The following is a 57546-nucleotide window of genomic DNA, read 5'->3' as shown; positions in this document are numbered from 1 at the left end:
TGCTGGACTCCTTTGGGGCGAATGGACCGGATTTACCTTTGGACGGAGGCAGGCCGCACGGCACCTGTCAGCTTTCATTGTAGGCAGGGGTGGCGCATGCGGCATTGCCCTAAATCAAATCGAACTAGGAATTGACCGCCAGTTGCGGCTTGCCGGCGGCGGATGCCTGTTCCGCGCGGCGCCAGTAGGCCGGGTTCCCATAGGTGTTCTTCAGGTGGTCGATGAACAGCCGTACCCGCAGCGGCAGGTGCTTGCGCTGCGGGAAGACAGCGTGGATGCCGATGGGTGGCGCCTGGAACTCGTCGAGCACCGTGACCAGCCGGCCGCTAGCGATTTCCTGCCCGACTTCCCACCAGGAGCGCCATGCCAGCCCGTGGCCATGCAGGCACCATGCGTGCAGCACCGCGCCATCGGTGCATTCCATGGTGCCGCCCACCTTGACCGTGACCGCGCGGCCTTCCTGCTGGAAGGCCCAGCCGCGCTGCACGTTGGCGCTGGCGCCGAAGGCCAGGCAGTTGTGACGGGTGAGATCCTCGGGCAGGGCGGGCACGCCATGGCGCGCCAGGTAGTCGGGGGACGCCACCACCACGCGCCGGTTCTCCGCCAGGCGGATCGACACCAGGCTGGAGTCGGGCAGGTCGCCCAGGCGGATGGCGCAGTCGAAGCCCTCGTTGACGAGATCCACCACGCGGTCCGACAGGTCCAGCGTGATGGTCACATCCGGGTGCGATTCGATGAACAACGGCACCAGCGGCGCCACGTGCTTGCGTCCGTAGCCCGCCGGCGCGGTCACGCGCAGGTGGCCGCTGGCCTTGACGCCGCCCGCCGAGACGCTGGCCTCGGCGTTGTGCAGGTCGTTGAGGATGCGCTGGCAGTCTTCCAGGAAGGCCGAGCCTTCGAAGGTCAGGCTGATCTTGCGCGTGGTGCGCAGCAGCAGCTTGACGCCCAGGCGCTCTTCCAGCGCATCGATGCGCCGGCCGATGATGGCCGGCGCCACGCCTTCAGCCGCCGCGGCCGCCGAAAGGCTGCCGCGCGCGGCTACCGAGACGAATGTCTCCAATTGTTTGAAATGATCCACGAAGCTCGCCAGTTTTGTGCCTCATGCCGCCCAAAGCAAGGGGTGGGTGAGGCAATGGGGTGGATTTGGTGCCTTATCTTTACACCGTTAGCGAAGATTAGTGGGGTAAAAGTAAAAGATCAAGTGACCCCGACCGACTTTGCCGCACTGCAACGTCTCCCTACAATGCTATGCATTCATTGGTGTACAGGCCCACGCAGCGGCGCTGGCCTGCCGGGTATGCCGGGTTTGTCGGATTTGTCCAAAGGAACCGCTCCAGCTCATGCAAAAGATCCGCGCAGTCGTCTTCGATGCCTATGGCACGCTGTTCGACGTGTATTCCGTCACCGCGCGCGCGGAGCAATTGTTTCCGGGCAAGGGCGAGGCGCTGGCGCTGCTGTGGCGCGAGCGTCAGATCGACTACACCCGCATCCGCTCGATGGCCGCGCCCGACGGCGCCTACTACAAGCCGTTCTGGGCGCTGACGGTGGATGCGCTGCGCTATGCGGCCGAGCGCCTGCAACTGGAGCTGGACCCGGCCCTGGAGGCGCAGCTGCTCAAGGAGTACGCGTGCTTGTCGGCCTTCCCGGAAAACCTCGGCGCGCTCAAGCGCCTGCGGGCAGCCGGGTTGCCGCTGGGCATTCTCTCCAACGGCAATCCGCAGATGCTGGATATCTCGGTCAAGAGCGCAGGCATGCACGGGCTGTTCGACCACGTGCTGTCGGTCGACGCGGTGCGCATGTACAAGACGGCGCCCGAGGCCTACGCGCTGGGCCCCAAGGCGTTTGGCGTGCCGGCAGGGGAGATCCTCTTCGTCTCGTCCAATGGCTGGGACGCTTGCGGCGCCACCTGGTACGGCTACACCACGTTCTGGATCAACCGTGCCGGTCATCCGGCGGAGCGGCTCGATGTGAGCCCTTCCGGCACCGGGCACGACATGAATGACCTGCTCGAATTCGTCCGCACCCAAGGTGCGGCGGTTTGACGGCGGGCACCTTAAATCAACCATCGATCACAGGAGAACACTGATGGCCATCACGCTGCCTGCGGGCATGAAGATTACCGGCGAAATCCTGCCGGCCTACGAAGACATCCTCACGCCGGCGGCCCTGGCCCTGGTGGACAAACTGCACCGCGCCTTCGAGCCGCGCCGCCAGGAACTGCTGGCTGCCCGCGTCGAGCGCACCAAGCGCCTGGACGCCGGCGAGCTGCCCGACTTCCTTGCGCAGACCAAGAGCGTGCGCGAAGGCGACTGGAAGGTCGCGCCGGTGCCGCCGGCACTGCATTGCCGCCGCGTGGAAATCACCGGCCCGGTCGAAGCCAAGATGGTCATCAACGCGTTCAACTCCGGCGCGGACAGCTACATGACCGACTTCGAGGACTCCAACACCCCCAACTGGCACAACCAGTTGCAGGGCCAGGTCAACCTCAAGGCCGCCGTGCGCCGCACCCTCACGCTGGATTCCAACGGCAAGCACTACAAGCTGAACGACAAGATCGCCACGCTGCAAGTGCGCCCGCGCGGCTGGCACCTGGACGAGAAGCACGTCACCATCGACGGCCAGCGTGTTTCCGGCGGCATCTTCGATTTCGCGCTGTTCCTGTTCCATAACGCCAAGGAACAGATCGCTCGCGGCGCCGGCCCCTTCTTCTACCTGCCGAAGATGGAAAGCCACCTCGAAGCGCGTCTGTGGAACGACGTCTTCGTCATGGCCCAGAACGAAATCGGCTTGCCGCAAGGCACCGTCAAGGCAACCGTGCTGATCGAAACGATCCTGGCCGCCTTCGAGATGGAAGAAATCCTGTATGAGCTGCGCGAGCACAGCGCCGGCCTGAACGCTGGCCGCTGGGACTACATCTTCTCGTGCATCAAGAAGTTCAAGGTCGACAAGAACTTCTGCCTGGCCGACCGCGCCAAGGTCACCATGACCGCGCCGTTCATGCGCTCGTACGCACTGCTGCTGCTCAAGACCTGCCACAAGCGCGGCGCGCCCGCCATCGGCGGCATGAGCGCACTGATCCCGATCAAGAACGATCCGGAGAAGAACGCCATCGCCATGCAAGGCATCATCAACGACAAGAAGCGTGACGCCACCGACGGCTACGACGGCGGCTGGGTGGCTCACCCGGGCCTGGTCGAGCCGGCCATGAAGGAATTCGTGGCCGTGCTGGGCGACAAGCCCAACCAGTTCGACAAGCAGCGCGACGACGTCAACGTGGCGGCCAAGGACCTGCTGGACTTCCAGCCGGAAACCCCGATCACCGAAGCCGGCCTGCGCATGAACATCAACGTCGGCATCCACTACCTCGGCTCCTGGCTGGCAGGCAACGGCTGCGTGCCCATTCACAACCTGATGGAAGACGCCGCCACCGCCGAAATCTCGCGCTCGCAGGTGTGGCAGTGGATCCGCTCGCCCAAGGGCAAGCTGGAAGACGGCCGCAAGGTGACCGCCGAGATGGTGCGCGCGCTGATCCCGGAAGAGCTGGCCAAGGTCAAGGCTTTCGTCGGTGGCGACACCACGACGTATGACCGCGCCGGCGAGATCTTCGAGCAGATGTCCACGTCGGAGGACTTTGCCGAGTTCCTGACGCTGCCGCTGTACGAAGAGATCTGATCGGGCGGTAGCATTCGCTTGGCCGGGGCTTTTGCCCCGGTGCAAAAAAAACCGCAGCAAACCGCAGCCTGGTGCTGCGGTTTTTTTTATGGTGCGCCCGGCAGGGCGCACTCACTCGATCTCCTCGTCGGCGGGAAATCGATAGGTAGTGATGGGTGGTCTCCACGCATCCATCACACGCGCCCCGAATGCTTGCCGTCGGCCTGGCCGCAAGCCGTTCGCGCAGCGCCTTTGCACGTCGATCCCGCCTTGGATCGCTGAGATCCAGCCCCTCGAATTCTTTGTCCGCCCGCGCGCCCCGGCTCGTTGTCCATTCGCGCCAAAAAATTCGAGCGTGAAGGCGAGTCCGCGCATGCTCACAGCCCGCTGTGCCCAGATTCCACTAGTGACCGGCCGCATGCTGTCGAGGCGTGGCTTCGACTTTCCTATGACGATAGGGCTTGAAGTATCCAGGTATTGATTTAATTGTTTTTCAGAAAAACAAGAATTGTCTTGGGCTTATTTTATTTCATGAGATCTATGATTTGGTCACCGTCGAGTGGCCTCAGTGCCATTGCGTATCTTTCCGTGACTGCCTCTGGCGTGGAATGCGTCAGGCAGGGTGCGGTTCGATTCGGAAGCCGGTGCATCGGTCCCCTGTGGACCTGCATTTAAACCGGGGTGCATCTAATAGTTTGATGCATTGCCCCATTACCAACGGAAGAAGGAAATCACATGAAGCGTACTATTCTCGGGAAACGTACTGTTCTCGGTTCTCTCGCAGCAGGCTGTGTGGTCATGGCCGCCATGGCTCCCTCGTTGTCGCATGCGTTCGACGGCCATCTGGACTTCACCGGCTCCATCACGGACGTGACCTGCACCATCAACGGCAAGCCGGCCGGGCCCAACAACCGCACCACCGTGGATCTGGGCAGCGTGGACCCGATCATCTTCACCGCCGTTGGCACGAAATCTCCCGCAGTACCGTTCAGCCTGGTGCTGGGCGGCGGCACGGCCTGCAAGGATAAAACGAAGGCCTCTATCTCCTTTGATACGGGCTCCGCCAACATCGATCCCGCCACCGGCAACCTGATCCTGCAGGGCACCGCTGCGGCAAAGGGCGTGCAGATCGAGATCAGCGACAACGGCAACAAGGCCACCGGCAAGATCCCGCTGCACCTGGCTCAGACGAACCCGCAGGTGGCCACGATCGCGGACAACACCGCAACGCTGACCTACAGCGCGGCCTATGTCCAGACCGCTGCCGCCGTCACTGCGGGTGCGGGTAACTCGTTCATCCGCTACACGATGGCCTACTACTAAATCGAGCCAGGTTTCATTGCCAGGAATGCCATGACGTCGGTCGCTCGCATCTCTTCACTTCTTGCCGCCGGTGTCGTGGCGCTCGCCGCCTGCGCCAGCGTGGCGCAGGCTTCCATTGTCATACAGGGTACGCGACTGGTATTCCCGTCCGATGCCCGGGAGGTTACCGTAAGGCTGAACAACATCGGCAGCGAGCCCGTTCTCGTGCAGAACTGGCTGGACGATGGCCAGCCGGACATGCCGCCCGAGAAAGTCCGCGTTCCCTTCATGCTCGCGCCGGCGGTGGGCCGGGTAGAGCCGAGCAAGGGCGCGGTGCTGCGTATCGTCTATACGCAGGAACCACTGCCGGGCGACCGCGAGACGGTGTTCTGGCTCAATGTGCTGGAGGTGCCCTCGAAGAAGGAGGACGCCGAGAATGCGCTTCTGTTCGCCTTCCGCAGCCGTATCAAGGTTTTCTTCCGGCCTGTGCAACTGAAGGACGTCGATGCCGCTCCCGGCAAGCTTGCCTGGAAGCTGGTCACCGTGGATGGCCAGGGGCCGGCCGGAAAGACGGCGAAGCAGCTTGCCGTGGAGGTCAGCAACCCTACGCCCTACTACGTTTCCTTTGGCCGGGTCGACGCCAGGCTGGAGGGCAAGTTTGTCGCCGCGGGTGGTGGCATGGTGGCCCCGCTCGGCAAGGAGACCTTTGTGCTACCCGAAGCAAAGCCCGGAAATCACCCCGGTGCCCTTGTCCGATACGAAGTCATCAACGACTACGGTGGCCGGTACACGGAAGAGAAGGCATTGGCAAATTAGCCGCTAAGCACGCCTGTCCCGATTCCTTTCACTGTGTCCGTAGTACAGCGGCCTCCAGCTTCCGCAGATAGGACAAATTCGTCGGTCTATGCAATCCTCAGTTCGCCTTGTTCAACCCGCTGGCCCGGCTCGCGCCGGCAGCGTGGCTGCGCTGCCGGCCTCCAGGCCGGGGCGCCTTGCGCCTCGCCTGATCGGCGCCGTGGCGGCGATCGCGATGTCGCCTGCCGCCTGGGCGGCGGCGACCGTTGTGGGTGGGCAGGGCGCGGGGACGCGCCAGTCCATGGATCTCGGTGCGCCGATTGGCGAGACCCCGGCGCAGGAACGTAAAGGGGCACAGGATGGTGACCCGGAGCGCGCGCGAAGTGCCGGCAGCGATGGAAACGGGCCCGAGCCGCGGCTGCTGTCCGCCCTGGACGGCAAACGGGTGATATTCGACTCCTACATGCTGGCGCAGGGCACCGAGGGCATCACGATCGATACCAGCCGTTTCGAGCGGCTGGATATTGTCACGCCGGGCAAGTACCGCGTCGAACTGCATGTCAATGGCCAATGGCGCGGCACCGAGGATATCGAGTTCCGGCAGGTTACGGGCCGGGAAAGCGCGCAGGCATGCTACGACCGCGATCTGCTTACCCGCGCAGGTGTCGATCTGAACAAGAGCGCGCGCGGCCAGGATCCCGCGCGGCCGCCCAACCCGATGCCGGAAGGCCCGGTCTGTGCCGACATCGGCAACTATGTTCCCGGCGCCGAACTCAAGTTCGACCAGGCGGAGCAGGCGATCTATCTTTCCGTGCCGCAATACTATCTGCGGCTGACCACATCGAAGAACTATGTCGATCCGCAGCGTTGGGACAGTGGCGTTCCGGCGCTGCTCCTCAACTACAACACCAATGTCTTCACCACGCAGAGCCAGGGACGCAACACCACCCAGGCCTACGCAGGCCTGAACCTGGGGGCAAACCTCGGGCCGCTGCGATTGCGCCACAACGGCTCGGTTACCTGGTCGGCGCCGACTGGCACGCGCTATCAGCGTGGCTATATCTATGGCCAGACCGATCTGCCCGAGCTGCGCTCGCAATTGCTGGTCGGCGAGAGCTCGACCAGCGGCGAGCTGTTCGATTCGGTGTCTTTCCGCGGCGCGCAGATCTTCAGCGACGACCGCATGCTGCCCGAGACGCAGCGCTACTACGCACCTGTGGTGCGCGGTACCGCCGGCTCGAACGCCCGGGTCTCGGTCCACCAGCGCGGCTTCCTGGTCTACGAGACCACCGTGGCACCGGGGCCGTTCGAGATCAATGACCTGCAGGTTGCCAGCTACGGCGGCGACCTGCAGGTGACCGTGACCGAGGCCAACGGGCAGGCGCGTACCTTCCTGGTGCCCTTTGCCACCACCGTGCAGTTGTTGCGGCCCGGTGTCACGCGCTACAGCGTGACCGCGGGCAGGGCTAGCGACCCCGCTCTGCAAGGCAGCGGACAGTACGTCATGCAGGGCACGCTGCAACACGGCATCAACAATATGGTCACCGGCTACGGTGGTGTGGCCTTCGCCAGCAACTATGTGTCCGGGCTGCTGGGCGGGGCGCTCAACACGCGCTTCGGTGGCTTTGGCGCCGACGTCACGTGGGCCAGGGCCGCCGTGCCAAACGGCGATAGCCTGCGTGGCTCCAGCTTCCGTGTTTCGTACAGCAAGAATTTGCCGAACAGCGGTACCAACTTCTCGCTGCTGGCGTACCGCTATTCCACGCGTGGCTATCTTGGCCTGCGCGATGCGCTGATGCTGCACGATGCCGTCGAGCGCGGCGCGGCGGCCGATTCGTTCGCGCGCACGCGCAGCAGAGTGGATGCCAACATCAGCCAGACGCTCGGCGCGAGCGGCGGCAATGTCTACCTCAACGGCTCTTCGCTCCAGTACTGGAACCAGCGTGGCCAGGCGCTCAGTTTCACGCTGGGCTATAGCAACCAGTGGCGCGGCAACACCTATTCCGTGTCCGTGCAGCGCGTGCAGAACGCGGGGGGCGGTGGGGCCTTGTATGGGGGAGCGAGCAGCGGCAGCAGCACGCTGGTCAGCCTCAACCTGTCGATTCCACTGGGAAAGTCCGCCCGCGGCGCTCCCGTCCTGAACGCCTTCGTCACGCACGACGACAGTGCCGGCACGCAGGTGTCTTCCGGCGTTTCGGGGATCATCGACCAGCAGGGCAAGGGCTCGTACTCGCTCTCCGGCACTTATGACGACCGGCGCAATGCCGCCTCGGGCAACGCCAGCATCAACTGGCGCCTGTCTGACGTCACGCTGGGCGCCAGCATTGGCCAGGGTCAAGGCTATCGGCAGGCGTCGGCCAGCGCGCAGGGCGGCCTGGTCGTTCATCCGGGCGGCATATCCATGGCACAGACCCTTGGCGAGACCATCGGCGTGGTCCATGCGGCGGATGCGCAGGGCGCCCGGGTCGGCTACGGCGGCGCCAGCGTGGACCGGCGCGGCTACGCGGTCGTACCCAGCCTGATCCCTTATCAGTTGAACAGCATCGATGTCGATCCCAAGGGCATCCCCGACGACGTCGAATTGAAGGTGACCTCGCGCAGCGTCGCGCCGCGCGCTGGCTCGGTGGTGATGCTCACCTACGAAACCCGCAAGGCGCGCGCCGTGCTCATCAACAGCCGCATGCCCAATGGCGAACTGCTGCCCTTCGCCGCCACCGCCATCGATGCCGAAGGCGGCATGGCGATCGGCGCCGTGGGCCAGGGCAGCCGCCTGGTGGTGCGCGCCGAGAAGGACCGCGGCTCGATCCGCGTCGAATGGGGCAAGAAGCCCGAAGAGCGCTGCGTGATCGACTACACGCTGCCCGCGCGCGTAGAGGGCAAACGCAGCGGCTACGAGATGCTGGACCTGCCATGCCTTCCATTGCCGGCCGGCGGCGTGGGCAGCAAAGAGCTGGCGGCGCGTCCGTGAGGCCGAATCAACCCGGAGCCGGGCAACCGTTGAGCACCAGGACGGCAGCGCAAGGCAATCCGGCCAGCATGCTGAACCAGGGAAGGCCGAGCTGCATGACCCATCCGATCATTGCGGGCGGCAGCGATCGCAGGCCGCGCTGCGAGCGGCCGTGGCGCGGCGCTGGAGCCATGCTGGCCTTGCTGCTTTGCCTGGCGCCGGCCGGGGCGCTGGCGGCGTTGTCGATCATCGGCACCCGCTTCGTCTACCCCGCCGAGCTGTCTGCGCTGAGCGTGAGGCTGCGCAATGCCGGCGACAGCCCGATCCTGGTCCAGGCCTGGCTGGACCAGGGGGAGGTCAATGCCGATCCGGCCACGCTGAGCGTGCCCTTCATCTTGTCGCCGCCCTTGCTCAGGCTGGACCCGGAGCGCAAGACGGTGCTCCGGCTGCGCTACACCGGTGAGCCGCTGCCCGGGGATCGCGAGTCGGTGTTCTGGATCAACTTTCTGGAGGTGCCGCCGCTGGCCGGGGACACCGCCAGTCTGCTGCGCCTGTCTTACCGCACGCGCATGAAGCTGCTGTTCCGGCCGGCGGGATTGCCCGGCACCGCGGACGAGGCCATCGGACAGGTGACATGGGCGTTCGGCAGGGCAGGCAAGGCGGGCGGCGCCGTCCTGGAAGCGACCAACCCCACGCCTTACCACGTGTCGCTGGCGCGGATGGCGGTCGGGCGCGCGGGCGCATCGGTGGAACTGGACGGCCAGACCATCGCGCCGCTTGGCGTCACGCGGTTCACGCTGCCCGGCTTGAAGGGCGCCGCCTCGGACGAGGCGGTGGTGCATTACGAAGCCGTCAGGGACAGCGGCGAACTGATCGTCGGCAATGCAAATGTCAAAAGGTAGTTTCGACGCAGGTTGATGGGTGGCTCGATGAGGAAGTCCAACGCCATCGGGCTGAGAGCGGCGCATGCACATCGATTGGGCCGCTCGTGAAATGAATGGATTGCCATGAGAAGAAATCAAGTGACTGCTGGCCGTGGAACTTTTGTCGATGTCGATGTCGATGTCGATGCCTATGCACAAGCCCGCCGGGCGGTCGGTGACCGGGCCGCGCGCCGCGCCTTCGGGCTGCGTGCCTGCGGTGTCGGCCTGATGTTGCTGCTGCCGGTCGCGGGGCATGCGCAGGTGCCCGGTGCGCCCAATGCGGCGAATGCGGCGAATGTACCCAGCATACCCAGGGCCGGGCAGACCATGCGCGATCTCGAGACCGTGCGTCCGGAACTCCCTGCGCCGTCCAGTCTGGAGCTGGACCTGCCCAAGGCGGACGAGCGCAGCGTGCCCACCGCGTCCGCCGACCCGGGGATACGCCTGAAGGTGCAGGGCTTTCGCATCGACGGGAACAAGGTATTCGACTCGGCGCAACTGCTGCCCTTGCTGAGCGACCTGAACGGCAGCGAGCAGGACCTCGCAGGCCTGCGCGCGGCGGCGGACCGCATCACCGCGTATTACCACGCGCACGGCTACCTGCTGGCGCGCGCCTTCCTGCCGCCGCAGGATATCGAAGATGGCTTGATCCGGCTCGAAGTGATGGAGGGCAGGTACGGGCAGGTCGTGCTGCAGAATAAATCGCGCGCGTTCGACGGCGTGCTGCGCCAGCCGCTGTCGAGGCTCAGGCGCGGCGAGGCGGTGCATAGTGCGGAACTGGAAAGCAGCCTGCTGCTGCTCAACGATATCCCCGGCGCCCAGGCCAAGGGTACCTTGCAGTCCGGCACCGAGCCCGGTACCACCGACCTGCTGGTCGAGGCGGAGCCCGGGCCGCTGGCCGGCGGCAGTCTGGAGGCGGACAACTACGGCGGCTACTACACCGGCGAATACCGCCTGGGCGGCAGCTTCTACCTGAACAACCCGTTGCGGCTGGGGGACCAGTTGAGCCTGCGCGTGCTTGGCAGCGACAAGCGGCAGCGCTACTACCGCGCCGGCTACCAGTTGCCGGCCGGTCCCTGGTCCACACGCGTGGGCGTGTCGTACTCGGATATGGGCTATCACCTCGGCAAGAATTTCGCGGTGCTGGAAGCGCACGGCCGCGCCAGCATCCGCAGCGTCTTCGTCTCGCAGCCGCTGCTGCGCGGCCGCGCCTTCAACCTGGGCGCCCAGCTGCAGTACGACGACAAGCGGCTGCGCGACGAGATGGATCTCTTCGAGAGCAACGTCGGCAAGCGCGTGGGGCTGTGGACCGCTGGCGTGAACGGCAACGGCCAGGACAACGTATTCGGCGGCGGGCAGACCATGTTCTCGGCGAGCTACAGCACGGGACGGCTTCGCATCGACGATCCGTACACCGAGTTCATCGACCAGGTCAGCGCGAGAACCGGCGGCAGCTTCAGCAAGATGAACCTGAGCGCGGCGCGCCTGCAGCGACTGAGCAATCGCTTCCAGCTCTATGCCCAGGCCAATGCGCAATGGGCGTCCGGCAACCTGGACGGCTCGGAGAAGTTCGGCATGGGCGGGCCCTATGGCGTGCGCGCCTACGCGCTCGGCGCCGGCAGCGGCGACCAGGGCTGGCAGGCCAGCCTGGAGCTGCGCTACGCGGTGGCCCCTGGCTGGCAGTTGAGCGCCTTCGTGGACAAGAGCGTGGTGGACACCAACAAGCAGCCCTGGACCAGGGAGCGCAACACGCGCCGGTTGACGGGGGCGGGCATCGGTGGCGCCTGGGCCGGGCAGGGACATCAGATCAGCCTGGCGCTGGCCTGGCCGCTGGGCCAGCGCGACGCAAGCGGGGGGCCGGTGCGCAGCCCCAGGTTTTGGGTTCAGGGCGCGCAGTACTTCTGAGCGCGCCGTGGACCGTGTCGGTGCAGTACCCGTGCTGCCGGGATGGTTGCAGCATTCTCAATAACAAGGAAAGAGGTCAATATGAACAAAAGCTATGCACTGGTCTGGAATCAGGCCCAGGGATGCTGGAACGTCGCCAGCGAAGGGGCTCGCCGCCGCGGCAAGTCTGGCGGTGCCAGGCGCGTGATTGCCGCCGCTGTTGCGCTGTTGGGGCTGGGGGCGCTTGCGCCGGCGCATGCCTTGCCGACCGGCAATGTGATCGTATCGGGCACCGGCAATGTCGCGACCTACAACGATGGCCAGGCCATGTCGATCAACCAGTCGAGCGACAAGCTGATCATCAACTGGAACGGGTTCAGCGTTGGCGCGAAGGAGAGAGTCACCTTCAACCAGCCCGACAGCAACTCGATCGCGCTCAACCGCGTGATCAGTGCGAATGCCAGCAATATCCAGGGCCAGATCGATGCCAATGGCCGCGTTTTCCTGGTCAACCCCAACGGGATGGTGTTTGGGCAGACCGCCCAGGTCAACGTGGGCGGCCTGGTGGCCTCGACGCAGGACATCACCAACGCGGATTTCAACAGCGGGACCTACCGCTTTGCCGGCGGCGCGGGTGCGTCGATCATCAATGCCGGCCGGATTACCGCCGCGCCGGGTGGCAGCGTGGCGCTGCTGGGCACGACGGTGAACAACACTGGCCTTATCCAGGCGCAGATGGGCCGGGTGGCGCTAGGCGCCGGCAATGACTTCACCGTGAGCTTCGACGCCAGCAACCTGCTCAACCTGCAGGTGAATGGCGGCCTGGTAGGCTCGCTGGTGCAAAACGGCGGCCTGCTCAAGGCCGACGGTGGCCAGGTGCTGATGACGGCCCGTGCCGCCGGCAGCTTGCAGCAGGCGGTGGTGAACAATACGGGCATGATCGAGGCCAAGACCTTGCGCGGCAATGCCGGCAAGATCACGCTGGACGGCGGCAGCGCCGGCGTCGTGCGCGTGGCCGGCAACCTGAACGCCAGCGCGATGGCCGGCCCGGGCAACGGCGGCACCATCGAGACCCGCGGCGCCGATGTGCAGGTGCAGTTGGGCACCCAGGTCAACACCCAGGCCAATAACGGGCAGACGGGCACCTGGAAGCTCAGCGGGATGGATGTCAACGTCGGCCAGACCGCCGGCAGTGGCGAAATTACCGCATATAGTGACACGCTCTCGCGCAACCTCGGCACCACCAATATCGAGCTGGCCAGCACCGTTGGCAATCTTTTGGTCAACGCGCCGATCGAGTGGAGCAGCGGCAACAAGCTGACGCTGACCTCGGCTGGCGATGTCAATGTGAACGGAGCGCTGAGCGCCACCGGCGTCAACGCCAGCCTGGCCATGACCGCCGGCGACGCCAAGGATATCAACCTGAACAACAAGGTCACGCTCAGCGGAGCCGGCAACGGCCTGGCGTTGAACTATGGCCGTTCGCTGAACCTGAACAACGGCGCGGTGGTCACCTTGTCCGGGACGGGGGCGTCGTTCAGGTCGAACGGCTTTTCCTATAACGTGATCCAGAACCTCGCGCAGCTGCAGGGCATCAACGACAATCTGGGCGGCTACTACGTGCTGGGCAACAAGATCAGCGGCGGCAGCCTGAAGTCGATCGGCGGCGACTACGGCACGTTCTACGGCACCTTCGACGGCCTGGGCAATACCTTGAGCAATCTCAAGGTGACCAGCACCGGGCCTTTGTCCGGCCTGTTCTCGGCATCGTCCGGCAGCATCAGCAACCTCGGCCTGGCGGCGTTGACGGTCAACGCGACGTCTGGCAATGCCGGCGCCGCTGCGCTGGGCGGGCTGGTGGGGCAGAATTCCGGCACCATCTCCAACGTCAACGCCACTGGCGTATGCCTGTCTAGCAACAGCGGGCGGGCCCATTCAATGGGTGGCCTGGTGGGGAAGAACCTCATCGACGGCTCCATCGACCGCGCTTCGGTGAGCGCCTCCAGTCTGTCTGGCAGCAACCTGACCCAGTCGATCGGTGGCCTGGTCGGCGAAAACGCGGGCAGCGTGACACGCAGCAGGTCGGATGCCAAGATCGGCGGATACATGCAGCGCACGGCCATGGGCGGCGTGGGCGGCCTGGTCGGGCTGAACGCCGGGCCTAACGCCTATATCGCCGATTCGTCCAGCCGGGGCACCGTCGGCACATCCAACGGCGGCCTGAACGTGGGCGGCCTGGTGGGCTACAACAACGGTGGCGTCATCGAGCGCGTCTTCTCCGCCGGCGACACAGGCTCTTCCAGCAACGCCGTGATCGGTGGCCTGGTTGGCCTCAACGACAGCGGCGGCCGGATTGCCGATGCCAGCACCAGTGGCCGCGTAGACGGCAGCGGTGCCGCGGCCATCGGCGGCCTGGTGGGGCAGAACCGGAACGGTAGCCTGATCAATGTCAAGACCAGCGGCCTGGTCAGGGATACTTCGGGCATCGATGTGGGCGGCCTGGCCGGCAGCAACGAGGGCGGCACCATCTTCGGCGCGGAAGCCACCGGCGCCGTGATCGGCGGCGCCAACAACCGCGTGGGCGGCCTGGTCGGCAGCAACTACAGCGGCACCATCCAGAGTTCGGTGGCGCGAGGCAAGACCTCGGGCGGCAGCAACAGCCACACCGGCGGCCTGGTCGGCTACAACGGCGGCAACCTGCTGGCGGTGGAAGCGAGCGGCGAAGTCTATGCCAATACCAACAGCTTTGTCGGCGGCCTGGTCGGCACCAACGTCGCCAGCAATGGCGCCGCGATCGTGTCGGGCGTAGCCAGCGGCAACGTCAAGGGTGAAAGCCGCAGCGTGGTGGGTGGCCTGGTTGGCCAGAACCACGGCGCGGTCAGTGCTTCGTCGGCTTCCGGCACGGTCAGCGGTGGCAACTACGTGACGATGGGCGGCCTGGTTGGCCTGAATCAGGGCGAAGTCAATTACTCGACGGCCAGCGGCAAGATCGACTTCGTGTCGAGCTACGCCCAGAGCTATGGTGGCCTGGTCGGTGTGAACTTCGGTCTCATGCAAGGCAACCGGGTTTCCGGCAATGCTGCCCTGCTGCCGCAGGCCGGCATCAACTACGGCACCATCATTCAGTAAGTTGCTGAAGCAGTCCACTGACCTGCCTGCCTAGCAGGCAGGCCCCTTGCGTGCCGTGTTTCGGCATGGCATGCAAGGGCATTTCAGTACCGCGCCATGGAACACAAGGACGGATATGCGTTGCTGGCGGCGCAGGTGGCGGGTCCTGTCGGCCGCGCGCACCATGGATTTTGACGCCACCTCGAAAGGCTGGCGAGACAGGGGGGGGAGATGGAGAGCTGCATGAATACGAATGTACTGCCTATTGCCGGGCTGTCGGGAATTGCACGGGCGGCGCGCCAACCGGTACGCCTGTTCATTGCCGCGCTAATGCTGATGCTGGGGTTGGTGAGCGGCAGCGCCCAGGCACAATTTGAAAACCGCATGGCCATCAACTGCACGAACCCCAATCCGCAGGAGATCCAGCCGTGGACGGTCACCAATCCCCTGACCAGCAGTACGGCCATCGGCACGATCCTGATGGAGCGGCGGTTCGCGTTGTCGACGTCCTTCACCTTTGGTGCGACGTCGGCAGTGGTCGCTCACGATCTGGTCACGGGCGCCCACTGGGCAATGGGGTTCGGGCCGCCCGTCGGTGCGGATGGCATTGTGCCAACGAATATTGACGGCATCGGCTTCAAGTGGGAAGCACTATCGTCGGACGGTGTCGCCAGAACCCTGCGCAAAGAGGCCGACCCGCTTGCCGTCGAGAAGATCGATGTCTTGTTTCAACCCAATCTGGGGATAAAGACCGGGTCCACCATCGCCAGCTACAAACAGTACCTGGTGCTGACCAAGGACCCGAATGCGCTCCCCCCGGGCGAGATCAAGGTGACCCATGTTGCGGGTGGTCTCCAGGTGAAGATCTATGCGGCGGATTTTCTGAAGTCGGTGGGAGTGAGCCTGGGCAGCACGTTCCAGGTGCCCACCTTGGGCCCGGGATGCCATCAGTCCATTACCTACGACAGCACGGGTATCGTCGGCATCGGTGGCGGCCCGCCGCCCCCGATTCCGAACAAATGCGATGTGGTGGCCAATCAGATCATTCCGGTCGATCTGGGGAGTATCCCCATCGATCGGTTCAAGAAGCTCAACGACACTTCCCCACCGAAGCACTTCGAGATCGCCCTGAGCAATTGCGCGGCCAACGCCAAGCCCAAGATCAGCTTCAGGGACAAGGCGACGCCGCCCAATGCAGACAAGACGGTGTTGCGGCTCAGCGCGCCGGGCGGGCAAAGCCTGGCCCAGGGGTTCGGCATCATCATGACGCGCGAGGATGGCAGCCGGGAGCGCATCGCCTATGGCGATCCGGGCGCTGCCAGGAAGTACGAGATGACGCTCGACAAGCCGGGCAGGACAGCAAAGCTCCCGCTGTCGGCGCAGTACATCCGCACCGGTGGCGACGTCGAGATCAAGGCCGGCTACGCGGGAGGCTCCGCCGAATTCACCTTCACTTTCCCCTGAGGATGGTGTCCAGAACCAGGTTGGCAACGCTGCGCTGACCATATGAGCGCCATCAGATGAAATCGAGGCGCTACCTCACCCGAGTCCACGCATCGTCGCGGTACTGGCCGCGGCCGGCTCAATAACTTCCTGCGCTTTACCGTGGGGCTTGGGTCGGCGTGGTACTCGGATTTAGGAAAATCGAAAAAGATCCTGCTGTGGGAAGTCGCATGACGCGCCTCGCTTGGTGTGTGGCTTTTTTCGCCATGGCGCTGGTAGCGATGAGGCAGTCGGCTCTACTAGCCGCGAAATTGGCAGAGAAATACGCATGGCCGCTCATCGAGCAGTGGCACGGCTGTTGGGACATCAAGCATTGTTCGGTGTCATGGCGGGGCCAAGCCGCGATCGTCCTTTTTTTGGTCGGCCCTGCTGTGGCTTGGGCATCGGCGGGGTGGAAGTACTCGCGTCAGCCGACTGCCGGGAGGTTCGCTTGGACAATGCTCTCGCTGTTGGCAGGCACTGCCCTGTTCTATCTGGGGTACTACGCCTTGATTTGGTGACGTGGATAATTCATGGCCACCAACCATCGGCTGCCGTCCACGTTTGCCCTTGGGGTAGTACGGCTCGACAGCCGCAATCTGGCGCGACCACGGCACCACGCTTTCCATCTCCGTCAGGAAGCGCTGGCGTCGCGTCCCCCGTTTCTTGCCGTGGCTTTCCGCTTCCGTAAAACTGATCTGTCGCTTGGAAAGCGTTGATTCGGTGTTTTCTACCCACCGATGGCGTAGCACTGTGACTTTTTGTAGCGGGCGGTTTGGAGCGTACTTTGTGCCCTTATACTGCGCAGGTCGTTGCAAACACAGCGACCGGGTTTGACAGCCTGCTAAGAACGCGGACATGTGCCTCTATATGGCTTTTGTTCGTCTTGCCTTTGCGCGCCCCTACGGGCGGGCCTGGGCGGGGGAGCTTTCGAGCTCACCGGTTCCTTCTTTCCGGCTGTCAACCCCATTTGACAGCGGGGAGCGGGTTGACATCGCTTAAGTAGGAGGCACACCCATGCCCCAGTCTTCGCTCGCCCATCCCGGGCAAATCGTATCCTCCAAGCCAGCCATCCTCTGCCAGCGCCTGCGCGCCTCCCAACGGAGGGCGCCCGATGCATAGGTATCCGCACTACAACATCACCGCCCAGCGCGCCGGGCGCGACACCTTCCTCACGGCCCACGCGCCTTCCGAAAGCCCGCTAAGCCTTGCCGCGGAAAAAACCGCGCAACTCAACGCGCTGCTGTCGGTGGCGGTCGAGAACGCTGCCGGCGGTTCCTTGTGCAACATCACCGAAGAGGCGCAGAGTCATCTGCTTTCGCTGGCGGCCGTGCTCGCGCATGAACCGCTGGTGTTGAGCGAGTTGGCCGCGCAGGACGATGAGGGGGAGGGTGGCGATGGATAGTGGGTAGACGGCCAAGCGCAGACGTAGATGAAGTCCAAAGCCCGGAGCCGATTGGGTCGCTCAACTCTCGTCGTCTGCCAAGGCCTCGCGTGTATCCATTGCAGCCTTCTTTAGCGGCCTATCTTGGGCGGATTGGATGGCAATCCCTTGCCAACATCATGCCAGGTTAACGCGAGCCACGGGTGCCTGGGCGTGATCAGCGGCTTTGGCCAACATCGTTCTGCGCAAACTGGACTGCAAGGCCGATCGCCCGTAGGCTGTATCCGTTCACCTGCCAGCCACCCCCGGTCCTCTGCGGATGATCGGGGCCAAACGGTATCGCCAGGATCCTGAGTCCCGCCCAGGGGATCTCAATGCGCGCCGATGGCCGCACGTCGATCAATATGTCGTCCCGATGCAAGCCACCCCGCGTTTCGGAGTAAGGCTGTGCGATGGCACCCCAACGGCGTAGCCAGGCACACAGGTGCGTAGCGACCTCCCTCACGTCCGAGCGCACGTACACCACGCCAGGCCGTAGTTGAGGCATCTCGATATCCGGTGCATCGATGGACAACGAGAAGGGCAGCGTAGCCGAGAAGAGGCTTCCGAGCCCAGGCTCGCTTACCACCTGGATAGCGCCGCCCATCAACTGGGCAAGCCGATGGCAGATCGAAAGCCCGAGTCCAGAACTGGCGGCCGGCTGCCGGCTACCGCTTGCCTGATAATACGACTCGAAGATGCGCTCCTGGCTTTGCGCGGCAATGCCGACGCCGGTGTCCGCCACTTGCCACATCAGCTCGACGCCTTCCGGCCGGGTTGCCACCATCCGCGCGCGCAGCACCACCCGGCCCATCTGCGTGAACTTGATGGCGTTGCTCAGCAGGTTGTTCAGGATCTGGCGCACGCGAACCGCGTCGCCCAGTACGCTCCCGGGAATGTCCGCATCGATACAGGCGTAGATGAGCAGGCCCTTGCCTTGCGCGCGCGCAGCGTACGAGCAAAGCACGTCTTCCGTCAGGTCGAGCGGCGAGAAGGCAGCCGGTTCGAGCATCAGGCTCCCGGCTTCGATCCTCGAGATGTCCAGCGCGTTATCCACTACCTGCAATAGTGAAGCCGAGGCCCCTTCGATGGCCTTGATGTACTCCCGCTGCTGCCCTGACGCGCCGCTCAAGGCCAGGAGCTCAAGTGTTCCCAGGATGCCGTAAAGTGGCGTACGAATTTCATGACTCATGGTGGTCAGGAAAACGGTCTTGGCCTCATTGGCGGCTTCCGCCCGTTGAATGGCCAGCTGCGTTGCTGCTTCCATTTCCTTGTGGGCGGTGATGTCGCTGAACGCGCAGATCACCACGTCTTCGCCCTGGTAGCGCGCCGACGCGAAAGATACATAGACGCTGCGGCCGTCATGCAGCACCAGTTCGCGGCCGGTGCCCGGATGGCGGTCATTGGACAGTGCGGCTTCGCGCCACGAGACGTCGGGATCAAACCAGCTTCGCGCCAATCCGTTGGCAAGTGGCACGTTGCCGTCGCGGCGGCGAAGCACACACAATGCCACCGGTGCCGCCTCGATAATGGATCGGCTAAACGCTTCGCTTTCAATCAGGCTGTCAAATTGCCGCTGCGCCGGCCGCACCTGGTGCCGATTGATATACACGATGCCGATGCCCATGCCGATGATCAGCAGAACGAAGCCCCCCAGTGCCAGCCGGATAGCCGGCATGCATGCGTTCAGCAGCGCGCTCGCACGAATGACATACACAACACGCCAGCCGTCGTCGCCTACCGCCTTGCTGAGCGTTAGGTACTTGGGTATTGGGCCCATTCCGTATCGAATAAACGCATCCTCGCGCGTCATTCTCGCCAGATCGCGCCTTAATTCGGCATCTCCCGTGCTTTCGAGAACAACGTTATCCTGACGGTCCAGCAGCATATAGCTTAGGCCAGGCTTGGACAGCAGAAGACCCGGCTCGACATTGTCCAACGCCAATCCAAGCCAGCCGGCTGTTTTCTCGCCAGGATCGACCCGGCCAAACATGTAAAGACGGTGATGCGTGCGATCGCTGGCCCAGATAATCGACCCGGTGTCAGCCGATTGCGCGTGCCGCGCAACCAGCATGTTTGTCACCTCGGGCGAGAGAGCCTCCCGGATTCCACGGCGGTCGCTCTCCAGCCCTACCTGAGTGGACTTGGCAGCGGTCCAGTAGACCAGATGGGCGCCTGAACGCGCGATGGCGTCCCTGTCCCGTTCAGTCACATACAAGGTCCAGCTCTTCCCGGCTTGCCGATCGATGGCGAGCGAAATCCCTTCGATGCGATGGGCCGCGCTTGTCGGCAACTGGACAGGCTCGCCGCTGCCTTCGGATATGGAGTCGATCAAGGATCTCAGCAGCGAGCTACGTCGCCCCAGGAAAATCTGCGCGTTATACGCCGCAGCATTCATCTGGCGCCGATAGGCAGAAATACTTCTCTCGAATTGAGACTCCAGGTACAGCACCGCGGCCATGCCCGCGCACAGCAGCAACGTCGCTGCCAGGAGATATAGCATCACAACGGCTACGCGCGGCGGCGATATCTTGACGCTACGGCGCCCAGCACGAAGTCGGTGGAAATGCATGATTGAATATTGCCGTCGATCGGAATTCTTTCCTATCGGACAATTCTCAATCTTTGATTTCAGCAGTGATTTGCCATAGCCCCCCATCCCCCCCGCAATGCCGCTGGCAAGACCCCGGAGTGTCGTTATCCACGCAGCGACTTGACGGTCTCCACTGCAGCGGTATCCTCGTTGGCAGGGGCAAACCGAAATGCGAACGCGTACTCGTACAGCTCGCGGTCGTTCGCAAGGCCCAGTTTTTTCATGCCCGCAATGCGCTGCGTGCTCACGGTCTTGACGCTGCGCCCCAGCGCCGTGGCGATCTCACCGACGGTCATGCCTCGCGTATAGCGGCGCAGCACTTCGGTCTCCCGTGCCGAAATGCAGTCGTTGGCAAAGACGTCGATCGGCTCCTCCGCCATCCGGGAGTGAGCCATCAACTTGCGCACCGATTGCGCGATGTACATTCGCCCTCGCGCGACGGCCCGGATGGCACCCGCGATCTCCCTGGCCGGGTCGCTCCTCAGCAGCAGACCATGGGCACCCGAGACGATCATGGCTCGCAGGACCAAGGGGCTGGATACCTTCGTGATGATCACAACCTTCAAGCGAGGACAGGTGCCATGCAGAAGATCCAGCAATGCGATATTGTCGTCATGTCGCCGGCCCGGACGATGAAAGGCGCAGAGCAGGACATCGGCCCTGGCTCTGCCCGGCCACTGCATCAGTTCGGCGGAATCCACGGGTTCTCCAACGATCTGGACTTCATCCATCAGCGCTAACACCTGGCGCGTCTTTTTCCGCGACGTGGAATGGTCATCCGCAAGAAGCACTCTGATTGGCACAACTAAGCCCTCCGATCAACGAATCTGTGTAAAACCGATCCGGCGCCCGGCGGACCGTGCCCGGCGCGGCGCGCCCCGCTCCGTAGAGCCGGCCCATCCGGGATGCCGCGACCATCCACTACACGTTGGCCTGCACTCGGATGAACGGCTCCCGGATATTCGGTCTCGGAAATCTCTGGCGTGGCGGCGGCCGCGTAGCCGCCGGCTGGCAGCAGCACACACAGGCTGGCGCGGCCGGCCTGGCGGGCCACTTCGATTATTTCGGGCGATCGGTATGGCAAGGGGTTGTAAATCTCCAGCCGCGTAACAGCGGCACGGCAAATAGCGATGACCGGAATGGCGTAGCAATATCTCGCCCCTGCTTCAAGGCGGCAGGGCCTGACATCAAGCCAATCCTCCTGCGGGTAGCGGCAAGGCGTGACCCAGATCAATCGGGGGCGGGCAAGACCTTCCGATGGCTTGGTTACATGAAAGTGCATATTGGCCGCCAAAGCCCCGGTATGGATCGCATGTGTCAGCAGATATTCGCCAGAATTCCCCGGTAGCGACACAGGACAGTTCTTGTTTTCGGTAAAAATAAATGAATTGAGATTATCGCCACGCTTAACAACGCGTGTGAGATCGGGTGCCCGCCAGTGCAAGTCAGCCTCTCATCAAGGTCAGGTGTGGCCCCATTCGAAAAATCCCTCCCGAGTTGGTCATCTGGTGTGCACAAAGACCTTAACCTCATCTGGAACGCGCGCTGTTCTTTGCGCGCGTCAGATATCGAGATTCTGTCTATCGTGGAATTACAATTCTTTTTCGCTAATAAAATTGTAATAAAGTATACAAAATACTTAAATTATAATGAATTGGGAATTGTGATATTGTCGGCTGGGAAATTAAAGAAAATAGGCTTCTACGGTGCGGATGAAGCCAGGGAAGTTATCCGGCGCGCACCTGCCAAGTGGTGGGGATTCTTGCGTCGTTCTGGTCGATGATGATCAACCATCCCCGCTAGCCAGCCGCCCGGCAGCTGTCAATGTCGAACTGGCTGTGTGCCGGCACGTTGCTGCAGAACCAGATTATTCTGGTAGAAGAGGCGTGATGACTTCAGTATTCTTGAGGTCGTCGGCATCAACATTCCCTGGTGATGCCGACTCCCGATTCCGGCGAGGATTCCCCCCCCTCTGCCCGGACTTCTACCCACCCAAGCGACCCTCGCGGGCAGCTTGGGTTTTTTTTTGTGCGCCCGGCAGGGCGCATCCATAGCGCCCCGCTACTGAAAAAGCTCGGTAGCAATGCAGAAGGTAATGAGCTGCTGGTCGGTTGTGACACCGAGCTTCTGCATTGCTGCCACCTTGTGGCCACTCACGGTCTTGATACTGCGGTTGAACTGCCTGGCGATGTCCTGAACCGATTCCCCGCCAACGAAATGGCGAAGCACTTCATATTCCCGCGGCGACAGCGTCTTGATTCGCTCGCCAATGGAATCCGACCCCGAGTTCTCGCGAAGAGACCCCTGGAGGGATGCTGGAATGTATCTGCGGCCACTCCGGATCGCGAACAGGGCGGCGAGGATGTCGTTGAGAGAGTCGCCCTTGAACACCACGCCGTGCACGCCGGTATCGTAAAGGGCCGATACGATGATCGGGTTGGTGAGCATTGTCAGCACCAGCAGCTTGACGCCGGGGAACGTCCTGGCCAGGTATGCGATGAGCTTCAGTCCATCCCCGAAGACCGGATCACCGGGCATGGCAAAGTCGGTGACAATAATATCCGGACGGGCAAGGGGAATCTTGGCGATCAGGTCCGAGGGGCCCGAGGCGGAATCCACCACCACGAAACGCAGGTCCCGTTCGATGACTTCGCGTATTCCCATGAGTACCAGGGGATGATCGTCCGCTAAGATGATTTTGGTCTTTTTCATGGAGTTCAAAAAATCGGATAAAGGGAAGCCGCCGCCTGGTCGATTGTCAAAACTCAGCGAGAATGGCCTCGATCTGCGAGGCAACCAGCGTTATGCCTGCCTTCTGCTTTTGCTGAAGGCCTTCGCTGCGAATGTCTTCCTCCAGGGCTTCACAGTATTTCACGAGTCTGAACAATTTTACGGTAGCAAGTGCTCCGCGGATACGATGCAACGTATCCAGGGCAGTGTCGGTGGACGAATTCACGCTTGCTCGATTGAGCGCCGTGATATCGCCACGCATGGTCTCGGAGAATACGTCGCGGAACCTGAGCGGCACGATCCCGATTTCATCATGGCTGGCCGGGGACTCCGGGACTGCCTCCGGCGCGTGCCGTATGACCGCAGGCGAGCGCAGATGAGACCGTAGCGCCCCCAGGTCAAATGGCTTGACCAGCCAGGACGTCATGCCTGCGTCCATGCAGCGTTGCTCCTCTTCGCGCATCGCATTGGCGGTGATCCCGATAATAGGGCCCTCGTAGCCTTGTTGTCTCAACGCTTCGGCCAACTCGTAGCCATTTGCCCTCGGCATGTTGATGTCCGTGATCACGACATCGAACAGATCGGGGTGCCATCGGGCCAGCGCATCCACCCCATCGCAGACCAGGACAACCAGGCAGCCGATTTGTTCAAGTTGCTCCTTCAGGATCATGCCGTTGATAGCGTTATCCTCGGCCACGAGGACCCGAAGCTGTGCGCAGGCAGCGAGCGGCTCCGCCTGCCTGTCAACTGGCTCGGATATACCCGGCACCGCGAGGGCGATGGCGCTGCCGATCGCTTGAATGCTGTGCGCACTCAGGTAGCCACGTCCCGCCGACAACGCCGCGTCCGCCGCGGCAGGCTCGCTGCCGGCAAACAGATAATTCCCGGTCCAGCCCTCGGGCACCGGGTAGGCGACGAGAAGGTCCAGCACACGCACGTGCCGCGCAGCATCGACAGGAACATCGTCTGCCGTGTGCGTGGTGGCCCCCCAGCGCTTCAGCCATGCGCACACATTGTCGGTCAACTCCTTGCTCGGGGATCGCACGTAGACGGCTTCCCCCGTCAGCACGGGCGCTTGCGACGGTACCTGCACCGCAGCGTGCGACAAGGGGAGCATCAGCGAAACGCTGCTTCCCAGGCCAGGATCGCTGAACACCCGGATGTCCCCATGCATCAGCCTTGCCAGGCGCATGCAGATGGACAAGCCCAATCCGGCGCCGCTTACCGTATGCATATTGCTGTCGATCCGGTAGAACGGGGTGAAGAGTTCCGCTTGACGTTCCCGCGCGATCCCGACCCCCGTGTCCACCACCTGGAACACGAGCGTCACGCCATCGCGCTCTGCTGAATCTTGCCGGACGCGGAGAATCACGTGACCGGTTTCGGTAAATTTGATGGCGTTGCTCAGGAGATGGTTCAGTATTTGCTGAATCCGCATGGTGTCGCCACGCAGGTGCTCAGGCAGATCGGGCGCAACGCAGGCGTACAGGAGCAGGCCCTTTTGCCGGGCGCTGGCGGCAAAGCGGCTGACGCTAGCCTCCACCAGCGATAGCAGGCAGAAGTCGTCCGCCTCGACTGACAGCTGCCGCGCTTCGATCTTGGCGATATCCAGGACGTCGCTGATGATTTGCATCAGTATTTCCGACGAGTTACGGATCGTCTGGACATACTGCCTCTGCGCGTTGCCGAGGCCGGTGAGATCCAGGAGTTCCAACGCGCCCATTACGCCATACAGCGGCGTCCGGATTTCGTGGCTCATCGAGGCCAGGAAGGTGGTCTTGGCCTCGCTCGCGTTGTCGGCGTCCTGCTTTCCCTTGGCCAGGGCGCGTTCGATTTCCTTGCGTGCGCTGATATCGGCAAACGCGCACAGCAGCACGGCTTGACCACGGTAGCGGGTCGGCGCGAAAGCCAGGGAGAGCGGCCTGCTGCCGTCGCCCCGGATTTCCTCGATCGCGCCGGGCAGGGTAGCAGCAAGCACTTGCGTGGCCTGGGAGGCATTGTCGAGAACGCACTGCAGGTCCTGGTGCGTATCCAGGTCCGGATCCAGGTCCGGATCCAGGCCCGGGTCCAGGTTCAGCCATTGCTTTGCCAGATGGTTGCCGCACAGCGCCGTACCGTCCGCCCGGTTGTAAATGCACAGCGCCACAGGCGCGGTCTCGATGAGCGCGTGGATGAATGAGTCGGTTTCCGCCAGCCGCTCGTGCGCCCGGCGCGCCGGCACTACCACGCGCCGGTTGTGCCAGCGGACGAAGGACAAACCGCCGCCCAGCCCGAATAGCACCAGCATTGCGAGGATGACTGGCAGGCCCTTGTTATGGCGGAAGAAGGTCGGATAGCTGATGCGATATAGCGCGTGCCACGAGCCGCTCGGGTCCTTTAGCCGGAAGTACAGTCCATCGGCGGCAAAGCTAACGCCATCCGCCTTCGATGCGGGCATCGGCGCCTTGCCTGCAAAGGCGGTGCGGGCCTTGTCTTCCAGCCAGAAATCGTCGTAGCCGGGTGTTTCCAGAGAACCCCGAACACTGCCAATGCTATCCAGGTTCAACAGCGCGGCAGCGTAGAGCGTATCGTTCCCGGATTGCGTCTCTCGCGGTATGGCCGCCGCGGCATCAAGAGGCAGGACGGCGAGCATCTTGCCTGCCCCCCCGGCCGCCGGATCTGCGCGGAGCCAGCTGACAGCCTCCGATGCAACGTCGCGCCCGCCTGCGTGCGTGCCGGCATGCTGCGAGCCCATCGAGAACACCACGCCGTACTCCTCGGACCTGTTGTCCGAATTGGAGCGGAACGCCTGCATGCCGACACTGGCATCGGCGTGCGTCGCGATCAGGAAGACATCTGCCGGAGGATGTTGGGATGCTGCCCAGTACGCGCTGTAGTAATCGAAAAAAAATGTGCCAAACCGGAGCACGGATCTGTCTTGCGGAGGACAGTCCGCCGTGCCCCTGCAGGCAATGCTGAACATGACCGACGTGCGCGGAACCCGCGCCTCGAACAGCATCACGCCGCCATGGACGCTCGAATCGATGCGCCGCAGCTTGACATCGCCCGTGTAATCATCGGGATGCAAGCTCTGGACTCGCGTGCGCAGGCGTATCAGGAAGGCCTCCTGCTCCCGGATATAGCCAGTGAGTCTGGAAAAATGGATGGCGATCCGTTCTTCCTGATCTTCCACAACGCGGAACACGCCCCAGCCAAGCGTGCCGGCCAACATCAGCGCCAACGGAATGACGACGAACAGGACGAGACTCAGTTGCCTCTGCATGCGGGCAAGGTGGCGGATCGGACTGCTTTCCATTAGCGCGGCAGGTGGTGAAAGGCATCGTGTCTGCGATGGATACCCGGGGAAATTGGAAACCTCTACGGCAGCACCACGCTGCAGCCCGGTGTGGCCGGCATCGCGCACACGCCAAAGGACGGAGAATGGCCTGCTCTGCCCCGAGCAATACATAAGCGTCACTGGACGTGTCACTGAAAGTGGGGCAACTCGATGTGTACACCAGATCCGACGATTGCTCAATAGCCCCGGATCATATCCCGGCATGCAGGAAGGGCCCGGACGATGCCAGTTGACGGTAGATCGTGATGGCGGCAGCGGGGCTCCGGCTGACTTGCGTGGCGGATCGGCAAGGTGACTGTGGTGACTGCTGCGCTGGCGAGGACCTGTGCTGAGCTTGCAGCCTTCTTTCTCTGCTGATCTTGGAGCCTATCCACGGGACTCCCTGCAGAATTTACGCCAAGTCCTTGGCGTGCTAGATTGGCGCCTCGATGTCTTGCCATCACGGAGCCGACCCATGCGAACGCCAACAAGGCAGCAAGCCTATGACGAGGCGAAGCGATTTATCGAGACCATCGGCCTGCGAGATGCGCAGGCGCTACGGCACAAGTTTGGCATTTCCAGCGCAGTGGCCGAAGAGATTTTCGAGTGCATCGATGAATACTTCGATGAGGGGGTGATCCTATCCATTGCGCCACTGGAGGTGGCCTTTGATTCGCGTACGCAGAAAAGGCCATGCATTGATGTCTATGAAACCAATGAAAAGGCATTAGGAATGGAGTGTGTACTCTTTGAAAATGGCAGGCCCGGTGAGGCTATTCTCCATATTGAAGTTTCAGAAGACAACGAAAAACTGGATCTGTACTACAAGTACATTGGATCTTGATGGGATTTCTGGCTTGATCTCTTCAAGTTCTCGACGCTTCGGGCAAGCCGCTATCCAAGCAGTGGCGCATCGACCTCTACCTGCCGTTCGAAAGCTACAACCCGCCATATGGGCGCACGCGGCATCCGCTTGACGCGGCACGCACCCCAGGCGGGTCGTCCGGTGGCGCTGACAGCCGCCTCAAGCCGCAGCGAGCGCTGCGCCCGCGGGCTTCCAGACCGCGCCAGCATAAAACTCCGCGCCAAAATCCGCCGGCACGTCTCCACGAATCCGCTGCTCGTGCAGCGTCAGGTCGGCCAGCAGCAGATCCCGGCTGATGCGGGCGACCGAGGCCGGAATATCGCGCCGCATGCTGGGCACATCGCCCAGCGGCACGCCGACGCTGGCAAAGCCTGCTGGGTTATGCACGTGGAGATTGCGTAGCCACGGCGCGGCACCCGGTGTTTTCTCAAGGTACTCAAGGCCGCTGCCCAGATAAGGCGACGCGGCGAGTTCGTCGTCGCGCGCATCGGCCGGAGGCTGGTAGCGGTCGCGCCAGCGCAGGATATGCGGCGCAATGTCGGCCAGTTCCGCCCGCGCCGACGGATCCACCAGGTAGCCCGTGCCGGCAATCGCAAAGTCGAAGCGAAGGGGCTGCCCTTGCACCTCGGTGACGATGCGGCCGGACTCCACTTCGGCGGCGCACAGCGAGGTGCTCAGGTGCAAATGGAACTGCGGGAATTTGAGCACCCGCTTCACCGAGTCGGCCGGTGGCGTGGATCCGGCGCGCCGATAGCGGATGGCTTGCTCCCAGCGTGTGGCATCGGGCAGGGCGTGGTAATTGTCGTAAAGGCCGGGGTAGGCGCGCACGCGCGATACCGGCGTGGCGGCGATATGGTCGCGGCGCGCGAACAGGTGCACGGCGGCCGCGCCGGATTCCAGCGCCACGGCGGCGGCGTCGAAGGCGGAGGCCGCCGCGCCCAGCACGGCTACCGTCTTGCCACGCAGCGCGCCGAAGTCGATGGCATCGGCCGTATGCGCGGCCAGCCCGGCGGCCACGGCCTGCGACAACACAGCGGGCACGAACGGCGCGCCATTGCCGGCCACGCCATTGGCCAGGATGACCTTGCGCGCGGTCTCGATGCGCGGCTGCCCATTCACGTCAAGATGCAGCCGGAAGTGCTGCAGCGCGGCGCCGGTTACGGGCTCGATGCGTACCACACGCGTGGCGTAGCGCACCGGCACGCCGAGGAAGTCGCGGTACCAGTCCAGGTAATCGGCCCAGTCCAGGCGCGCAATGCGGTCGATGGCGGCATAGGCCTCGGCGCCGTGCCGCGCTTCATACCAGGCCTGGAAGCCCAGCGTCGGCAGGCCGAGCTCCGGCCCGACCAGGTTCTTGGGCGTGCGCAGCTTCTGCATGCGGGCGCGCGTGCGCCAGACGCCGGCCAGCGCACCGTCTGGCGCGGCGTCGAGCACCGTCACGCGGCCGATGCCCGCGCGGCGCAGCGCGAAGGCATAGGCGCTGCCGCTCTGGCCGCCACCAACGATGGCCACGTTGTGGTCGATGCCGACATGGTCCGGCACCCAGTTGTCGGGCGCGGGGCCGAGCAGGCGCAGCGTTTCGCGCGCGAGGAAATCGGGATCGGAGCCGGGGAAGGAAGAAGTTGTCGTCATGCTGCAGCGGCAAGGGTTGAGGCGGCGGGCCTGGAGGAAGCGGCTGGATGCGCGGGGCGCTTGAGCCCAAGGTGCTCGCGCAGCGTGCGGCCGTCGTACTCCGCGCGGAACAGGCCGCGGCGGCGCAGCTCAGGCAGCACCAGCGCGATGAAATCGGTGAGTCCGCCCGGCAGCACCGGCGACATGATGTTGTAGCCGTCGGCGCCGTATTTGCGGAAGCGCTCCTCGAGCTGGTCGACGATCTGCCCGGGCGTGCCGATCACTTGCCAGTGGCCGCGCGCACCCGCAACGCGCTGGTAAAGCTGGCGGATGGTCAGGTTCTCGCGCCGCGCAAGGTCGATCACCAGGCGCTGGCGGCTCTTGCTGGCATTGGTCTCGGGCAACTCGGGAATCGGGCCGTCGAGCGGATAGCCTGACAGGTCGAAGCCGCCCGTCAGGCCAGACACCAGTGCCAGGCCGACCACCGGGTCGATCAGCGCTTGCAGTTGCTCGAATTTCTCTTTGGCTTCGCTTTCACTCTGGCCCACCACCGGGAATACGCCGGGCAGGATCTTCAGGTCATCCGGCTCGCGCCCGTAGCGGGCGAGCCGGCCTTTGACGTCAGCGTAGAACGCCACGGCATCCTCCACCGTCTGCTGCGCCGTGAACACGGCTTCGCCCGTGCGTGCGGCCAGTTCCTTGCCGGCTTCGGAGGAGCCGGCCTGCACCACGACCGGATGGCCCTGCGGCGTGCGCGATACGTTGAGCGGCCCCTGCACCGAGAAATGCTTCCCCTTATGGCCCAGCACATGGCGCCTGGCGGGCTCGTAGTAGCGGCCGCTGGCCTTGTCGCGCAGGAAGGCATCGTCCTCCCAGCTGTTCCACAGCCCGGTGACCACATCGGCGAACTCCGCCGCGCGCTCGTAGCGCTCGGCGTGGGCGAAATGGTGGTCGCGGTTGAAGTTGCGCGCTTCGTGCTCGTTGGATGAGGTGACCAGGTTCCAGCCGGCGCGCCCACCCGAGATATGGTCCAGCGAGGCGAACTTGCGCGCCACGTGATACGGCTCGTTGAAGCTCGTCGAGGCGGTGCCGACCAGGCCGATGCGCTGCGTCACCGCAGCCAGCGCGGACAGCAGCGTAATAGGCTCGAACTGCGCCTGGTAGCTGTGCGCGGTACGGCTGAGGAACTCGACATCGTCGCCGCGCGTGCCTACGCCGTCGGCCAGGAAGACCAGATCGAACTTCGCCGCCTCGGCGGCCTGGGCGAGCGCGATGTGGTGTTTGAAGTCGATGCCCGCGTCGGCCTTGGCATCGGGATGGCGCCAGGCGGCGATATGGTGGCCGCTGGGGTAAAGGAAGGCGCCCAGGCTGAGGAAACCGCTACGTTGAGCCATGATTGCTTATCGATTGCTTATCGGTTGTTGAGGGATATCAGGCGGCTATGCGTGTGCCTTGCCGGCCCTGCGGCCGTGCCAGCCCCAGGTGCTCGCGCAGCGTGCTGCCTTCGTACTGCGTGCGAAAAATGCCGCGCCGCTGCAGGATCGGCACCACGCCGTCGACAAAGTCCTGCAGCCCGTCGGGCAGCGCATCGGGCATCAGGTTGAAGCCATCGGCCGCGCCGTGGCGGAACCAGTGCTCGATGTCGTCGGCAATCTGCTCGGGCGTGCCCACGATCACGCGGTGGCCGCCGCCGCCCGCCAGCTCGCGGATCAGTTCGCGCACGGTGTAGCCATGGCGCCGCGCCAGCGCGAGCGTGGCGTTGAAGAAGGTGTGGTTGCCATTGCCGTTGGCGGGCAGGGCGAGGTTGTCCGGCAGCCGCTCGTCCAGCTTCAGGCGGTCCGGCGTGATGCCGAGCGTGCCGGCCAGCCGCGCCAGGCTGTAGTCCCAGGGGATCAGGTCGATCAGCTCGTCGCGCCGCCGGCGGGCCTGGGCTTCGGTGGCGCCGATGATGGTGGTCAGGCCGGCCAGCACCTGCACGGCATCGGGCCCGCGCCCAAGCGCTTGTGCGCGCGCCTTGAGCTCGCGCCCGTAGGCCAGCGATTCCTCGAACGATTGGGATGCCGAGAACACAGCCTCGGCATGGCGTGCGGCCAGCTCGCGCCCGTCGGCGGAGCCGCCGGCCTGCACCACCACCGGATGGCCTTGCGGCGAGCGCGGCAGGTTGAGTGGCCCCTGCACGCTGAAATGCTCGCCCTGGTGCGCAATCGGCTGCACCTTGGCGGTGTCGACGAAGCGGCCCGATGCCTTGTCGCCGAGAAAGGCGTCGTCCTCCCAGCTGTCCCACAGGGCCTTGACCACGGACGTGAATTCGGCCGCCCGCGCATAGCGCTGCGCGTGGTCCGGCGCCGCATCGCGCCCGAAATTGCGCGCCGACGGCACATCGGCCGTGGTGACCACGTTCCAGCCGGCGCGCCCCGCGCTCACATGGTCTAGCGTGGCGAAGCGCCGCGCGATGTTGTAGGGCTCGTTGTAGCTGGTGGACGCCGTGCCGATCAGGCCGATATGCGTGGTCGCCGCCGCGATGCTGGCCAGCAGCACCGTGGGTTCCAGCGCCGGGATCGGGCGGAAATGAATCTGGTCGACGATAGCGGCGTTGTCCGCCAGGAACACCGCGTCGAGCCTGCCGGCTTCGGCGATCTGCGCCACGCGGATGTAGTGCCGCACGTCGGTAAAGGCGGCGGGATCGCTGTCGGGCAGCCGCCACGCCGAGGGCACGAAGCCCGAGTGCAGGATGTTGATGTTGAGGTGGAGCTGGCGCTGGCGCGCCCCGTTCGATGCACTCATTGGTAGGTCCCCGGTTCCGGATGGCCTTCGCCCAGCACCCAGCGGCCGACATTGCGGGTCTTGTACTCGGACGGGTTGTGCAGGGTATGGATGCGCACGTTGCGCCAGAAGCGGTCCAGGCCGGTCTTGCGCACCGCCGAGCGCGCGCCCGTGACCTCGAAGATCTCGCTGGAGACCTGCAGCGCGACCTCGCCGGCCAGCACGTTGGCCGCCGCAATGGCCACGGCTGCTTCGCCGCGCTCCTCGGCGCTGAGCGCTTCGCCGCGTGCGATCACGGCGTCGAGCGCGAGCAGCGCGCGGTCGGCCAGCGCGGTGGCGGCCTGGGTCTTGACCCAGAGCTCGCCGTATTGCCGGCGCACCCACGGGTCGTCCACATGGCGCTCCACGCCAGAGTGAATCCATGGGCGCGACTGATGCACCGTGTATTCACGCCCGGCGCGCAGCGCGCCTTGCGCCGTGCCGATGAACACATTGAGCAGCACGCTTTGCTGCTGCAGCGGCGTGACCGTGCGGTAGGGCTCGGCCGGCGCGCCGGTGGGGTTCAAGGGCACCGGCTGCCCGAGCACTTCGCTCTCGTGCACGCGCACACCCTGGTAGGTGACGCGGCCACTGCCGGTCTGGCGCTGGCCGATGCCGTCCCAGTCGTCCTCGATCACGATGCCTGCGCGGTCCGCGGGAATCGCGGCAAAGCGGCGTTCGCCGCTGTCGGCGTCTTCCCAGGCAATCGCCAGGAAGTCGGCCACGTGCGAGCCGGAGGTGAAGGGGCGATAGCCGTCCAGCACGAACCACTCGCCATCGCGCCGTCCAAACAGGCTCCTGGAAAAGCTGTTCGCCGTGTTGCCCCAGAACCAGTTGCCTTCGGCCGAGCGGCGCCACAGGCTGGCGGCCTTCTCCGGTGCGTTGCGCAAGCGCGGGCTCAGCAGGCTGCTGTAGTGATAGCCGAACAGATGGCCGAGCGAGCCGTCCACCTGCGCGAACAGGCGCGTGATGCGCAGCACGGTCGACCAGGTTTCGCCCTGGCCGCCGACTTCGCGCGGCAGCAGCAGCGTAAGCAGGCCGTGTTCCTTGAGCAAGCGGATCTGCTCGGCGGGTTTCCCGCCGGCCTGGTCGCGGGCGATGGCGTCGTCGGCGAAGCGCTCGCGCAGCGAGACCGCGCGGGCGATGAAGGGGTTGCCGGTGTCCGGCTCGAACAGCGCGGGCGCTGGTTCGCCCGGCGTGTGAAGAAAGGCGACGTTGGCGGTCATGTTGGGTCTCGGTCGGTAGCCGTCATCGAAGGCTCAATGCACCTTGGCAAAGCCATGGCGCTCCGCCAGCAAGGCAAGGATGCGGCGGGTATCGGTGACGAAGCGCAGTCCGCCATGCCGCTGGGCGTCGGCAGGTGCCGGCGCGGCGTCGCCCAGGATCAGCACCGGCAGGCCCTGGTGCGCCTCGCCCAGCAGGGCGGCCACCGCCTCGCGCGGTCGCGCAAACGGCTCGCGTGAAATGTCCAGGCGCGCTGCCAGTGCGGGCGCGCTGGCCAGCAGGCCTTCGATCGGCAGGCAGTCCGGGCAGACGAAGTGTTCGCCGGGATGCTTGGGGTCGGTAAATCCGGGTTGCAGCAGGAACAGTCGGTCGCGGCTCATGATGTTTGGTGGGGTCGGCAGGTTCGGCGGGGTCAGCGATAGATGGCAGGCGAGGGGAACTCGCCCGTGAGCAACCACGTGCCCACCGTGCGCTTCTTGTACTCGGCCGGGTTGTGCAGCGTGTGGGTGCGCACGTTGCGCCAGAAACGGTCGAAGCCGTTGGCGTTGGTGGCCGAACGCGCGCCCATCACCTCGAAGATCTCGTTCGATACGGCCAGGCCGGTTTCCCCTGCGTACAGGTTCGCGGTAGCCAGCGCGATGGCTACCGGCCCGCGCTGCTCCAGCGTCAGCGCCTGTCCGTAGCCGTAAATGGCATCCAGGCTGCGCGCCGCCTGGTCGGCCAGCTCGGTTGCCGCTAAGGTGCGGATGGCAAGCTCGCCGTATTTGCGCTGGACCCACGGATCATCGACATGGCGCTCCACGCCCGAGTGGATCCATGGGCGCGACTGCGTGGCGGTATAGGCGCGGCCTTCGTCGAGCGCGCCCTGTGCCGTGCCGACAAACACGTTGAGCAGCACGCTTTGCTGCAGCAGCGTGGTCAGCGATGCGAAAGGGGTGAGCGGATCGTCGGGTTTGCCGAGCAGTTCATCGTCGCGTACCAGCACGCTGTTGAACGTCACGGTGCCGCTGCCGGTCTGGCGCTGGCCGATGCCATCCCAGTCATCCTCGATCACGATGCCCGCGCGATCGGCGGGCACCACGCCCATCAGGCGTTGGCCCAGCGCGTTCTCCCATGCCAGCTGGATCACGTCCGCCACATGGCTGCCGCTGGAGAAGGGCCGGAAACCGGTGACCACCCAGCCCTCGTTGCCGGGGGCGCGCTGCGCACTGGACGTCTTCGACAGCGCATTGCCCGAGTTGCTCCACAGCCATTGCGCCTTGGCGGCGGCGCGCAGCCAGCGCTCCTGCTGCGCCGGCGTGCCGCGCGCCTGCACGGCGTGCACGGGCAGATGGTGGTAGCCGAAGAGGTGGGCCAGCGAGCCATCGGTACGTGCGAATTCGCGCACCACGCGCAGCAGTGAAAGCCACGAAGCACCGCCCCCGCCGTAGGCCGTGGGAATGCCCGCTGAAAGCAGGCCGCTTTCCTTGAGCAAGCGGATTTGCTCGGTAGGCCGGCCGCCAGCCTTGTCGCGGGCGACGGCATCGGTATGGAAGGTCTCGCGCAGCACCACCGCGCGGGCGACGAAGGGATCGTTCAGATCCGGGTCGAAGTTGGACATGCCGCGTTGTCTTCTCGAAGTTGCACCCGAGAGACGATAGAGCAAGGTTTGCGCGCCACCAACGAAGCAAACCGCGCTTGCATATCCACTTTTGTGGATGGCCTTGCGCCGCGAGCCGGCGTACTTCCTTTGGCCCGGCCGCGCGGGCATGGCCGGGCTATGGCGCTATTGATCCTGCAACGCCGGCACCCTGGCTTCCTTTCCCGTTTCGGCGACGCTATAACCGTCACCCTTCCACTCGATAAGGCAGAGCCCGTGGCCAAAAGGGTCGGACAGCATCGCCTGCCGCCCCCAGGCGAAATCCTGCGGCCAGTCCTCCAGCTCGGCGCCGGCTTCCAGCGCACGCTCCACCGCGCTTTCCAGGTCCGCCACCACGAAATCGAGATGCGCCGGCGTCCAGTGCCGGCGATCGTCGCGCCGGCCGTCGGCGCGCGTGCTGGGCCTGGTGCCCGGTGCCTTGGCCAGCAGGTAGATCGGCGCGCCGCCGCCCAGCATTTCCGCCACGGAGCCGTCGAACAGCTTGCGCGCCAGGCGCAGGCCAAGGCCGTGCTGGTAGAAGCGGATGCCGTGCGTGAGGTCGTCGACGTCGATATTGATCAGCAATTGCATCGCGGTCTCCTGCTTGGAATGGGGGGCGCGGCCCGCAAGGAAGCACTTCGCCCGAAGATCAGGATTGTGCGCCGGCACTCCTGACACGTACTGTCAGGAGTGTTCTACTCGGCGCCTGTGACGCGCAAGGCTGAGAGCGGCCCCGGGAGGGCCCCCGGAGGGCCTCAGGCGCGCATTGGCGCCAGCAGGGCATTGACCACGGGTGCCAGCGCATCGCCCAGTGCGATGTGGTCGGCGGCGTCCAGGTGCACGCCGTCGACTTCGCTGCTATGGATGACCGTGCCGGTGTCGAACCAGTCGCAGCCGCGCGCGCGGCAGACTTCCTGGAAGGCTTGCGCTAGCCCCGCGCATTTGTGCTCGCCGCCGGCAAACTTCGGCGCCAGCGGCCCGCGCGGCGTGGTGATGGGCGGGGGCACCAGCACCAGCACCGGTGGCACGGGCATGCCCGGCTCGATGGGTGCGCCGCGGATGGTGTCGAGCAGGGCGCCGATGCCTTGCGCGGCGTGCCAGGCGTTATGCGGGTGCATGGACTGGAAATCGTTGCTGCCGAGCATCAGGATCACCAGCGCCAGTGGCGCGTGCATCTCCATGCGCTGCGCCAGGCCCTGGATGCCGTTGCGGCCCGGCTTGAAGGGATCGTCCCAGACCGTGCGGCGGCCGTTGAGGCAGTCTTCCAGTATCCGCACGGGGCGCTGCCCGCCGGCCTTGGCACCGTTCAGTGCAAGCTCCAGCCGGCCGGGCCAGCGCACCGGCCAGGGCAGGCGCTGCCGCGTGCCCGGCACGATGCCCCACGATAGCGAGTCGGCGTAGACCAGTACCTGCAGCGGATCGATGGCGCTAAGGACATCGGTTCGTGTGTCGGGAGACGGCAGGGCGCTCATGGGTGGGCTCCGGGAAGTTTTGCTGCGGACCTTGGCACAGACCTTCATAATATCGGCTAACTATAGATCGGGAGAGTTAAGTTGCGTTTCGAGCACCTGGTGGAGATCAACGATCCACAAAATATCCAGTTGGACACGCTCACGCCGGAGCAGCTCTGGCAAGGGCTGGTGCTGCGCAGTGCCGAGCCCGAGCTGTTTGTCATGGGGCTGGACCGCGCGGAGATCGTGGAGCGCGGCGACGACTGGGTCGAGCGCAAGCTGCATTTCGGCAAGGCCACGATTCGCGACCGCGTCGTCTTCGAGCCGCGCCGCGTCGTGCGCTATGAAACCGCCCCTACCGACGAGCACGCCGGCGGCACCCTGACCATGGCGATCGAGACGCCGGGCCCTGGCGCCTTGCTGCTGCGCTTTGTCTACGAGACCACCATGCCCGCGGTGGACGACAGCGGCGACGATCGTTTCGCCGAAATCGTCAAGTCGGCTTATCACGAGGCCGACCTCGACACCGTGCGCAAAATCCGCGAACTGGCCGCCCTCGGACGGCTGGGGTGAGCGAGCAGCCCTCGTCGCCCACCTCCCGCGGGCAGCCGGGCGGCCCGACCCGGGAATCACTGCGGGCACGCTATGGCAGCCAGCTGCGCTGGCTGGTGCTGCTGACGCTGATGCTGGGCACGGTCTCCTCGATCGTGTCGTCGACCATCGTCAACGTAGCCATTCCCGACCTGAGCCGGCATTTCGTGCTGGGGCAGGACAGCGCGCAATGGGTGGCGGCCAGCTTCATGATTGCCATGACGCTGTCGATGCTGCTCACACCCTGGCTGCTTAACCGCTACGGCTTGCGCCGCACGTTCATTGGCAGCTTGCTGCTGCTGGGCATGGGCGGGCTGGTCGGCGGATTCTCGCCCACCTATGGCGTGATGATCGCCATGCGGGTGGCCGAGGGCATTGCGGCGGGGATCCTGCAGCCGTTGCCCAATATCCTGATCCTGCGGGTGTTCGAGGAGCGCGAGCAGGGCAAGGCGATCAGCATGTTTGGCTTTGGGGTGGTGCTGGCGCCGGCGCTCGGCCCCAGCGTGGGCGGCTTCCTGGTGGAGGCCTTCGGCTGGCGCTCGATCTTCTTCGTGGTAGTGCCGCTGACGCTGATCGGGCTGTGGATGGCGCGCCGCTTCATGGCGGTGGACTCGGCCATGATGGGCGAGCGCAAGCCGCTCGACTGGCAGGGCCTGGGCCTGGCCGGCATTGCCACCGTGAGCCTGCTCAACGGGCTGGTGCAGATGCGCGAGAGCGTGCCTGCCGGCATGGCGCTGGCAGGCTTTGGCGTGCTGATGCTGGTGGTGTTCGTGCTGTGGCAGTTGCGCGCGGAGAACCCGCTGATGAACATGCGCCTGTACAGCTACCGGCAGTTTTCGGCCGGGGCGGTGGTGGCGTTCATCTATGGCGCGGGGCTGTTCGGATCGACCTACCTGCTGCCCGTCTACATGCAGATGGCGCTGGCCTATACGCCGTCGCGCGCCGGGCTGGTGCTGCTGCCGGCCGGCATCGCGCTGGCCCTGACCATTGCCGCGGCGGGGCGGCTGACTCATCGCATCCCGCCACACCTGCAGGTGTCGTTCGGGCTCGCGCTGCTGTCGGCTTCGTTCCTGCTGATGGCGATGGGGTCCCAGGCCACGCCTTACTTGCTGCTGGTGGGGTTTGCGGTGCTGGGGCGGATCGGGCTTGGCTGCATCCTGCCGTCGCTGACGCTGGGCTCGATGCGGGGCGTGGATTATTCGCTGATTGCACAGGGTTCCAGTTGCATCAACTTCATCCGGCAACTGGGCGGTGCGATCGGGGTAAGCCTGGCCGGCGTCGGCCTGCAATGGCGGCTGGCCGCGCAGGGTGCGGTGCTCGGTACCGACGGCGACCCGGCCGCGCGCATTCGCGCCTTCGACGAAACCTTCCTGGCGGTTGGCCTTGTCATTGCCACCGCCATCCTGGCAGCCTGGCGGATACGGCCTAGGCCGCTGGCCGAGGCCTGAAGGGTTAGCCGGCCGAGCGCCGGCTAACCCATATGGCATATGGCTTCAGGCGGTGGCGCCGCTGCGCAGTTCTTCCACCAGCGCGATGTATTTTTCCTGCGCGTCTTCCTGGGCGGTGCCCTTGAGCGTTTCCCAGGCTTCGAACTTGTAGCGGCCGACGAAATCGGTCATGCCCGGCTTGTCGCCATGGGCGTCACCCTCGCTGCCTTGCTTGAACAGCGCGTAGAGGCGCAGCAGGGTCATGTTGCTGGGGCGCTCGGTCAATTGCTTGACGTCGATCTGGGCTTGGGCAAAGCGTGCCTGCAGGTCGCTCATGGGGTTCTCCTGGCTGGATGGGGGGATGCGTCTTGGGTTCGGTGTTCGGGAAAAACCCGGTAGCCGCGATGATAGCGCCCGCCACCGCGCGTTTGAGCCGAAAGAAACCGAAGAACGCTTCAGTCCGGCGCACCCCGGGCGAGGCGTGCGCACCGCGCGCTAGTTCAGCTTTTGGGGCCGCTCCGGATACAATCTCGCCATGTCCTGGATTCTTGCAGTTGAAACCTCCACCGAGTGGTGTTCCGTCGCGCTCGGGCGCATTGCCGATGGCGGCGCCCTGGAGTGCCTGGTTCGTCATGAACACACCGGCCCGCGCTCGTCTTCGCGCGTGCTGCCGGCCGCCGGCGAGTTGCTGGCCGAAGCCGGCATTGCCCTGTCGGACTGTGCCGCCATCGCCTTTGGCGCCGGGCCGGGCTCCTTCACGGGCCTGCGCACCGCCTGCGGCGTGGCCCAGGGCCTGGCCTTTGGCGCCGATCTGCCTGTGATTCCCGTCAATTCGCTGATGGCTTGCGCCGAACGCGTGCGCCTGGGCGGGGAAGGGATGCCGGCGCTGCCGCTCGACGTATCCGTGCTGGTGGCGCTGGACGCCCGCATGGACGAAGCCTACGCAGGCGCGTTTCGCTGGGATGGCGCCGCGCAGGCGTGGCAGGCGGCGACCGACATGCAGGTGTGCCCGCCGGAGGCCGTCAGCCTGCCCACCGGGCCGTTCTGGCTCGCGGGCAGTGCCGCTGCCGTGTTTGGCGAGCGCCTCAAGGCCACGGCGCTGGCGCTGCACAGCGTGCCCGAGGCCTTGCCCGCCGCGCCGGCCCTGGTATCGATTGCCTTGCGCGCGCTGGCCCGCAACGAAACCGTTGCGCCGTCCGATGCCATGCCGATCTATCTGCGCGACAAGGTCGCCCAGACCATCGCCGAGCGCCAGGCCGTGGCGGCGCAGCGCGCTGCGCTGGCGGCGGGAGACCAGCCGTGAGCGTGGAGCGCAACCCGCCACCGGACGCCGGCTCGGCCAATCCCGGCCAGGGCGCGCATGCAGCGTGCGGCAGCGGGTACGCATGGCCCGAGGTGCCGGTGATGCCAAGCGTGCCGGCGGGCTGGAGCATTGGCCGCATGACGGCGCTGGATGTGGAAGCCGTGGCGCAGATCGAAGCCCGGGCCTACACCCACCCATGGACCCGTGCCAATTTCGAGAATTCCGTCAAGGCCGGTCACATCGGCCTGACCTTGCGGGATAACGGGGGCGTGCTGGTCGCCTACACGGTGCTGATGCCGGTTGTCGACGAGATGCACCTGCTCAATATCACCGTGGACCCGGCGCGCCAGCGCGGCGGCCTTGGCCGGCTGCTGCTGGCCGCTGCCATGGCTACCTCGCACGCGCATCATCTGCACACCATGCTGCTCGAAGTGCGTCCCTCCAATGTGGGTGCCATCGAGCTGTACCGTCAGGCAGGCTTTGCCGAGATCGGCCGGCGCAAGGGCTATTACCCCGCAGCCGGCCAGACGCGCGAGGATGCGCTTGTGCTGCGCCGCGCGTGGGCGCCCACGGAGGCCGTGCCATGAGCCGCCGCGCCAGGTTCCTCGAAGTGCTCGGCATTGCCGATGAATGGGTGCTGCGCCGCGCGCCAGCCCTGCCGGAGGCGGTCGAGCCATCCGCCATGGCGGGGCTCGCCGACCCGAGCGCCGAAGATCCCGTCGTCAATGACGACACGGCCTCGCGCGAAGCGGCCCAGGCCGCCGTGACGCTCGCCGCTGTGGCCGACGCTGGCGTGGACGAAGCCCAGCCCGAAGCGCAGGACGAAGGGGATGCCAAAGCGCAGGCCGAAGCAGCGCTTTGCGCATGGTCGGCACAAGCCGATATGGACGCGGGAGTGTCGGCCACGGCCGAAGCCGCCGTCGCGCGCATGCCGCCAGAGCCTGCGGCGGCGGTGGCAGATACCGGCACGCGCGAAGCCGTGATTGCGCGCCTGGACTGGGCCGCGCTTGCGCAGCGGGTCTCCGGCTGCACCGATTGCCAGTTGTGCGATGGCCGCACCCAGACCGTGTTCGGCGTGGGCGACCGCCAGGCCGAATGGATGCTGGTCGGCGAAGCCCCCGGCGAAAACGAGGACCTGCAAGGCGAGCCCTTCGTGGGCCAGGCCGGCAAGCTGCTCGACAATATGCTGGCGGCGGTCGGCCTGGCGCGCGGGCGCAACGTGTTTATCGCCAACGTGCTGAAGTGCCGCCCGCCCGGCAACCGCAATCCCGAGCCGGAGGAGGTCGCCCAGTGCGAGCCTTACCTGCGCCGGCAGATCGCGCTGATCCAGCCCAAGCTGATCGTGGTGCTGGGGCGCTTTGCCGCCCAGTCCCTGCTGCGCACCACCACGCCGATCGGCAAGCTGCGTGGCACCGTCCATAGCTACGAAGGCATTCCGGTGGTGGTGACCTACCACCCGGCCTACCTGTTGCGCACCTTGTCCGACAAGGCGCGTGCCTGGGAAGACCTGTGCCTGGCCCGCGAGGTACATGCCCGTGCGGGAGCCAAGGCCTGAGTTCTCGCTGAGCCCCGGCGGCGCCATCGAGATGGCGCCGCTCTGGCGCCATGCCGTCTCGCAGCGCCTGCGCGAGCTCGCCTGGTGCTCGCTGTCGCCTCCGCTGCTGGCATTCCTGCCGACGGACGACGCAGGCAACGCCATCATCAATGGCAACGCCCCCGGGCATTCGCCAGCGGCGCTCGCGCGCTGGCCGGAAGGCGCGCTGGCCGCCTGGCAGCGTTGGCTGCCCGCCGCCGACCCCGCCGCGCTGCCTCCCACCATTGCCGAACTTGCTGCGGGCCTGGAGCAGCAACGCGTGCGCGGCCCGTCGCCCGCGCCCAGCCTGCGGCTGGGCCGGCATGCCGAGCGCCTGCTGCAATTCACACTGGAACACGCCGAGGGGCTGGAGCTGCTTGCGGCGAACCTGCCGGTGCGCCGTGCCGGCGCGCATGGCGTGCAGACGCTGGGCGAGCTCGATTTTGTCTGGCGCGACGTGGCCAGCGGCGCCACCGTGCACTGGGAGATGGCGGCCAAGTTCTACTTGCTGGTCGAGCCTGCGGCGCACGGCGCGCCGCGCGGCGGCGGGCCCGGCGCTGCCGTGCTGGACCGCCATTGCTTCGTCGGCCCCAACCTGGTGGACCGCCTGGGTGACAAGCTCGAACATATTGTGCGCAGGCAACTGCCGCTGTCACGCACCCCCGAGGCCCTGGCACTGCTGGGCCGCCCTGTCGACCGCAGCGAGGTCTACCTGCTCGGCTGGCTCTTCTACCGGGACGGCGTGGTGCCGCTATCCATCGACAGCCTGGGCATAGCGCCGGATCACCTGCACGGATGGTGGTCCACCTTGCCGGACTGGCTGGCCTGGGCTGGCCAGCGCGAAGGCTCGCGCTGGTACCGGCTGCCGCGCTCGGCGTGGATGGCGCCGGCCAGGGTGGCGCAAGCGCACACGGAAACCGCCGAGGCGATTCATGAGGCACTGGCACTGCGTTTTGCGGAGACGCATCACGAGAAGAACTGGCGCCGGGAAGCGCCGGTGATGCTGTGCGAGGTAGAGCCGGCGGGGCAGCCCGGGGTGTGGCGCGAGCGTACCCGTGGGTTTGTGGTGCCGCCGGGCTGGGAGGAGCGGGCGCGCGAGCGCATCGCCAGGCCGGTGGGCTGAACCGGCCCGCGGCGCAAGCGACGCTTAGAGGCCGTTTCAAAAAGATGCTGGCGTCGTTGCGCGGCCTTGGCCGATCCACTTGTACTGTCTGCGGCCGCGCGCCTAGCCAGAACCGCTTCGCTTCATTTTGAAACAGCCTCTTAGTGGTGCTTGTCCTCGCCGATCATGGCGAGTGAATTGAAGTTGCGCACGTTGTAGCGGTGCTGGCGCATCACCAGCAGCATGGTGGCGCATACGAAGATGCCGAAGGCCACGATGACAATGCCGATCGGCACATTGAGCTTGATCAGCAGCGCGTACAGGCACAGCATCAGCAGCACCGAGACGTTCTCGTTGAAGTTCTGCACGGCGATCGAATGGCCGGCCGACAGCAGGACGTGCCCGCGGTGTTGCAGCAGCGCGTTCATCGGCACCACGAAGTAGCCGGACATGCCTCCCACCAGCATCAGGAAGACGTAGGCGATCGCCATGTACAGCGGCATGTGCATGCCAAGCACATCCAGCGAAATTTCGGGCAGGCTGTTCTTGGTGTAGAAGGCCATCAGCATCACCACCACGCCCATCGCCACGCCAAACGGCAGCACCGACAGCGACTTGCGCAAGGGGATGCGCATGGCCGCCATGATCGCGCCTACCGCCACGCCCACCGCCACCACCGCTTGCAGCAGGGCGCCTTGCGACAGGTTCAGGCCGAGCGATTTTTCCGCCCATTTCAGCACGATGAATTGCAGGGTGGCGCCGGCACCCCAGAACAGCGTGGTCACGGCCAGCGAGATCTGGCCGAGCTTGTCGCGCCACAGGGCGGTAAAGCAATCAGCGAACTCGGCGATCAGCTTGATCGGGTTCTTTTCCTGCTGCGGGTAGCGGGCGCCCGTCTCGGGGATGAACAGGTTGAACACGGCTGCGATCACGTAGAACAGCATGATCACCACCATGGCTGCCTCGGCCGGGGTGTTGATGCCCGTGTTGACGTAGGGAACGTCGATGCCGAGCAGAAGATGCGAGATGTGCACCGAGATCAGTGCCCCGCCCACCACCGTGCCCAGGATGATCGAGCACACCGTCAGGCCTTCAATCCAGCCGTTGGCGGCGACCAGTTTCTCGGGCGGCAGCAACTCGGTGAGGATGCCGTACTTGGCGGGCGAGTATGCCGCTGCGCCGAACCCGACGATGCCGTAGGCCAGCAGCGGGTGCAACCCGAACATCATGATGGCGCACCCCGCTATCTTGATGGTGTTGGTGATGAACATCACCTTGCCCTTGGGCATCGAGTCGGCGAAGGCGCCCACGAAGGCGGCCAGCACGACGTAGGACAGCACGAAGAACAATTTGAGCAGCGGCGTCATCCACTGTGGGGAGTGCAGCTCGGTCAGAAGGGCGATAGCGGCGATGAGGAGCGCATTGTCGGCCAGCGAGGAGAAGAACTGCGCGGCCATGATGGTATAAAAACCCTTCTTCATACTTTGGACTCTATCTCCATCGCTATCACCGTACATGTCAGGCAGCAGCGCGCCGCTGGGTGCTGTTGTTGCCTGTAGGGAACCTGGGCCCGCGTCGTTGTCAAAGTGATGCCCGGGCCAGCCGTGGGATCGCTGCGCAGTTTGCCTGACCGTGTTCGACATATTGCATCACTTTTAAAACATGGCCGGAACGTCCGGCTTTATAACACGAAAATAAGGCGATTCCGAGCTTCCACGGGCCGCCGGTTGGACAGCGCAAGCGCGCGGCGATTCCCTAAATGTTTGCCCTAATGTGTTCAAATAACGTCTGTGCGACGCGCTGCGCGTACCGGGTCTTCCCGGATATGGTGCATCCACCCGGCGGAAGTGATCCGGCCAGACAGCCAGGATCCCCGCCGATCCGCCGCGCCGCAAGCCACTAGAAGCAGTAGAAAGCACTAGAAAGCACTAGAAGCGATCCCATGCCAAGACCCATTCACGCCGTCATTCATCAACCGGCCCTGGCCAACAACCTGGACGTAGTGCGCCGTTGCGCACCCCAGTCGCGCGTCTGGGCTGTGATCAAGGCCAACGCCTATGGCCACGGCATCCGCCGGGCATTCGCCGGCCTGCGCGCTGCCGACGGCTTCGGCCTGCTTGACCTGAACGAAGCCGTGCTGCTGCGCGAGCTGGGCTGGCAAGGCCCGATCCTGCTGCTAGAGGGTTTCTTCCAGCCGCAGGACGTGCCCTTGCTGGAGCAGTACCGTCTCACCACCGCGGTGCATTGCGAGGAACAACTGCGCATGCTGGAAGTGGCGCGTCCCAAGGGGCCGCTGGGCATCCAGCTCAAGCTCAACACCGGCATGAACCGGCTGGGCTTCCGCCCGGAGCAGTACCGCACAGCCTGGGAGCGTGCGCGAACCCTGCCATGCGTAGGCAGCATTGTGCACATGACCCATTTCTCGGACGCCGACAGCGCGCGCGGCGTCGCGCACCAGTTGGAAGTCTTCGACGCCACCACCGCCAACCTGCCGGGCGAGGCCAGCTTGTCCAACTCGGCCGCCACGCTGTGGCATCCCCAGGCCCATCGCGCATGGGTCCGTCCCGGGGTGGTGCTGTACGGTGCCTCGCCCTCGGGCGTCGCGGCCGATGTGGCCAGCTTTGGGCTGCAGCCGGCCATGTCGCTGCACAGCGAGCTGATTTCGGTGCAGGACCTGCAGCCGGGCGATACCGTAGGCTATGGCTCGCTGTTCACGGCCGAGCGGCCGATGCGCATCGGCGTGGTGGCCTGCGGCTATGCCGACGGCTATCCGCGCCACGCCGCAGGCTGGGGCGACAAGCCGGCGCCGGTGCTGGTCGACGGCGTGCGCACCCATCTGGTGGGCCGGGTCTCCATGGACATGATCTGCGTCGACCTGACGCCTTGTCCGAAAGCCAAGGTGGGCAGCGCCGTGACCCTGTGGGGCCAGGGCTTGCCGATCGACGACGTCGCCGTGGCCAGCGGCACCGTGGGCTACGAACTGATGTGCGCGCTGGCGCCCCGGGTGCCCGTCACCGTGGCGACCCTGACCGCGCCGGAGCAGCCTGCGCTGACCTGAGCGGCCCATGCAGGGCAGGGGCCGGGGCTTTCGTCCCGGCCCAGGCGACCGATCCCGAGCCCCCGCCATTTCCTTGCGCATCCTTTTCAGCATCCCCTTCAGCATCCCCTAGGACCTCAGTTGGCCAAGCCCAAGAACGTCTATACCTGCACCGAGTGCGGCGGCACCTCGCCGCGCTGGCAAGGCCAGTGCCCGCAGTGCCAGCAATGGAACACGCTGGTGGAGAGCGTGGCGGAAACCCCTTCGACCAAGCGCTTCCAGCCGCTGGCGGCCTCGGCCATGGTGCAGCGCCTGTCGGAGATCGACGCCGCCGACGTGCCGCGCTTTTCCAGCGGCATCGAGGAGTTCGACCGCGTGCTCGGCGGTGGTCTGGTGTCGGGTGGGGTGGTGTTGATCGGCGGCGATCCCGGCATCGGCAAGTCCACCTTGCTGCTGCAAGCCCTGGCCAACCTGTCCGCGCAGCGCCGCGTGCTGTACGTCAGCGGCGAGGAGTCCGGCGCGCAGATCGCACTGCGGGCGCAGCGCCTGGGCGTGGACAGCCCGCACCTGGCGCTGCTGGCCGAGATCCAGCTCGAGAAGATCCAGGCCACGCTGGAGGTGGAAAAGCCCGAGGTCGCGGTGATCGATTCGATCCAGACCTTGTTCTCGGATGCGCTGACCTCGGCCCCAGGCTCGGTCGCCCAGGTGCGCGAGTGCGCGGCCCAGCTGACCCGGATTGCCAAGAGCACCGGCACCACCATCATCCTGGTCGGCCACGTGACCAAGGACGGCAGCCTGGCCGGCCCGCGCGTGCTGGAGCACATCGTCGATACCGTGCTGTATTTCGAGGGCGACACGCATTCCTCGCACCGCCTGATCCGTGCCTTCAAGAACCGTTTTGGCGCGGTCAACGAGCTGGGCGTGTTCGCCATGACCGAGCGCGGCCTGCGCGGGGTCAGCAACCCGTCAGCACTGTTCCTGTCGCAGCATGAGCAGGTGGTGCCCGGCTCCTGCGTGCTGGTGACGCAGGAGGGCACGCGCCCGCTGCTGGTGGAGGTGCAGGCGCTGGTCGATACGGCTAACGTGCCGAACCCGCGGCGCCTGGCGGTGGGTCTGGAGCAGAACCGGCTGGCCATGCTGCTGGCGGTGCTGCACCGCCATGCCGGCATTGCCTGCTTTGACCAGGACGTCTTCCTCAACGCCGTGGGCGGGGTCAAGATCACCGAGCCGGCGGCCGACCTGGCGGTGCTGCTGGCCATTCACTCCTCCATGCGCAACAAGCCGCTGCCACGCGGCCTGGTGGTGTTTGGCGAAATCGGCCTGGCCGGTGAGATCCGGCCCAGCCCGCGCGGGCAGGACCGCTTGCGCGAGGCGGCCAAGCTGGGCTTCTCGATCGCGGTGATCCCCAAGGCCAACGCGCCCAAGCAGAAGATCGAGGGCCTGGAAGTGATCGCGGTGGAGCGGCTGGAGCAGGCGATCGACCGGGTTCGGCATATGGAGTGAGGCTTTCGGCCCATTCCTGCCCTTTTTCCAGCAACTTTGGGTATATTCCGAAGCACTTTTTAATCGGAGTTCATCCATGCTCACTTTCAACGTCCGACGCCACGCCGGCCTGCTAGCCGCGATCGGCTGCGGCGCCACGCTGCTCTCGGTGTCCGGCGCCGCCGCCGCGGCCGATGCCAGCAAGGCGTTCTTTGACGCAGCGCTGTGCAAGCCGCCCTACACGACGAAATCCGCCACCGCGCTTTATGAGGCCGCCGAGAAGCTCGCCAAGCCGGATCTGTCCAGGCTGGGCGCGGCCATCTACAAGCTGCCGCAGCCCATCGGGCAGGACGGTTTCCAAAGTGATGAAGTGGTATTCGCCGGTACGTCGGCGGGTGTGCTGGTGCAAGGCCTGCAGGCTGAGGCGCTGGCCGCGCGCTACAAGCTCAAGCAGGAGCCTTCGACGTTGCTCGGCACCGCCACCAAGGGCTTTGCCCGCGCTCTGCCGGCCGCTCAGCAGCCCCTGCCCGATCTCGGCACCGTTTCCATCGTGGCGCGCGAAAGCGCCGCGCTGCCTGGCAAGACGTTGCTGCTCTGCGAGCTTGTCAGCCACGCGGATGCGCGGGCGCTCAAAGCCTACGAGCGCAGCCGGGCGGAGCAGGGCGCCGCTGCGCGCTGACACTGGCCCAGGAGAAGTTGCCACCATGCCCGATCAATGCCCTTCGGCGCCAGGCACGGCTGGCCATGAGCCGGTCGTGCTGGAAACCGCGCGGCTGCGCCTGCGCCAGTGGCGTGAGGCGGATTTCGCACCCTTTGCCGCGCTCAATGCCGATCCTGTGGTGATGGCGTGTTTCCCCGCGCCGCTAGACCGCGCGGCCAGCGACGCGATGGCGCTGCGCTGCCAGGCGCTGATCGCGCAGCGGGGCTGGGGCTTTTGGGCGGTTGAGCGCAAGGCCGATGGCGCATTCATCGGCTTTGTCGGCCTGCACGAGCCTGCCGCTGCGTTGCCGTTTTCGCCCTGTGTGGAAATCGGCTGGCGCCTGGCGCAGGCGTACTGGGGGCAGGGCTATGCCTCTGAGGCGGCGCAGGCCGCGCTGCGCTTGGGCTTCGAGCAACTGGCGCTGGCGGAAATCGTCTCGTTCACCGCGCTGCCCAACGTCCGTTCGCGGGCCGTGATGGAGCGCCTGGGCATGGTGGCGGACGGCACCTTCGAGCACCCGGCGGTCGCGCCGGACAGCCCGTTGCGCAAGCATTGGCTCTACCGCTTGCCGTTGGCGCGCTGGCATGCGTCAATCCGCCGCAAGCAGCGCCTTGCCCATCGCAACGGATTGGGCGGGCGCGGTCCGCAAAATCGGTAATAATGTGCCTCGTATTGCGCGCCGGCGCATGTCGCCCGGCCCTTTTCTGCTAGTGAGCCATGCAAGCCAATTCCCGTAGTTTCTTTTTGCTGATCGCCGCGATTTCGTTCGGCCTGGTCGGCTATGCCCTCTACCTGCAGCATGTGGAGGGCTACCAGCCTTGCCCGCTTTGCGTGATGCAGCGTTTTGCCTTCGTCGGCATCGGCCTGTTCTCGCTGCTGGCCGCCATTGCGCAGAACACGCGCAGCCTGTGGCAGGGCCTGGGCATGTTGTCCGGCGTGGCCGGCATCGCGGTGGCGGGCTATCACGTGTCGCTGCTGCTCAACCCCAAGGCCAGCTGCGGCATCGATCCGCTGGAGAACTGGGTCAACCAGTTGCCCACGGCCAAGATCTTGCCGCAGGTGTTCTACTCGGATGGCATGTGCACCACGCCGCTGCCCCCGATCTTCGGCCTGTCGATCCCGGCATGGTCGCTGATCTGGCTGTTCATCCTGTCCGCCACGCTGGCGGTCGGCATGATCCGGCGCGAGAAGAACTACCGCTGATCTGCCTGGCGCGCACCGGCGGCTGCCGGCGCGCGCATCCCGGGGGCTGCCGCCCCCGGCACCCCTCGCACGATCCAACGATCAAACGATCAGCTCGATCTGCTCCTGCAGCTCCAGCCAGCGCTCTTCCAGCGTGTCCAGCTCGCCGCCGACCTCGCCCTGGCGCTTGAGCATTTCCAGCAGCTTTGCCTTGTTGGCCTCCGCGTAGCTGGCTTCGTCGGCCATGAAGGTGTCGATCTCGCTCTTGGCCTGCTGCAGCACGGCCATGCGCTTTTCCACCTTTTCCAGCTCCTTGGCCAGCGGCTTGCGCAATTGCGTCAGGCGCTGGCGCTCGTCGGCCTCGGCGCGGCGCTGGTCGCGGCGGTTGGCGGTGGAGGCCGCTGGTGCTTCGCCGTCTTCCTGTGCGTGCGCGGCGGTGGCCGCGTTGCGCTTGGCCGCGGCTTGCTTGAGCAGCCAGTCGCGGTAATCGTCCAGGTCACCATCGAAGGGCTGGATGGTGCCGTCGGCCACCAGCAGAAACTGGTCGGTGGTGGCGCGCAGCAGGTGTCGGTCGTGGGAGACCACGATCAGCGTGCCTTCGAACTGCGCCAGCGCCATGGTGAGGGCCTCGCGGGTGTCGAGGTCCAGGTGGTTGGTTGGCTCATCCAGCAGCAACAGGTTGGGCTTTTGCCAGACGATCAGCGATAGCGCCAGGCGCGCCTTCTCGCCGCCGGAGAACGGCTCGATCGACGCGGTGGCCATTTCGCCGCGGAAATTGAAGCTGCCGAGGAAGTCGCGCAGTTCCTGCTCGCGGGTGTCCGGCGCGAGCCGGGCCAAGTGCTGCAGCGGCGACTCGTGATCGCGCAGCGTTTCCAGCTGGTGCTGGGCAAAGTAGCCGATCTGCAGGCCCTTGCCCTGGCGCAGCGTGCCGGCCAGCGCTTCCTGCGAGGCGGCCAGCGTCTTGACAAGGGTTGATTTGCCCTGGCCGTTGGCGCCCAGCAGGCCGATGCGCTGGCCGGTCTGGATCGACAGCGTGAGGTTGTGCAGGATGGTCACGGGCGGCGCGTCCGGCGCGGGAGCGGGATAGCCGCAGTCCACGCCTTCGAGCACCATCATCGGGTTGGGCGCCGAATCCGGCTCGCGGAACTCGAACGCAAAGCCCGCAGCGATATGCACCGGCGCCAGCCGTTCCATCTTCTCCAGTGCCTTGACCCGGCTCTGCGCCTGGCGTGCCTTGCTGGCCTTGGCCTTGAAGCGGGTGATGAAGGATTCGAGGTGGGCGATTTCCTTTTGCTGGCGCGAGTAGGCGGATTGCTGCAAGGCCATCTGCTGCAGGCGCAGCGTCTCGAACTGGCTGTAGTTGCCGCCATAGCGGCGCAATTGCTGGTTCTCGATGTGCACGGTGACATTGCAGATCGCATCGAGGAATTCGCGATCGTGGGAAATCATCACCAGCGTGCCCGGATAGCGCGCCAGCCAGTCTTCCAGCCAGACGATGGCGTCCAGGTCCAGGTGGTTGGTGGGCTCATCGAGCAGCAGCAGGTCGGACGGGCACATCAGCGCCTGCGCCAGGTTCAGCCGCATGCGCCAGCCGCCGGAGAACGAGGCCACCGGTTGCGACACCTGCGCCAGCGTAAAGCCCAGCCCCAGCAGCAGGGCCTCCGCACGTGCCGGCGCGGTGTAGCCGTCGGCATCGGCAAAGGCGGCGTGGGCTTCGCCCTCTGCGCTGCCATCGCCGCTGGCCTGGGCCGCGGCGATGCGCGCTTCGATGTCGCGCAGCCGGGTATCGCCGTCGATCGTGTAATCCACTGCACTGCGCATGACCGCGGGGGTTTCCTGCGCAACGTGGGCAGTACGCCACTGCGGCGGGATGGCCACGTCGCCGCCGTCCGCCTGCAATTCGCCGCGCAGCATGGCGAACAGGGTCGACTTGCCGCTGCCGTTGGCACCGACAAGGCCGACGCGCTCGCCGGGGTTCAGCGTCACGCTGGTGTGGTCGAACAGCACCTTGGTGCCGCGCTGGAGGACTAGCTGGTCGATTCGGATCACGGGAGGGGAAAGGCTGAAGAAGGCTGCGGGTCTGGGGCGGTTGCCCTTGTAGCTCGAAATCTAACCTGCCCCGGCATGGCACGGGGCAACCCGGCATTGTAGCCGCTTCGTATGGCGGCGCCCCCGCAACGCTCGGCGCATGGCGTATGGCCGTCTTCGTTTTCGATGTTCCTAGGTGAAAACCCTTGGGCTGGTAAAACTCTATTTTCATGGCATGGGGTTTGCGTGTAAATTTATTTACATAGATCCGCGCTGGATGAAAACGCTGTTTCCCGCCGCGCGCATCTCCGACCAACCCAATGCACGCGCCATGACCAACGGTAACGGTACCCACGGCTCTGCCGGAAAAAACGGCAGTAACGGCAGTAACGGCAGCGCTTCGATCGCGGAGCGCATCGCCCGCGCCTTGCCCACGCTCACGCCAGCGCACCAGCGCATGGCGGAGTACGTGCTGGGCAACCCGTTCCGCGCCGCCACCATGCGCATCGACGAATTTGCCGATGCCGTGGCGGTGTCGGTGGCCACCGCGAACCGCTTCGCGCATGCGCTGGGCTTCGAAGGCTTCCCGCAGTTCCGCGCCGAACTGGTGCGCGGTTTCGAGGCAACGCTTGCACCAGTTGAGAAATTGCGCACCGAACTGGCGCGTCCCGCCACGGTGGCCGAAGTGTTTGCCGCGTCGCTGGAGGAGGATGTGCGCAACCTCGAAGCCTCGCGGCGCGCGCTCGATGCCGAGACCTGCGAGCGCGCGGTGGCGGCCATCCTGGCGGCGGAGCGCATCTTCGTGGTGGGCTTCGGCGCCAGCGGCTTCCTGGCAGGGCTGTTGCAGCATGGGCTGGATATGTCCTGCCGCACCGTGATCTCGGTCTCGGGCGCGGGCGGCGCGTCCACCGCGGCGCGCCAGTTGTTCAAGTTGCAGCCGCGCGACCTGCTGATCGTGATCGGCTTCCCGCGCTATGTGTATGACACCGTGGCCATCGCCAAGCGTGCACGCTCGCATGGCGCCCATATCCTGGCGCTGACCGACGGGCCCACTTCGCCGCTGGCGCCGCTGGCCGACATCGCGCTGTACGCCCAGACCGGGCGCCAGCTTTCCGCCAATTCGGATGCGGCTGTGCTGGCCTTTATCGAGGCGCTGTGCGGCGCGGTGGCGTATCGCGCCGCGCATGCCGTCAAGGCCGCCGCCGAGATGACCGACTTCCTGCTGCCGTGGCTGCACGGCGCGCCCCCCGGACAAGGGCGGGATGGGCGCGAGCCGCGTGACCAACGCGAACAACGCCACGACGAAGCGGCCGAAGGCCGCGCCAAGGCGGCCACGGCACGCCGCAAAAAGACTTCCCCGAACGCATCGTGAACCTCATGAACACCCCAGTCATTGCTATCCACGGCGGCGCCGGCACCATCACCCGTGCCGCCATGAGCCCCGCCAAGGAAGCCGAATACACCGCCGCGCTGAGCGCTGTGCTTGAGGCCGGCCAGCGCGTGCTGGCCGATGGCGGTAGCGCGCTCGACGCTGTCACCGAGGCCGTGCGCCTGCTGGAAGATTGCCCGTTGTTCAATGCCGGGCGCGGCTCGGTGCTGACCCACGCCGGCACCTATGAGCTGGACGCCGCGATCATGGACGGCGCCACGCTGGGCGCCGGCGCGGTGGCCTGCGTCAAGCACCTGCGCAACCCGGTGCTGGCCGCGCGCGCTGTGATGGAGAAGAGCCAGCACGTGCTGTTCGCCGGCGAGGGCGCCGAGGCCTTCGCGCAAGCGCAGGGCCTGGAACTGGTGACACCGGACTATTACTTCACGCAGGCGCGCACCGATCAGTGGGCGCGCGCCCGCGCCGCCAGTGGCACGACCCTGCTGGACCACGACGCCGCCACGCTGGCTGCGGAACCCATTGACCCGGACACCAAGTTCGGCACGGTCGGCGCGGTGGCGTTCGATGCGCAGGGGCGCCTGGCCGCAGCGACTTCCACCGGCGGCGTGACCAACAAGCAGGTAGGCCGGGTGGGCGATACGCCCATCGTCGGCGCCGGCTGCTTTGCCGACGATGTGGCGGCGGTGTCCGCCACCGGCACCGGTGAAATGTTCATCCGCACCGTGGCCGCGTACGACGTGGCGGCGCAGATGCGCTACGCGGGCGTGCCGCTGGAAGAAGCCGCACGCCGCGTGGTGATGGAAAAGCTGCCTGCCATCGAAGGGCGCGGCGGCCTCATCGCCGTGGACCGTGACGGCAACGTCACGCTGCCGTTCAATACCGAAGGCATGTACCGCGGCTTCGCCCGGGTTGGCGAGCCGGTCAATGTGTGGATCTACGGCTGAGCGTGCGCGAGTACGGCAGCGGCACCCGCATGGCAAGCAACGCACCAAGCAAAGCACCAAGCAAAGCACCAAGCAAAGCACCAAGCAAAGCACCAAGCAAAGCACCAACAAAGCATCAACCTAGACACTAAAGGGGGCCCAGTGGCTGCATCCTCTTCCCAGTCGACCATCGTCCTGCCAGCGCAACGCGTGGTAGCCGTCAACGATCTCACCGTGCGTTTCTCCACCTCGGAGCGCACGGTGCAAGCCGTGCGCAACCTGTCTTTCCACGTCGATCGTGGCGAGACGCTGGCCGTGGTGGGCGAGTCGGGCTCGGGCAAGTCGGTGACCTCGCTCGCGCTGATGCGCCTGGTGGAACACGGCGGCGGCAAGATCGCCACCGGCAGCATGGCGCTGCGACGGCGCAATGGCCAGGTGCTCGATCTCGCCACCGCCGATGGCGCTGCCATGCGCCGCGTGCGTGGCAGCGACGTGGCGATGATTTTCCAGGAGCCGATGACCTCGCTCAACCCGGTATTTCCGGTGGGCGAGCAGATTGCCGAATCGATCCGCCTGCACCAGGGCAAGAGCCGCGCCGAGGCGCGCGCCGAAGCCCTGCGCATGCTGGAGATCGTGCGCATTCCCGAGGCGCGCCGCGTGCTGGACCGCTTCCCGCACCAGCTCTCCGGCGGCATGCGCCAGCGCGTGATGATCGCCATGGCGCTGTCGTGCAAGCCGGCGCTGCTGATCGCCGACGAGCCCACCACGGCGCTCGACGTCACCATCCAGGCCGAGATCCTGCAACTGATCCGCAACCTGCAGTCCGAGATGGACATGGCCGTGGTCTTCATCACCCACGACATGGGCGTGGTGGCCGAGGTGGCCGACCGCGTGCTGGTGATGTACCGCGGCGAGAAGGTGGAGGAGGGCACCTCCGAGCAAGTCTTCGGCAAGCCCGCGCATCCCTACACCCGTGCGCTGCTGTCCGCGGTGCCCAAGCTGGGCGCCATGCGCGGCACCGACTGGCCGGCCAAGTTCCCGCTGGTGCAGCTGGACCAGGGCGAGCCGGTGGCGCCGGTGCCGCAGGATACGGTGGCGGTGGACGCCTCGCCGATCCTGCGCGTGCGCGACCTGGTGACCCGCTTCGACGTGCCGGGTGGCCTGCTGGGCCGCGTGGCGCGCCGCGTGCACGCGGTGGAGCGCGTGAGCTTTGACCTCTACCCCGGCGAGACCCTGGCGCTGGTGGGCGAGTCCGGCTGTGGCAAGTCCACCACCGGCCGCTCGCTGCTGCGCCTGGTCGACAGCCAGAGTGGCACCATCGAGTTCAACGGGCAGGACATCAGCCAGATGCGCGGCGGCGCCCTGCAGACCCTGCGCCGCAATATCCAGTTCATCTTCCAGGACCCGTTCGCCTCGCTCGACCCGCGCGTGCCGGTGGGCTACTCCATCATGGAGCCGCTGCTGGTGCACAAGGTGGCCAGCGGCAAGGAGGCCGAGCAGCGCGTGGCCTGGCTGCTGGAAAAGGTGGGCCTGTCGGCCGCGCACGCCTCGCGCTACCCGCACGAGTTCTCGGGCGGCCAGCGCCAGCGCATCTGCATTGCGCGCGCGCTCGCCTTGAACCCGAAGGTGGTGGTCGCCGACGAATCGGTCTCCGCGCTCGACGTTTCCATCCAGGCGCAGATCGTCAACCTGATGCTGGACCTGCAGCGCGAGATGGGCATTGCGTTCCTCTTCATTTCGCATGACATGGCCGTGGTGGAGCGCGTGAGCCACCGCGTGGCGGTGATGTACCTGGGCCAGATCGTCGAGATCGGCCCGCGCCGCGCCATTTTTGAAAACCCGCAGCACCCGTACACCAAGAAGCTGATGTCGGCGGTGCCGATCGCCGATCCGGCGCGCCGCCACCTCAAGCGCGAGCCGCTCTCGGACGAAATGCCCAGCCCGATCCGCGCGCTTGGCGACGAGCCGGTGGTGCAACCGCTCGTAGCAGTTGGCGGCAACGCCGCATCCCATCATTTTGTAGCCCGGCACGCCATCGGCGGCGCCTACTGAACTGACGAAACCAAGGAGAATCGATGATGACCCGTTTGGCCCCTTCCAAGTTGATCGCCGGTGGCCTGGCCCTGGCCGCGTTCGGCGCAGGTCCCGCCTTTGCCGCCAAGGATGCCGTGATGGCGGTGTACTCCACCTTCACCACGCTCGATCCGTACGACGCCAACGACACGCTGTCGCAAGCCGCCGCCAAGTCCTTCTACCAAGGCCTGTTCGGCTTTGACAAGGACATGAAGCTGATCAACGTGCTGGCCGAGAGCTATGAAGCCAGCAAGGACGGCCTGACGTACACCATCAAGCTGAAGAAGAACGTGAAGTTCCACGACGGCACAGCCTTCGATGCCGCCGCCGTCAAGGCCAACTTCGACCGTGTCACCAACCCGGCCAACAAGCTCAAGCGCTACACGCTGTTCAACCGCGTGGCCAAGACGGAAGTGGTCGACGCCAACACCGTCAAGGTCACGCTGAAGGAGCCGTTCTCGCCGTTCATCAATGTGCTGGCCCACCCGTCCGCCGTGATGATCTCGCCCGCAGCGCTGCAGAAGTACGGCAAGGACATCGCCTTCCATCCGGTCGGCACCGGCCCGTTCGAGTTCGTCGAGTGGAAGCAGCCCGATCACCTGAAGGGCAAGAAATTCGCCGGTTTCTGGAAGACCGGCTATCCCAAGATCGATTCCATCACCTGGAAGCCGGTGGTGGACAACAACACGCGTGCCGCCATCATGCAGACCGGCGAAGCGGACTTTGCCTTCAGCATTCCGTTCGAACAGGCGGCCGTGCTCAAGGGCAGTGCCAAGGTGGACCTGATCGCCTCGTCCTCGATCATCCAGCGCTACCTGAGCATGAACACCATGGTCAAGCCGTTCAACGACCCCAAGGTGCGCCAGGCCATCAACTACGCCATCAACAAGGACGCGCTGGCCAAGGTAGCCTTCGCCGGTTACGCCACGCCGATGGACGGCGTGGTGCCCGCGGGCGTGGACTACGCCGAGAAGCTGGGCCCGTGGCCGTATGACCCGGCCAAGGCACGCGCGCTGCTCAAGGAAGCCGGCTACCCGAACGGCTTCGAGACCACGCTGTGGTCCGCGTACAACCACACCACCGCGCAGAAGGTGATCCAGTTCGTGCAGCAGCAACTGCAGCAAGTCGGCATCAAGGCGACCGTGCAAGCGCTTGAGGCCGGCCAGCGCGTCGAGAAGGTGGAGAGCGTGCAGAAGCCGGAAGATGCCGGCGTGCGCATGTACTACGTAGGCTGGTCGTCATCGACCGGCGAGTCCGACTGGGCGCTGCGTCCGCTGCTGGCCTCGGAATCGATGCCGCCCAAGCTGCTGAACACCGCGTACTACAAGAACGACCAGGTCGACGCCGACATCGCCGGCGCCCTGCGTACCACCGACCGTGGCGAGAAGGCCCGTCTGTACAAGGATGCGCAGGAACACATCTGGAAGGATGCGCCCTGGGCGTTCCTGGTGACTGAAAAGGTGCTGTATGCGCGCAGCAAGCGCCTGACGGGCGCCTACGTGACGCCGGACGGCTCGTTCAGCTTCGACGAGATCGACATCAAGCAGTAAGCGCATTGGCTTGACGCGTGGCGCGTCCCATCAGCGCGGTGCCACGTGCTCAGTCATCGCTTAGCGGTACAGCGCAGTAAGCCGTGCACGGCCGCCTGCCCACAGTCGCGGGGGCAGGGCGGGCGGCCCGCGGTCTTTAATCATCCGGTGCATCATGCTGAATTACTTTCTCAAACGATTCCTGGGCGTGATCCCCACATTGCTGATCGTGGCAGTGCTGGTGTTCCTGTTCGTCCACCTGTTGCCCGGCGATCCCGCCCGGCTCGCGGCCGGCCCCGAGGCCGACCAGGCCACGGTGGAACTGGTGCGCCGCGATCTCGGCCTGGACAAGCCGCTGCCCGAGCAGTTCGTGCAATTCTTCTCGAACGCCGTGCGCTGGGAGTTTGGCAATTCGCTGCGCACCAAGCGGCCGGTCAGCGAGGAAATCGGCGACCGCTTCATGCCGACCCTGTACCTGACGCTGGCCTCGATGGTTTGGGCGGTGATCTTCGGCATGGTGATCGGGATCAGCTCGGCCGTCTGGCGCAACCGCTGGCCCGACCGCTTCGGCATGACGCTCGCCGTGTCCGGCATTTCGTTTCCCGCTTTCGCGCTGGGCATGCTGCTGATGGAGGTGTTCTCGGTGCAGCTGGGCTGGCTACCGTCGATCGGCGCCGATACCTGGAAGCACTACATCCTGCCGTCGATCACGCTGGGCGCCGCGGTGGCCGCCGTGATGGCACGTTTTACCCGCGCCTCCTTTGTCGAGGTGCTGAATGAAGATTTCGTGCGGACCGCGCGCGCCAAGGGCGTGGGCGAGTTCCTGGTGGTGGCCAAGCACTGCCTGCGCAACGCCATGATTCCCGTGGTGACCATGATGGGCCTGCAGTTCGGCTTCCTGCTGGGCGGCTCGATCGTGGTGGAAAAGGTGTTCAACTGGCCTGGCCTCGGACGCCTGCTGGTGGACGCGGTCGAGATGCGCGACTACCCGGTCATCCAGGCCGAGGTGCTGCTGTTCTCGCTCGAGTTCATCCTGATCAACCTGGTGGTCGACGTGCTGTACACCGTCATCAACCCCGCCATTCGTTACAAGTAAGTGAGGCCGGCATGACCCAGCTATCCACGCCCGCCAACGGCGAGCCCGCCGTTCCGGCCGCAGCCGCCACGCAAGAAGCCGTGCGCACGCCCTGGACCGAGTTCTGGCGCAAATTCCGCAAGCAGCACCTGGCGCTCGGCGCCGGCGTGTTCGTGCTGCTGCTGGTGGCGGTGGCGGTCCTCGCCCCGCACCTGGTGCCTTACGATCCGGAGAATTTCTTCGACTACGACGCGCTCAATGCCGGCCCCTCCGCCGCGCACTGGTTTGGCGTCGATTCGCTCGGGCGTGACATCTTCAGCCGCATCCTGGCCGGTGCCCGCATCTCGCTGGCGGCGGGCTTCTTCTCGGTGATCATTGGCGCCATCGTGGGCACCGTGCTCGGCCTGCT

At 65.4% G+C, this 57546-nt stretch carries 47 protein-coding genes and 2 pseudogenes (2 of these 49 only partly in view); 30 read left to right on the top strand and 19 right to left on the bottom strand.

Annotated features, from left to right (window positions below):
* A protein-coding gene (locus AC1RQK_RS09315) for a universal stress protein (protein WP_006161942.1) crosses the window boundary here: on the bottom strand, position 1 shows a 1-nt sliver of it. Its footprint begins 434 nt before the window's first position; a 1-nt sliver of its 435-nt coding sequence is all that appears in the window; its start codon straddles the left edge of the window (only 1 of its three bases is visible, at position 1); the stop codon falls past the left edge of the window.
* Between the two features lie 123 nt (positions 2 to 124).
* Complete coding sequence (locus AC1RQK_RS09310) at positions 125 to 1078, bottom strand: LysR family transcriptional regulator (RefSeq protein ID WP_150983570.1); 954 nt, start codon at positions 1076 to 1078, stop codon at positions 125 to 127.
* 262 nt (positions 1079 to 1340) lie between these two features.
* Here AC1RQK_RS09310 and AC1RQK_RS09305 point away from each other — a divergent pair, with 262 nt between their 5' ends.
* Both AC1RQK_RS09305 and aceB read left to right on the top strand, forming a co-directional pair.
* Complete coding sequence (locus tag AC1RQK_RS09305; RefSeq protein ID WP_492808647.1) at positions 1341 to 2042, top strand: haloacid dehalogenase type II; 702 nt, start codon at positions 1341 to 1343, stop codon at positions 2040 to 2042.
* Positions 2043 to 2085: 43 nt separating this feature from the next.
* Positions 2086 to 3672 (top strand): malate synthase A, encoded by a 1587-nt coding sequence (gene aceB / locus AC1RQK_RS09300; RefSeq protein ID WP_174427333.1) that lies wholly within the window; start codon positions 2086 to 2088, stop codon positions 3670 to 3672.
* Positions 3673 to 3841: 169 nt separating this feature from the next.
* On the opposite strand, the pseudogene AC1RQK_RS09295 reads toward aceB, so the two are convergent.
* Positions 3842 to 4000: pseudogene (locus tag AC1RQK_RS09295) on the bottom strand (IS4/Tn5 family transposase DNA-binding protein); the annotation flags it as partial.
* Between the two features lie 386 nt (positions 4001 to 4386).
* Here AC1RQK_RS09295 and AC1RQK_RS09290 point away from each other — a divergent pair.
* The 8 genes from AC1RQK_RS09290 to AC1RQK_RS09255 all read left to right on the top strand — a co-directional run bounded on the left by AC1RQK_RS09290 (position 4387) and on the right by AC1RQK_RS09255 (position 16613).
* Complete coding sequence (locus AC1RQK_RS09290) at positions 4387 to 4974, top strand: fimbrial protein (RefSeq protein ID WP_492371650.1); 588 nt, start codon at positions 4387 to 4389, stop codon at positions 4972 to 4974.
* A 30-nt stretch (positions 4975 to 5004) separates the two neighbouring features.
* A complete protein-coding gene (locus AC1RQK_RS09285; protein WP_492808646.1) occupies positions 5005 to 5769 on the top strand; it encodes a fimbria/pilus periplasmic chaperone in 765 nt (254 codons plus the stop codon).
* 88 nt (positions 5770 to 5857) lie between these two features.
* Entirely contained in the window at positions 5858 to 8716 is a 2859-nt protein-coding gene (locus AC1RQK_RS09280) for a fimbria/pilus outer membrane usher protein (protein WP_492808644.1), read from the top strand.
* A gap of 95 nt (positions 8717 to 8811) precedes the next feature.
* Positions 8812 to 9597, top strand: a complete 786-nt coding sequence (locus AC1RQK_RS09275) for a fimbria/pilus periplasmic chaperone (protein ID WP_492808642.1) — start codon at positions 8812 to 8814, stop codon at positions 9595 to 9597.
* A 105-nt stretch (positions 9598 to 9702) separates the two neighbouring features.
* Positions 9703 to 11523, top strand: coding sequence for a ShlB/FhaC/HecB family hemolysin secretion/activation protein (locus AC1RQK_RS09270; protein WP_492371654.1), 1821 nt, complete (start codon positions 9703 to 9705; stop codon positions 11521 to 11523).
* 81 nt (positions 11524 to 11604) lie between these two features.
* Positions 11605 to 14631, top strand: coding sequence for a two-partner secretion domain-containing protein (locus tag AC1RQK_RS09265; protein ID WP_492371655.1), 3027 nt, complete (start codon positions 11605 to 11607; stop codon positions 14629 to 14631).
* A gap of 222 nt (positions 14632 to 14853) precedes the next feature.
* Positions 14854 to 16074 carry a fimbrial protein gene (locus tag AC1RQK_RS09260; RefSeq protein WP_492808639.1) on the top strand — a complete coding sequence of 407 codons (1221 nt, stop codon included), beginning with the start codon at positions 14854 to 14856 and terminating at the stop codon, positions 16072 to 16074.
* Positions 16075 to 16283: 209 nt separating this feature from the next.
* On the top strand, positions 16284 to 16613 hold the full coding sequence (locus tag AC1RQK_RS09255) for a hypothetical protein (RefSeq protein WP_492371724.1): 330 nt from the start codon (positions 16284 to 16286) through the stop codon (positions 16611 to 16613).
* A 24-nt stretch (positions 16614 to 16637) separates the two neighbouring features.
* Here AC1RQK_RS09255 and AC1RQK_RS09250 read toward each other — a convergent pair.
* A pseudogene (locus AC1RQK_RS09250) lies at positions 16638 to 16844 on the bottom strand (hypothetical protein); the annotation flags it as partial.
* A 362-nt stretch (positions 16845 to 17206) separates the two neighbouring features.
* Between AC1RQK_RS09250 and AC1RQK_RS09245 the strand changes: the two are divergent.
* A complete protein-coding gene (locus tag AC1RQK_RS09245; protein ID WP_492371657.1) occupies positions 17207 to 17497 on the top strand; it encodes a hypothetical protein in 291 nt (96 codons plus the stop codon).
* 196 nt (positions 17498 to 17693) lie between these two features.
* On the opposite strand, the gene AC1RQK_RS09240 is transcribed toward AC1RQK_RS09245, so the two are convergent.
* The gene (locus tag AC1RQK_RS09240; protein ID WP_492371658.1) at positions 17694 to 20018 is read right to left on the bottom strand and encodes an ATP-binding protein; all 2325 of its coding nucleotides are present in this window, start codon (positions 20016 to 20018) and stop codon (positions 17694 to 17696) included.
* Between the two features lie 194 nt (positions 20019 to 20212).
* Positions 20213 to 20839, bottom strand: a complete 627-nt coding sequence (locus tag AC1RQK_RS09235; RefSeq protein ID WP_492371659.1) for a LuxR C-terminal-related transcriptional regulator — start codon at positions 20837 to 20839, stop codon at positions 20213 to 20215.
* An 854-nt stretch (positions 20840 to 21693) separates the two neighbouring features.
* Between AC1RQK_RS09235 and AC1RQK_RS09230 the strand changes: the two genes are divergently transcribed.
* Positions 21694 to 21891 (top strand): hypothetical protein, encoded by a 198-nt coding sequence (locus tag AC1RQK_RS09230; RefSeq protein WP_492371660.1) that lies wholly within the window; start codon positions 21694 to 21696, stop codon positions 21889 to 21891.
* Between the two features lie 278 nt (positions 21892 to 22169).
* Here AC1RQK_RS09230 and AC1RQK_RS09225 read toward each other — a convergent pair whose 3' ends face one another.
* The gene (locus AC1RQK_RS09225) at positions 22170 to 22820 is read right to left on the bottom strand and encodes a response regulator (RefSeq protein WP_492371661.1); all 651 of its coding nucleotides are present in this window, start codon (positions 22818 to 22820) and stop codon (positions 22170 to 22172) included.
* A 46-nt stretch (positions 22821 to 22866) separates the two neighbouring features.
* Positions 22867 to 26133 (bottom strand): hybrid sensor histidine kinase/response regulator, encoded by a 3267-nt coding sequence (locus AC1RQK_RS09220; protein ID WP_492808637.1) that lies wholly within the window; start codon positions 26131 to 26133, stop codon positions 22867 to 22869.
* Positions 26134 to 26629: 496 nt separating this feature from the next.
* On the opposite strand from AC1RQK_RS09220, the gene AC1RQK_RS09215 reads away from it, so the two are divergent.
* Positions 26630 to 26998 carry a hypothetical protein gene (locus AC1RQK_RS09215; protein ID WP_492371663.1) on the top strand — a complete coding sequence of 123 codons (369 nt, stop codon included), beginning with the start codon at positions 26630 to 26632 and terminating at the stop codon, positions 26996 to 26998.
* 180 nt (positions 26999 to 27178) lie between these two features.
* Here AC1RQK_RS09215 and AC1RQK_RS09210 read toward each other — a convergent pair whose 3' ends face one another.
* The 8 genes from AC1RQK_RS09210 to AC1RQK_RS09175 all read right to left on the bottom strand — a co-directional run bounded on the left by AC1RQK_RS09210 (position 27179) and on the right by AC1RQK_RS09175 (position 35746).
* Positions 27179 to 28651 (bottom strand): SidA/IucD/PvdA family monooxygenase, encoded by a 1473-nt coding sequence (locus AC1RQK_RS09210; protein ID WP_492808635.1) that lies wholly within the window; start codon positions 28649 to 28651, stop codon positions 27179 to 27181.
* The gene (locus tag AC1RQK_RS09205; protein WP_492808634.1) at positions 28648 to 30024 is read right to left on the bottom strand and encodes an LLM class flavin-dependent oxidoreductase; all 1377 of its coding nucleotides are present in this window, start codon (positions 30022 to 30024) and stop codon (positions 28648 to 28650) included. Before AC1RQK_RS09205 ends, AC1RQK_RS09210 begins: the two co-directional genes overlap by 4 nt.
* Before the next feature lie 37 nt (positions 30025 to 30061).
* Entirely contained in the window at positions 30062 to 31414 is a 1353-nt protein-coding gene (locus AC1RQK_RS09200; RefSeq protein WP_492808632.1) for an LLM class flavin-dependent oxidoreductase, read from the bottom strand.
* Positions 31411 to 32658 carry an acyl-CoA dehydrogenase family protein gene (locus AC1RQK_RS09195; protein WP_492808630.1) on the bottom strand — a complete coding sequence of 416 codons (1248 nt, stop codon included), beginning with the start codon at positions 32656 to 32658 and terminating at the stop codon, positions 31411 to 31413. The genes AC1RQK_RS09200 and AC1RQK_RS09195 overlap by 4 nt, the downstream gene beginning before the upstream one ends.
* Positions 32659 to 32691: 33 nt before the next feature.
* Positions 32692 to 33036 carry a DUF3088 domain-containing protein gene (locus AC1RQK_RS09190; protein WP_492371668.1) on the bottom strand — a complete coding sequence of 115 codons (345 nt, stop codon included), beginning with the start codon at positions 33034 to 33036 and terminating at the stop codon, positions 32692 to 32694.
* A gap of 32 nt (positions 33037 to 33068) precedes the next feature.
* Positions 33069 to 34256, bottom strand: a complete 1188-nt coding sequence (locus AC1RQK_RS09185; protein ID WP_492371669.1) for an acyl-CoA dehydrogenase family protein — start codon at positions 34254 to 34256, stop codon at positions 33069 to 33071.
* Between the two features lie 165 nt (positions 34257 to 34421).
* On the bottom strand, positions 34422 to 34865 hold the full coding sequence (locus AC1RQK_RS09180; RefSeq protein ID WP_492808629.1) for a VOC family protein: 444 nt from the start codon (positions 34863 to 34865) through the stop codon (positions 34422 to 34424).
* A 164-nt stretch (positions 34866 to 35029) separates the two neighbouring features.
* Entirely contained in the window at positions 35030 to 35746 is a 717-nt protein-coding gene (locus AC1RQK_RS09175) for an SGNH/GDSL hydrolase family protein (RefSeq protein WP_492808628.1), read from the bottom strand.
* 81 nt (positions 35747 to 35827) lie between these two features.
* Here AC1RQK_RS09175 and AC1RQK_RS09170 point away from each other — a divergent pair, with 81 nt between their 5' ends.
* The gene (locus AC1RQK_RS09170; protein WP_492371672.1) at positions 35828 to 36298 is read left to right on the top strand and encodes an SRPBCC family protein; all 471 of its coding nucleotides are present in this window, start codon (positions 35828 to 35830) and stop codon (positions 36296 to 36298) included.
* Complete coding sequence (locus AC1RQK_RS09165) at positions 36295 to 37764, top strand: DHA2 family efflux MFS transporter permease subunit (RefSeq protein WP_492808627.1); 1470 nt, start codon at positions 36295 to 36297, stop codon at positions 37762 to 37764. Before AC1RQK_RS09170 ends, AC1RQK_RS09165 begins: the two co-directional genes overlap by 4 nt.
* A gap of 45 nt (positions 37765 to 37809) precedes the next feature.
* On the opposite strand, the gene AC1RQK_RS09160 is transcribed toward AC1RQK_RS09165, so the two are convergent.
* Positions 37810 to 38079 carry an acyl-CoA-binding protein gene (locus AC1RQK_RS09160; RefSeq protein WP_150983548.1) on the bottom strand — a complete coding sequence of 90 codons (270 nt, stop codon included), beginning with the start codon at positions 38077 to 38079 and terminating at the stop codon, positions 37810 to 37812.
* A 199-nt stretch (positions 38080 to 38278) separates the two neighbouring features.
* On the opposite strand from AC1RQK_RS09160, the gene tsaB reads away from it, so the two are divergent.
* The 4 genes from tsaB (at position 38279) to AC1RQK_RS09140 (ending at position 41742) form a co-directional block, all read left to right on the top strand.
* Positions 38279 to 39046, top strand: a complete 768-nt coding sequence (tsaB, locus tag AC1RQK_RS09155) for a tRNA (adenosine(37)-N6)-threonylcarbamoyltransferase complex dimerization subunit type 1 TsaB (protein WP_492808625.1) — start codon at positions 38279 to 38281, stop codon at positions 39044 to 39046.
* Positions 39047 to 39147: 101 nt separating this feature from the next.
* Positions 39148 to 39633, top strand: a complete 486-nt coding sequence (gene rimI / locus AC1RQK_RS09150) for a ribosomal protein S18-alanine N-acetyltransferase (protein WP_416050501.1) — start codon at positions 39148 to 39150, stop codon at positions 39631 to 39633.
* Positions 39630 to 40601: a uracil-DNA glycosylase gene (locus AC1RQK_RS09145; RefSeq protein ID WP_492808624.1), complete on the top strand. Its 972-nt coding sequence runs from the start codon at positions 39630 to 39632 to the stop codon at positions 40599 to 40601. The genes rimI and AC1RQK_RS09145 overlap by 4 nt, the downstream gene beginning before the upstream one ends.
* A complete protein-coding gene (locus AC1RQK_RS09140; protein WP_492808622.1) occupies positions 40576 to 41742 on the top strand; it encodes a DUF1853 family protein in 1167 nt (388 codons plus the stop codon). Before AC1RQK_RS09145 ends, AC1RQK_RS09140 begins: the two co-directional genes overlap by 26 nt.
* Before the next feature lie 140 nt (positions 41743 to 41882).
* Here the strand turns inward: AC1RQK_RS09140 and lplT are convergent, their stop codons facing one another.
* Positions 41883 to 43202, bottom strand: coding sequence for a lysophospholipid transporter LplT (gene lplT / locus AC1RQK_RS09135; protein ID WP_492371677.1), 1320 nt, complete (start codon positions 43200 to 43202; stop codon positions 41883 to 41885).
* A gap of 461 nt (positions 43203 to 43663) precedes the next feature.
* On the opposite strand from lplT, the gene alr reads away from it, so the two are divergent.
* The 5 genes from alr (at position 43664) to AC1RQK_RS09110 (ending at position 48143) form a co-directional block, all read left to right on the top strand.
* Positions 43664 to 44779, top strand: a complete 1116-nt coding sequence (alr, locus tag AC1RQK_RS09130) for an alanine racemase (protein WP_492371678.1) — start codon at positions 43664 to 43666, stop codon at positions 44777 to 44779.
* A 120-nt stretch (positions 44780 to 44899) separates the two neighbouring features.
* Positions 44900 to 46261 carry a DNA repair protein RadA gene (radA, locus tag AC1RQK_RS09125; RefSeq protein ID WP_006161974.1) on the top strand — a complete coding sequence of 454 codons (1362 nt, stop codon included), beginning with the start codon at positions 44900 to 44902 and terminating at the stop codon, positions 46259 to 46261.
* Between the two features lie 76 nt (positions 46262 to 46337).
* Positions 46338 to 46919 carry a hypothetical protein gene (locus tag AC1RQK_RS09120; protein WP_492371679.1) on the top strand — a complete coding sequence of 194 codons (582 nt, stop codon included), beginning with the start codon at positions 46338 to 46340 and terminating at the stop codon, positions 46917 to 46919.
* 25 nt (positions 46920 to 46944) lie between these two features.
* Positions 46945 to 47598 (top strand): GNAT family N-acetyltransferase, encoded by a 654-nt coding sequence (locus AC1RQK_RS09115; protein ID WP_492371680.1) that lies wholly within the window; start codon positions 46945 to 46947, stop codon positions 47596 to 47598.
* 59 nt (positions 47599 to 47657) lie between these two features.
* Entirely contained in the window at positions 47658 to 48143 is a 486-nt protein-coding gene (locus tag AC1RQK_RS09110) for a disulfide bond formation protein B (RefSeq protein ID WP_006161979.1), read from the top strand.
* 81 nt (positions 48144 to 48224) lie between these two features.
* Here AC1RQK_RS09110 and AC1RQK_RS09105 read toward each other — a convergent pair whose 3' ends face one another.
* On the bottom strand, positions 48225 to 50171 hold the full coding sequence (locus AC1RQK_RS09105; protein WP_492371681.1) for an ATP-binding cassette domain-containing protein: 1947 nt from the start codon (positions 50169 to 50171) through the stop codon (positions 48225 to 48227).
* A 256-nt stretch (positions 50172 to 50427) separates the two neighbouring features.
* Here AC1RQK_RS09105 and AC1RQK_RS09100 point away from each other — a divergent pair, with 256 nt between their 5' ends.
* The 6 genes from AC1RQK_RS09100 to gsiD all read left to right on the top strand — a co-directional run.
* On the top strand, positions 50428 to 51522 hold the full coding sequence (locus AC1RQK_RS09100; RefSeq protein ID WP_492371682.1) for a MurR/RpiR family transcriptional regulator: 1095 nt from the start codon (positions 50428 to 50430) through the stop codon (positions 51520 to 51522).
* Positions 51523 to 51527: 5 nt separating this feature from the next.
* Positions 51528 to 52481 (top strand): isoaspartyl peptidase/L-asparaginase family protein, encoded by a 954-nt coding sequence (locus tag AC1RQK_RS09095; protein ID WP_492371683.1) that lies wholly within the window; start codon positions 51528 to 51530, stop codon positions 52479 to 52481.
* A gap of 141 nt (positions 52482 to 52622) precedes the next feature.
* A complete protein-coding gene (locus AC1RQK_RS09090; RefSeq protein WP_492808617.1) occupies positions 52623 to 54512 on the top strand; it encodes a dipeptide ABC transporter ATP-binding protein in 1890 nt (629 codons plus the stop codon).
* A 23-nt stretch (positions 54513 to 54535) separates the two neighbouring features.
* Complete coding sequence (gene gsiB / locus AC1RQK_RS09085; RefSeq protein WP_492808616.1) at positions 54536 to 56083, top strand: glutathione ABC transporter substrate-binding protein GsiB; 1548 nt, start codon at positions 54536 to 54538, stop codon at positions 56081 to 56083.
* Between the two features lie 154 nt (positions 56084 to 56237).
* Complete coding sequence (gsiC, locus tag AC1RQK_RS09080; protein WP_416048798.1) at positions 56238 to 57158, top strand: glutathione ABC transporter permease GsiC; 921 nt, start codon at positions 56238 to 56240, stop codon at positions 57156 to 57158.
* 11 nt (positions 57159 to 57169) lie between these two features.
* On the top strand, positions 57170 to 57546 hold the beginning of the coding sequence (gene gsiD, locus AC1RQK_RS09075) for a glutathione ABC transporter permease GsiD (RefSeq protein ID WP_183031225.1). Its footprint extends 541 nt past the window's final position; 377 of the gene's 918 nt are visible here — the first part of the coding sequence; the start codon lies at positions 57170 to 57172; the stop codon falls past the right edge of the window.

The sequence above is a fragment of the Cupriavidus sp. GW822-FHT02D05 genome (assembly GCF_058802485.1).
Note: the sequence above shows the minus strand (reverse complement) of the source record. Positions and strands in the feature narration are given on the sequence as shown.

Coding starts and splice junctions, on each gene's coding strand:
- AC1RQK_RS09200 (WP_492808632.1), bottom strand. CDS start 31,414: ATGAGTGCATCGAACGGGGCGCGCCAGCGCCAGCTCCACCTCAACATC.
- AC1RQK_RS09270 (WP_492371654.1), top strand. CDS start 9,703: ATGAGAAGAAATCAAGTGACTGCTGGCCGTGGAACTTTTGTCGATGTC.
- AC1RQK_RS09290 (WP_492371650.1), top strand. CDS start 4,387: ATGAAGCGTACTATTCTCGGGAAACGTACTGTTCTCGGTTCTCTCGCA.
- AC1RQK_RS09175 (WP_492808628.1), bottom strand. CDS start 35,746: ATGAGCGCCCTGCCGTCTCCCGACACACGAACCGATGTCCTTAGCGCC.
- AC1RQK_RS09220 (WP_492808637.1), bottom strand. CDS start 26,133: ATGGAAAGCAGTCCGATCCGCCACCTTGCCCGCATGCAGAGGCAACTG.
- alr (WP_492371678.1), top strand. CDS start 43,664: ATGCCAAGACCCATTCACGCCGTCATTCATCAACCGGCCCTGGCCAAC.
- AC1RQK_RS09110 (WP_006161979.1), top strand. CDS start 47,658: ATGCAAGCCAATTCCCGTAGTTTCTTTTTGCTGATCGCCGCGATTTCG.
- gsiC (WP_416048798.1), top strand. CDS start 56,238: ATGCTGAATTACTTTCTCAAACGATTCCTGGGCGTGATCCCCACATTG.
- AC1RQK_RS09140 (WP_492808622.1), top strand. CDS start 40,576: ATGCCCGTGCGGGAGCCAAGGCCTGAGTTCTCGCTGAGCCCCGGCGGC.
- AC1RQK_RS09115 (WP_492371680.1), top strand. CDS start 46,945: ATGCCCGATCAATGCCCTTCGGCGCCAGGCACGGCTGGCCATGAGCCG.
- AC1RQK_RS09180 (WP_492808629.1), bottom strand. CDS start 34,865: ATGCAATTGCTGATCAATATCGACGTCGACGACCTCACGCACGGCATC.
- aceB (WP_174427333.1), top strand. CDS start 2,086: ATGGCCATCACGCTGCCTGCGGGCATGAAGATTACCGGCGAAATCCTG.
- AC1RQK_RS09225 (WP_492371661.1), bottom strand. CDS start 22,820: ATGAAAAAGACCAAAATCATCTTAGCGGACGATCATCCCCTGGTACTC.
- AC1RQK_RS09240 (WP_492371658.1), bottom strand. CDS start 20,018: ATGCTATATCTCCTGGCAGCGACGTTGCTGCTGTGCGCGGGCATGGCC.
- AC1RQK_RS09280 (WP_492808644.1), top strand. CDS start 5,858: ATGCAATCCTCAGTTCGCCTTGTTCAACCCGCTGGCCCGGCTCGCGCC.
- AC1RQK_RS09160 (WP_150983548.1), bottom strand. CDS start 38,079: ATGAGCGACCTGCAGGCACGCTTTGCCCAAGCCCAGATCGACGTCAAG.
- AC1RQK_RS09195 (WP_492808630.1), bottom strand. CDS start 32,658: ATGACCGCCAACGTCGCCTTTCTTCACACGCCGGGCGAACCAGCGCCC.
- gsiB (WP_492808616.1), top strand. CDS start 54,536: ATGATGACCCGTTTGGCCCCTTCCAAGTTGATCGCCGGTGGCCTGGCC.
- AC1RQK_RS09185 (WP_492371669.1), bottom strand. CDS start 34,256: ATGTCCAACTTCGACCCGGATCTGAACGATCCCTTCGTCGCCCGCGCG.
- AC1RQK_RS09265 (WP_492371655.1), top strand. CDS start 11,605: ATGAACAAAAGCTATGCACTGGTCTGGAATCAGGCCCAGGGATGCTGG.
- AC1RQK_RS09275 (WP_492808642.1), top strand. CDS start 8,812: ATGACCCATCCGATCATTGCGGGCGGCAGCGATCGCAGGCCGCGCTGC.
- AC1RQK_RS09095 (WP_492371683.1), top strand. CDS start 51,528: ATGAACACCCCAGTCATTGCTATCCACGGCGGCGCCGGCACCATCACC.
- AC1RQK_RS09190 (WP_492371668.1), bottom strand. CDS start 33,036: ATGAGCCGCGACCGACTGTTCCTGCTGCAACCCGGATTTACCGACCCC.
- AC1RQK_RS09215 (WP_492371663.1), top strand. CDS start 26,630: ATGCGAACGCCAACAAGGCAGCAAGCCTATGACGAGGCGAAGCGATTT.
- AC1RQK_RS09255 (WP_492371724.1), top strand. CDS start 16,284: ATGACGCGCCTCGCTTGGTGTGTGGCTTTTTTCGCCATGGCGCTGGTA.
- AC1RQK_RS09305 (WP_492808647.1), top strand. CDS start 1,341: ATGCAAAAGATCCGCGCAGTCGTCTTCGATGCCTATGGCACGCTGTTC.
- AC1RQK_RS09235 (WP_492371659.1), bottom strand. CDS start 20,839: ATGGATGAAGTCCAGATCGTTGGAGAACCCGTGGATTCCGCCGAACTG.
- AC1RQK_RS09120 (WP_492371679.1), top strand. CDS start 46,338: ATGCTCACTTTCAACGTCCGACGCCACGCCGGCCTGCTAGCCGCGATC.
- tsaB (WP_492808625.1), top strand. CDS start 38,279: ATGTCCTGGATTCTTGCAGTTGAAACCTCCACCGAGTGGTGTTCCGTC.
- AC1RQK_RS09285 (WP_492808646.1), top strand. CDS start 5,005: ATGACGTCGGTCGCTCGCATCTCTTCACTTCTTGCCGCCGGTGTCGTG.
- AC1RQK_RS09205 (WP_492808634.1), bottom strand. CDS start 30,024: ATGGCTCAACGTAGCGGTTTCCTCAGCCTGGGCGCCTTCCTTTACCCC.
- AC1RQK_RS09210 (WP_492808635.1), bottom strand. CDS start 28,651: ATGACGACAACTTCTTCCTTCCCCGGCTCCGATCCCGATTTCCTCGCG.
- AC1RQK_RS09245 (WP_492371657.1), top strand. CDS start 17,207: ATGCATAGGTATCCGCACTACAACATCACCGCCCAGCGCGCCGGGCGC.
- AC1RQK_RS09100 (WP_492371682.1), top strand. CDS start 50,428: ATGAAAACGCTGTTTCCCGCCGCGCGCATCTCCGACCAACCCAATGCA.
- AC1RQK_RS09145 (WP_492808624.1), top strand. CDS start 39,630: ATGAGCCGCCGCGCCAGGTTCCTCGAAGTGCTCGGCATTGCCGATGAA.
- lplT (WP_492371677.1), bottom strand. CDS start 43,202: ATGAAGAAGGGTTTTTATACCATCATGGCCGCGCAGTTCTTCTCCTCG.
- AC1RQK_RS09260 (WP_492808639.1), top strand. CDS start 14,854: ATGAATACGAATGTACTGCCTATTGCCGGGCTGTCGGGAATTGCACGG.
- rimI (WP_416050501.1), top strand. CDS start 39,148: ATGCCAAGCGTGCCGGCGGGCTGGAGCATTGGCCGCATGACGGCGCTG.